Below are 56,237 nucleotides of genomic sequence, written 5' to 3'. Positions count from 1 at the left end.
GCGAGCGCATGGTGCTCGGCTCCGACGCGCTGGATTCGCCCGGCTTCGATCTGCTGGCGCTGTTTACCGGCTCCGAAGGCATGCTCGGCATCGTGACCGAGGTCACGGTCAAGCTGCTGCCCAAGCCGCAGGTGGCCAAGGTGCTGCTGGCGGCGTTCGACTCGGTTGAGAAAGCCGGGCGCGCCGTGGGCGACATCATTGCCGCCGGCATCATCCCCGGCGGGTTGGAGATGATGGACAACCTGTCGATCCGCGCGGCCGAGGACTTCATCCGTGCCGGCTATCCGGTGGACGCCGAGGCGATCCTGCTCTGCGAACTCGATGGTGTGGAAGCCGATGTACACGACGACTGCGCCCGTGTGGGCGAAGTGCTCAAGCTGGCTGGCGCCACCGAAGTGCGGCTGGCCAAGGACGAGGCCGAGCGCGTCAAGTTCTGGGCCGGACGCAAGAATGCCTTCCCGGCGGTCGGGCGCATTTCGCCGGATTATTACTGCATGGACGGCACCATTCCGCGCCGCGAGCTGCCAGGCGTGCTCAAGGGCATCAGCGATCTGTCGGACGAATACGGCCTGCGCGTGGCCAACGTGTTTCACGCCGGCGACGGCAACATGCACCCGCTGATCCTCTTCGATGCCAACACCGAGGGCGAGCTCGAACGCGCCGAGGCGCTGGGTGGCAAGATTCTCGAGCTGTGCGTGAAAGTCGGTGGCTCGATCACCGGTGAGCACGGCGTTGGGCGCGAGAAGATCAACCAGATGTGTTCGCAGTTCAATGCCGACGAACTGACGCTGTTCCACGCGGTGAAGGCTGCGTTCGACCCCAGCGGCTTGCTCAACCCCGGCAAGAACATTCCCACCCTGCACCGCTGCGCCGAATTCGGCGGCATGCATGTACATGGCGGGCAGTTGCCCTTCCCTGAACTGGAGCGTTTCTGATGACGGTTTCCTTCGACGACAGCGGGCAGCTGCTCGACCAGGTCAATCAGGCGCTGGCCAGCAACACCCCGCTTCATATCCACGGCGGCGGCAGCAAGGCGTTTCTCGGCCGCGAGGTGCAGGGCACGCCGCTTGATACCCGCGCGCATCGCGGCATCGTGACCTACGACCCCACCGAACTGGTCATCAGCGTTCGCGCCGGCACGCCGCTGGCGGAACTGGAAGCTGCGCTCGACGAGGCCAACCAGATGCTGCCCTGCGAGCCGCCGCACCTGGGTGAAGGCGCCACCGTGGGCGGCATGATCGCGACCGGTCTGTCCGGCCCGCGGCGCCCGTGGTCCGGCTCGGTACGCGACTTCGTGCTGGGCTCGCGTGTCATCACCGGCCATGGCAAGCACCTGCGTTTCGGCGGCGAGGTGATGAAGAACGTCGCCGGCTACGACCTGTCGCGCCTGATGGCCGGCAGCTTTGGTTGCCTTGGCCTGCTCACCGAGGTTTCGCTCAAGGTGCTGCCCAAGCCGCGCCTGTGTCGCAGCCTGCGTGTGGAGATGCCGGTCGACCGCGCCCTGCTCAAACTGGCCGAATGGGGGCAGCAACCGGTGCCGATCACGGCGGCCAGCCATGACGGCAAGATGCTGCATCTGCGCCTGGAAGGTGGCGAAGGCTCGGTCAACGCCGCCTGCGACCGTATCGGTGGCGAGGCGCTGGATGCTGGCTACTGGAACGACTTGCGCGAACAACGCCTGGGCTTCTTCAGCGACGCCCGCCCGCTGTGGCGCCTGTCGCTGCCTACCGATACTCCGGTGCTCGCGCTTCCCGGCGAGCAGCTGATCGACTGGGCCGGCGCCCAGCGCTGGCTGAAATCCGATGCCGATGCGCAGAGCATTCGTAGCATCGTCAGCGAAGTCGGCGGTCATGCAACCTGTTTCACCGCCGGTGCCACCGCTAGCCCGTTCCAGCCGCTGGCCGAGCCGTTGCTGCGCTATCACCGCCAGCTGAAAGCCGCGCTCGACCCACAGGGGATCTTCAACCCCGGCCGCATGTATTCCGAGGTTTAAGCTGTGCAAACCAATCTGAGTGAACAAGCCAAACTTCACCCGCGTGCCGAGGAAGCCGAGAGCATCCTGCGCTCCTGCGTGCACTGCGGCTTCTGCAACGCCACCTGCCCGACCTATCAGCTGCTCGGCGACGAGCTGGACGGCCCGCGCGGGCGCATCTACCTGATGAAGCAGATGCTCGAGGGCGGCGAAGTCACCGAGGCTACCCAGACCCATCTGGACCGCTGCCTGACCTGCCGCAACTGCGAAACCACCTGCCCATCCGGCGTGCAGTATCACAACCTGTTGGATATCGGTCGTGACTTCATGGAGCAGCAGGTGCCGCGCTCGGCGGGCGAACGATTGCTGCGCACCGGTCTGCGCACCGTCATCCCGCGCCCGGGGCTGTTCAAGGCGCTGCTGGGCACCGGCAACGCGCTGCGTCCGCTGATGCCGGCGACACTCAAGGCGCACATGCCGCGCCAGGTCACCCCGGCCAAGCCGCGGCCCCAGGTGCTGCACGCTCGCCGCGTTCTGATTCTTGAAGGCTGCGTGCAGCCGAGCCTGTCGCCCAACACCAATGCGGCGACGGCACGGGTGCTCGATCGCCTCGGCATTAGCGTGACCAGCGTGCGCGAAGCCGGCTGCTGCGGTGCGGTGGACTATCACCTGAACGCCCAGGAAGCAGGGCTCGACCGCGCACGGCGCAACATCGATGCCTGGTGGCCGGCCATCGAAGGCGGTGCTGAAGCCATCGTCCAGACCGCCAGCGGTTGCGGTGCCTTCATCAAGGACTATGGTCATCTACTGCGCAACGACCCGGCTTATGCGACCAAGGCCGCGCGGGTCAGCGAACTGGCCAAGGATCTGGTGGAGGTGATGCGAGGTGCCGAGCTGGAGCGGTTGAAGGTCGAGACCGACAAGCGCATGGCCTTTCATTGCCCTTGCACCTTGCAGCACGCACAGAAGCTCGGCGGCGCGGTCGAAGACGTGCTTACCCGGCTCGGCTTCCATCTCACCGCCGTACCGGATGCGCATCTGTGCTGCGGTTCGGCGGGCAGCTATTCGATCACCCAGCCGGAAATTTCCCACCAGCTGCGCGACAACAAGCTCAATGCGCTGGAAAGCGGCAAGCCAGAGGTGATCGTCACCGCCAACATCGGTTGCCAGACGCACCTGGACGGCGCGGGCCGGACGCCGGTGCGGCACTGGATCGAGATCGTCGAGGAGGCGATGCCGTAAAGCCGAAAGGCGCTGAAGGCTGGACGAACGAGCGGACTCGTTCATCTTAAACGCCTGCCGAAACGGCCCACACCGATATCCGGCTGACCAGCAAACAAATATCGACATATGCAGACAGGAGAATCAGATGAAAACCAAAGCCATGCTGACCCAGACCGAAGTGACCGCCATCCTGGCCGCCGCGCGCAGCGAAGCGCAGAACAACGGCTGGGCCGTGACCATCGTGGTCGCTGACGACGGCGGCCACCCACTGGCGCTGGAACGTCTGGACGGCTGTGCGCCGATCGCCTCCTACATCGCGACCGAGAAGGCGCGCAGCGCTGCGGTGGGTCGTCGCGAAACCAAGGGCTATGAAGACATGGTCAACGGCGGGCGCAACGCCTTTCTGTCCGCTCCGGTGGTCTGCTCGCTGGAAGGCGGCGTACCGGTGGTCGTCGAGGGTCAGGTGATCGGTTCTGTCGGCGTCTCCGGTGTAACCGCTGCGCAGGACGCCCAGGTTGCCAAGGCCGGCGTCGCCGCTGTCGGTTAAACGTACGAGAACAGCGCTGAGGCTGGAAGGCGGGACGAGAGGTAGCGACCTACACCGCAACCGTTCCGGCCACGGCGAGCGATAGGCAGCCACCCGCGGGTGGCTGAACAACGAACAAGAGAGGTGTTGTCATGAGCGAACGCGTAAACATGGGCCGCCTGCAAGTTGCGGCCAACCTGCAACGTTTCATCGAAGACGAAGTTCTGCCGGGCACCGGCGTCGAGGCCGCGGCCTTCTGGAAAGGCTTCGACGAACTGGTCCACGACCTGGCGCCGAAGAACCGCGCGCTGCTCGCCGAGCGCGACCGTCTACAGGTCGAGCTGGACAACTGGCACCGCAGCAATCCCGGCCCGATCAGCGATATGCCGGCGTACCGCAGCTTCCTCGAGTCGATCGGTTACCTGCAGCCCGAGCCGGGCGACGTGAAGATCAGCACCAGCAACGTCGACAGCGAAATCGCCACTCAGGCCGGTCCGCAGCTGGTCGTGCCGATCGGCAATGCCCGCTATGCACTCAACGCTGCGAATGCCCGCTGGGGCTCGCTGTATGACGCGCTCTACGGCACCGATGCGATCAGCGAAGAGAACGGCGCACAGAAGGGCCCGGGCTACAACGAAGTGCGCGGCGCCAAGGTCATCGCCTTCGCACGCAACTTCCTCGATCAGGCCGCGCCGCTGGCTGAGGGCAGCCATGCCGATTCGGTCAGCTACCGCGTGCAGGACGGCGGGCTCAAGGTCACCCTGGAAAACGGCAGCGTCACCGGGCTGAAGCAGCCTGAAAAATTCGTCGGCTACCAGGGCGAAGCCGTCGAGCCGACCGCGATCCTGCTGAAGAACAACGGATTGCATGTCGAGATCCAGATCGATCCCAACAGCCCCATCGGCCAGACCGATGCCGCCGGGGTAAAGGACCTGCTGCTCGAGGCCGCCGTCACTACCATCATGGACTGCGAGGACTCGACCGCTGCGGTCGACGCCGATGACAAGGTGCTGGTCTACCGCAACTGGCTGGGCCTGATGAAAGGCGATCTGGTCGAGGACCTGGAGAAGGGCGGCAAGCGCATCACCCGGCGCCTCAATGAAGATCGCGAGTACACCGCCGCCGATGGCTCGAATCTGAAGCTGCATGGCCGTTCGCTGTTGTTCATCCGTAACGTCGGCCACCTGATGACCAACCCGGCGATCATCGACGGCGAAGGCCATGAGATTCCCGAAGGCATCATGGACGGCGTCGTCACCAGCCTCATCGCCCTGCACGATCAGCAGCGCAAGGGCAACTCACGCACCGGCTCGATGTACATCGTCAAGCCGAAGATGCACGGCCCTGCCGAAGTCGCGTTTACCGACGAGCTGTTCGGTCGGGTCGAAGACCTGATCGGCCTGCCGCGTCACACTCTCAAGGTCGGCATCATGGACGAGGAACGTCGCACCAGCGTCAACCTCAAGGCCTGCATTGGCGCCGCGAAGAACCGCGTGGCCTTCATCAATACCGGGTTCCTCGACCGCACCGGCGACGAGATGCACAGCATCATGGAAGCAGGCGCCGTGCTGCGTAAGGGCGACATGAAGAGCACTGCCTGGATCCAGGCCTACGAGCGCAACAACGTGCTGGTCGGCTTGAACTGTGGCCTGCGCGGCAAGGCGCAGATCGGCAAGGGCATGTGGGCCATGCCGGACCTGATGGCCGCCATGCTCGAGCAGAAGATCGCTCATCCCAAGGCCGGCGCCAACACCGCCTGGGTACCGTCCCCTACGGGCGCCACGCTGCATGCGCTGCACTACCACCAGGTCGATGTCCAGGCCGTTCAGGCTGAGCTGGAGAAGATCGACCTGGCCGCCGAGCGCGACAAGCTCACGGACGATCTGCTGACCATCCCGGTCGCACCGGAGCGCAACTGGTCGGCCGACGAGATCCAGCAGGAACTGGACAACAACTGCCAGGGCATACTCGGCTACGTAGTGCGTTGGGTCGAGCAGGGCGTTGGCTGCTCCAAGGTGCCGGACATCCACGATGTCGGCCTGATGGAAGACCGCGCCACGCTGCGCATCTCCAGCCAGCACCTGGCCAACTGGCTGCGTCACGGCGTGGTCGACGAGGCGCAGGTTCGCGAGACCCTCGAGCGTATGGCAAAGGTGGTCGATCAGCAGAACGCCGGCGATCCGGCCTACCGTCCGATGGCTGCCGACTATGCGGGTTCGGCGGCCTTCCAGGCCGCCTGTGACTTGGTGTTCAAGGGCCGCGAGCAGCCCAGCGGTTATACCGAGCCGCTGCTGCATGCCTGGCGTCAGCGCTTCAAGCAGCAGGTCGGTTGAGCGGCATCAGCAAGACAGTCGGCGGTCAGCATGGGCTGATCGCCGACGCGATTTGATGAGCCCCGGGCGCTTCCAGCGCCCGGGGCTTTCGAGCAAGAGGGGCCGGCTAACGTGACTTGTTAGTCAGCTTCTCGGACTGAGGTGATTCGTCATTTCAGCCATGCGTGGGACCGGGCTTTTCCGGATAGAAGCGGTTCACAACAAAAAACAAGGAACCCAACAATGAGTCAGACACTGCTGTCCATACTGGCCTTCGTGCCGCTGGTGCTGGCGGGGGTACTGCTGATCGGCTTTCGCTGGCCGGCCAAGTACGCAATGCCGCTGGTTTTCGTACTCACTGCACTGATCGGCCTCCTGGCTTGGGACATGACCTTCAACCGGGTCCTGGCTTCCACGCTGCAGGGCCTGATTCTGACCGCCGCGATCCTCTGGATCATCTTCGGCGCCATCCTGTTGCTCAACACACTCAAGCACTCCGGAGGCATCGCGTCGATTCGTCGCGGCTTTGCCAACGTGAGTCCCGACAAGCGTGTCCAGGTGCTGATCGTGGCCTGGCTGTTCGGCTGCTTCATCGAAGGTGCTTCGGGCTTCGGCACGCCGGCTGCGGTGGCGGCGCCGCTGCTCGTCGCTCTGGGCTTCCCGGCGCTGACGGCGGTCGTGCTCGGGATGATGGTGCAATCCACGCCGGTCTCCTTCGGTGCGGTGGGTACGCCGATCCTGGTGGGTGTCGCCGGCGGTCTCGACCAGGCGACCCTGGGCGGGCAATTGGCAACGGTGGGCAGCAACTGGGAGACGTTCTTCCATCTGATCTTCTCCCGCGTGGCAATCATCCATGCGCTCTGCGGCATCCTCATGCCGCTGATCATGATCTGCATCATGACGCGCTTCTTCGGCCGCAATCGCTCCTGGAGCGAAGGCCTGGCTATGGCGCCGTTCGCCATCTTCACCGGCCTTGCGTTCGTGATTCCCTATGCTGCCGCGGGCGTGTTCCTCGGTCCGGAGTTCCCTTCGATGATCGGCGCCCTGGTAGGCCTGGCCATCGTGGTGCCGGCTGCGAAAGCGGGCTTCCTGCTGCCCAAGTCCAGCTGGGACTTCGCTCCGGCCAGTGAATGGCCGGTGGAGTGGATGGGCAAGATCGAGATGAAGATCGACGACGTCGCCGGACGTACGCCGATCTCCGTACCGATGGCCTGGGCACCCTATCTGCTGCTGGCGGTCTTCCTGGTGATGTCGCGGGTATTCCCGGATCTCAAGGCGGCGCTGATGTCGGTGAGCTTCGGCTGGAAGGACATCCTTGGTGAAACCGGTGTGTCCGGCACGCTGGAACCGCTATATCTGCCAGGCGGGATTCTCTGCATGGTGGTGCTGGTGACCTTCTTCCTGCATCGGATGAAAGCCGCTCAGCTGGGCGCCGCGATATCCGAGTCGAGCAAGACGCTGCTGGGCGCAGGCTTCGTGCTGATCTTCACCATCCCGATGGTTCGGATCCTGATCAATTCCGGCGTCAACGGCTCGGATCTGGTCTCGATGCCAGTGGCCATGGCGCAGCTGGTGGCCAACAGCGTGGGCAGCGTGTATCCATTCTTCTCGCCAGCGGTCGGTGCACTGGGCGCCTTCATCGCCGGTTCCAATACCGTGTCCAACCTGATGCTGTCGCAGTTCCAATACAACACCGCCGGGCTGCTGGGTATCTCCGGTGCGTTGATGGTAGCGCTGCAATCGGTGGGCGCCGCGGCAGGCAACATGATCGCCATCCACAACGTCGTCGCGGCTTCGGCCACGGTCGGTCTGCTGGGGCGTGAAGGGATCACCCTGCGCAAGACCATGCTGCCGACGCTGTACTACCTCGTCCTGGCTGGCACCATCGGCCTGATCGGCTTCTATGTAATGGATATCAGCGATCCGCTGGTGGGTATCGCGACCGCCAGCTAAATTGCTGCGCACGTGAACCCGGACGGGCGGCCTAGGCCGCCCGTTTTGTTTTGCCCTGAAATCTTTCGCAGGCACGAGGTCTATCACCGATGCCAGGGTTTGGCACTCATCGCGTTCTGGTATAGCGTGCAGCGCAACCGAAACTGATCGAGGTGAATAATGAAAAAGTGGCAATGCGTGGTGTGTGGGTTCATCTATGACGAAGCCGAGGGCTGGCCGGACGAGGGCATCGCGCCCGGCACCGCCTGGGAAGACGTGCCGGAAGACTGGCTGTGCCCCGACTGTGGCGTCGGCAAGATGGACTTTGAAATGATCGCGATCGGCTGAGATGAACGACTCGAACCATGAAAACGCACCGCTGGTCATCATTGGTACGGGGCTGGCGGGCTACAACCTTGCCCGTGAATTTCGCAAGCTGGACAGTGAAACGCCCCTGCTGCTGATTACCGCAGACGACGGGCGCTCCTATTCCAAGCCCATGCTCTCAACCGGTTTTGCCATGAACAAGGATGCCGATGCGCTCGGCATGACGGTGGCGGGGCCGATGGCTATCCAGCTCAATGCCGAAATCCGCACCCATACTCGGGTGACCCGTCTGGAACCGGCCAAGCGTCGCGTCTGGATTGGCAACGAGCCTGTGCCTTACCGCGATCTGGTGATCGCCTGGGGTGCGCAGACCATCAACGTACCCGTTGCCGGCGATGCGCAGGATGCGATCTTCCCGATCAACGACCTGCTCGACTACGGCCGTTTCCGCGAGGCCGCACAGGGCAAGCGGCGTGTGCTGATCCTTGGGGCGGGGCTGATCGGCTGCGAATTCGCCAATGACCTGCTGCAGGGGGGCTACGAGGTCGATCTGGTCGCGCCATGCGAACAGATCATGCCGTCGCTACTGCCCGTCGAGCCAGCCGCTGCGGTGCAGCGTGGGCTGCAATCGCTGGGTGCGCGCTTTCATCTTGGGCCGGTGCTCGAAAGGCTGGAGCGTCAGGGCGATGCATTGCAGGCTCAGCTGTCCGACGGCCAGCGAATCCGGTGCGATCTGGTGGTCAGTGCTGTGGGGCTGCGTCCCCGCACCGAGCTGGCCGAGGCGGCAGGGCTCGAGGTCAATCGCGGCATCGAAGTGGACCGCCTGCTGCGGACGTCCGCCGAGCATGTCTATGCGCTTGGCGATTGTGCCGAAGTGGAAGGGCTGAACCTCTTGTACGTGATGCCGCTCATGAGCGGGGTCCGTGCCCTGGCCATAACCCTCGCGGGCCAACCGACGCCGGTTACCTACGGCCCGATGCCGATCACCGTGAAAACACCGGTGTGCCCGCTCGTGGTGTCTCCGCCTGCCGCCGGCAGTGAAGGCAGCTGGAGCGTCGAAGGCGACGGCAACAACCTCAAGGCAATCTTTTGTGCAGTGGATGGCCGGCTGCTCGGCTATGCGCTCACCGGAACGGCCGTGGCAGAGCGTTTGTCGTTGAACAAACAGCTGCCCCCGGTGTTGGCTGAAATGCCGCAGGTTCTGTCGTTAAAGTCATCAGAATGAACGGCCAAACCCGTGGCAGGGGCTGGCGCGAGTGCTAGCAGCGTGCCATTCTCCTAGGGCGCTGCCGCAGTCCAGAGCCGTTGCAGCGCTTTGGAATGCTGTTCGGAGAACAGCAGAGCACAACAACAAGAAAGTCTCAGAGGCTACCTATGCGCAAACCGGAACTCGCAGCCGCTATCGCCGACAAGGCTGATCTCACCAAGGATCAGGCCAACCGTGTACTTAACGCCGTACTGGATGAAATCACCAACGCGCTCAACCGCAAGGACAGCGTGACGCTGGTGGGCTTTGGTACCTTCCTGCAGCGCCACCGAGGTGCCCGCACCGGCAAGAACCCGCAGACGGGCGAACCTGTCACCATCAAGGCCAGCAATACCGTGGCGTTCAAGCCGGGAAAGATGCTCAAAGACGCGATCAACTGAGTTTCGCGTCGCCCGGGGCCGCCCAGGCTCCGGGTGCATTTGAATCCTGCCGCTAGGAAATACCTCTCCAGTCGCTACAATGCGCGAACTTATCGCCATTTCTGGGACATTTAATGAAGTTTCGCTTTCTTCTTTGGATGCTTGGTCGTTTGATGACCAGGGCCAGCCGCTCCAATCCTGATTTTCAGAAGCAGCTTGTGGACAAGGACCTGACCTTCCAGCTGCATACCCTCGACGGCAAGGTGGCTCGGCATTACAGGGTCAAGGATCAGCGTGTCTCCAGCCACGGCGGCCCTGCCACCGATCCGGCGTTCGCCATCGGCTTCAAGGACAGCGCCTACGGCTTCGCCACCATGAACGCCGAGAACAAGCAGCTGGCCTTCATGCAAGGCATCCAGAACAAGGACATCCAGATCCAGGGAAACCCGGCGCTGGTGATGTGGTTCCAGGGCCTGACCCGCTACCTCAAGCCCCGCAAGAAGAAACCAGCGGCAGCTTGACTCGCCTGGCTGCGCCGGTCCGGTGATCGTCTACGAGCTGATAGCCCGCGAGGCTGATCGCCGGATGCCCGCGATGATCGGATTACCGTGCAGTGGGTCGTGCAGCAACGTGCACGCTACTCCATAGAGCGTTTCGACCAGCTCCGGCGTCACCACGTTTTGCGGAGCGCCCTCGGCCACGATGCGTCCGCCATGCATGGCGACCAGATGATCGGCGTAGCGGCAGGCACTGGTGAGGTCGTGCACGACCATGACGATGGTCTTACCCGCTGTGGCGAGTTGGCGAATCAGCTCGAACACTTCGATCTGGTGCCCCAGGTCCAGGGCCGAGGTGGGTTCGTCCAGCAGCAGCAGCGGGGTGTCCTGCGCGATGGCCATGGCGATCCAGGCACGCTGGCGCTGCCCTCCCGACATCGACTCTAACGGGCGATCGGCCAGATCGGACAGGTCGGCGGCTTGCAATGCTGCCTCGACGATCGCCTGGTCATGTTCACTCCACTGTTGAAGCAAGCGCTGATGAGGTTGCCGGCCGAAGCGGATCAGCTCGGCAACGGTCAAACCGTCCGGGGCGCTGGCTTCCTGGGGCAACAGGGCCAGCTGCTGCGCCACTTCCCGGGTCGGTAGCCTGGTGATCGCCTGGCCATTGAGCAGAACGGCGCCACTGCTGGGCTTGTGCAGGCGTGCGAGCCCGGCGAGCAGGGTGGATTTGCCGCAGCCATTGGGTCCGACAATGGCCGTCACCTTGCCCCGGGGTAATTGCAGGTCGAGTCCTTCGATCACCGCGGCGTCGCCGTAGCCCATGCCTAGCGCCTTGGCTTCGAGGCGAACGTCGGTGGCAGTGCTTTCGGTGAGGATGGCGGGGAGTTGGGTCATGAAAGTGTCCGCGAAGGTTGGCGTAGCAGAATCCAGATCAGATAGGGACCGCCGACAATGGCCATGATGATGCCCACCGGAATCTCCACTGGCGCGAGCAGCGTGCGTCCGACCCAGTCGGCAAGGACCATCAGCAGGGCACCGCTCAGCGCAGAATTGATGACCGGCACGCCATGCTGTCGACACAGGTAGCGCGCCATCTCCGGTGCGACCAACGCGATCAGCCCGACCGGGCCGACTACTGCGACGGCCAGCGCCGTCAGCCATACGGTCAGCGCCAGGGTGACAAGGCGCATCAGGCGCAGCCGTGCTCCGAGGCCAATGGCAACGTTGTCGGAAAAACGCATGAGCGCCAGCGGGCGGACCAGCATCTTCGCAACGGGCAGGCCCAGCGCCAACCCGATCCCCAGCAAAAGCACTGCATCGGCAGGGCGTGCATTGAGGCTGCCGACCGTCCAGGGGTAGGCGGCATTGGCTGCGTCGATATCGGTGCGAGCCAGCATCAGGTTGGTGAGCGCACCGAACAGCACGCCGATGGCGATGCCGACCACGATGAAGCGATACCCACGGGCGCCCGAGCCCATGGCCAATGCAAAGGTCAGGGCCGCAGCAGTAGCCGCGCCGGAGAGCGCTAGCATCGATGGTGCAATGCTGGTCGGTATGGCCACGATGGACGCGACGGCAAAGGCAGTCGCGCCGTTATCGATACCGATCACGCCGGGCGTTGCCAGACGGTTTCGCGCCAGGGTTTGCAACAGGCAGCCGGCTGCGCCCAATGCTGCGCCGCTCAGCAGCCCGGCAATCAGCCGTGGCAGCCGGAGCTCGTGAACCAGCAGCACGTGCATCGGTTCGCCTCTACCCATGGCAGCGCGCACCGCCTGCCACTGGCTCAGTCCAGGCGTACCTGCTGCCAGCAGCCAGCAGCACGCCACCAGCAAGGCGAGGCTCAGGCCAGTCGCGACCAGCAGGCCTCGCCGGTGGGCGAGAAAGGAAAATCCACCGAGCTCCAGCAGGCAATAGCCATGTGGGGCGCGTGTGTGCTGCGTGGAGATGATGTTCATATCAGAGCGTCGGCAGTCGATGGCTGCGCACCACCGCGATCAGGATGGGCGCGCCGACAAAAGCCGTGATGACTCCGACCGGCAATTCGTAGGGACGCACTGCGAGCCGCGACAATATGTCGGCAAACAGCACGAGGCAGGGGCCGAGCAACATCGAGAGCCCGAAGGTGCGACGTATGTCGGTGCCCACCAGGCGGCGGGCGATGAAGGGCACCACCAGGCCGACAAAACCGATCGGCCCGGCCGCGGCAGTGGCGGTGCCAACGAGCAGGGCGACTGCCAGCAAGGTCACCAGCCGCGTCATGCGTGGATGGTGACCCAGTCCGCTGGCGACGCGTTCACCCAGGGACAGCGCGGCGAGGGTAGGGATCAACGGCAGCACGAGGAGCAGGCCGGCGATAAGCCCCGGCAAACTCCAGGCCAGGGTGCCTGGCGGACGTCCGGCCAGCGCGCCGACGATCCAGAAGCGCATTTCATCCGCGGTGCGCTGGTCCTGCAAGAGCAACATGCTGCTGAGCGCGGTAAGCAATCCGGTAAAGGCTGCGCCTGCCAGCACCAGACGCACCGGATCGTCGCCTACCCCGCGCATCTGCGTAACCAGCAACATCAGTATGCAGCCGGCAAGAGCGCCACCTATGGCAACCAGCAGGCTGAGCGATGCCGCACTGGCGCCCATGGCAATGGCCAGTACCACCGCGAAGGAGGCCCCCGCGCTGACGCCCATGAGTCCCGGCTCGGCAAGCGGATTGCGCGTCACCGATTGCAACAGCAGCCCGGCGACGCCCAGTGCGATGCCGACCAGTAACGCCAGTTCCGTCCGTTCCCAGCGCAGCTGGTAAACCACGAAGCGAGCCTGCTCGTCGGCGGGGCTGAACAATGCCGCCAGGCTGCGCGACACGCTGATGTCACCTGAGCCGAGCAACAGGCTTGCCAGGCACAGCAGTAGCAGACAGGCCATGGCCAGCCCCAGCCCCAGCGCGAGCGGTAACGAGAACCGGGGGGTACGCATCAGTCGAACAGGGCCCGCTCCACGTCATCGAGCACGTGCCGAGCTGCCAGATAGCCTGAACTGCTGCTCCACACCTGGCCGTCGACCGTAACCACATGGTCGTTCTTTACTGCGTTCAGTCGGTTGAAGGCTGGCTGTTGCTTGGCATCGTCCAGCGCTTTGCGGCCATCGGCGTTGAGTGTCGCCAGGAAAACCCAGTCGGCGTCAGCCTTGGAAAGGTTTTCGAGGCTGAGGATGTCCGTATGCGGCTTCTTTGTCTGAGTCGAAAGCTCATTTGGCTTGAAGCCGATGGCGTCGAGCAACTGACCGACAAACAGCTGGCTGGACATGATGAAAGGCCCTTGCGGGTTCCAGCGAATCACGCTGATCTGCAGTTCATCGGACAGTTGATCACGTAGCCCGGCGACACGCTCGTCGATTTCCGCGATGCGCTGCCGGGCTTCGGCATCCTTGTCCAGGGCATGGGCGTAAACGGCAAAGGTGTTGCGCCAGTCATCGAAGGTTCCGCCTTTCGGCACGACCGTGGGGGCAATCAGGCTGAGCTTGTCGTATTGCGCGCGCGGCAGCCCGCTCGAAGCGAGAATCAGGTCAGGCTGCAAGGCCAGTACGGCCTCGAGGCTTGGCTCGCGAACGGTGCCGACCAGCGCAACGGGGCCGGACCTTTCCTTGAGATAGTCAGGAATGTCTGTGCCACCCCGGCTGGCCAGTGCGCCTACGGGTTGAACCCCGACGGAGAGTGCGGCATCGAGTGCGTTTTCGCCCAGTGCGACCACGCGCTTCGGGGTGCCCTCGACCGTGACGGGGCCGTAGGCGCCGTCGACGCTGCGTTCGGCGGCTTGAAGCGTGAAGGCCAGCAGGCTGGCAATGGCCAGCGAGATAAAGGATCGGAGACAGAGGTAACGCATCGAAATGCTCCTGAATGATGGGCGAAGAACCAGGACCGGATGAGGCTGGCGATCACCTTAGCGCGACAAGTAATGGCAATCACTCTCGTTTACCAGCTATTTACATTCATTCTCGGATGTTTGCAATGAGCGCGAGGCATCCATGCGCCGTCTAAAGGCGACGGCCGGACTGGTTCAACTAGTTCTGAAGTAACTGGCGAGCGTTTCGGCGGCGAGCTGCTTCAAACGAGACAGCTCGCTGTTGTCGAAGAAACTTGAGGGAAGGCTTGTGGGAACGCGGCGGGATCATCATCGCCTCATTGGTCGTGCCGTCCGCAAGACCCTTTCGCTGCCCTTCGGCTGCCGGCAACGGGCGCTACCTGTCCTGCTGCGCCATCCACGCCCGCGCTTCGTCCAGCAGCCAGTCGCGAAAAGCGTTCAGCCCTGCCGACTCCACTCGCCGCTCTGGAATCATCAGCTGATAGGCCTGGTCCTCACGGCGGAAGGAGTGCGGGTTGGCAATCACCAGGCGACCCTCGGCGAGCTCGCGCTGAATCAGGAACGGCGGGATCAACGCCACGCCCATCTGGTGCTCGGCGGCCTGGGCCAGCATCGAGAACAGCTCCAGGCGGGGGCCGGTCATGTCTCGCGTCACTTTCATCCCCAGCGAATCGAACCACTGGCGCCAGGCGTAGGGGCGAGTCGTTTGCTGTAGCAGCGGCAATTCAGCAATGGCCTGCGCCTCCAGTTGGCCTGCGCCATCGAGCAAGGCCGGGCTGCAGACGGGCAGCGAGTGCTCGGGCATCAGCACATGCGCCACGGTGCCTGACCATTCGCCATTGCCAAAATAGATGGCTGCATCGAAATCGGTGTCGGCGAAGAGAAAGGGCCGGGTGCGATTGGTCAGGTTGACGGTTATTTCCGGATGCAGTGCCTGGAACTGCTTCAGGCGTGGCAGCAGCCATTGGGTTCCGAACGTTGGTACCAGCGCCAGTTCGATGGTTTGCGCACCCTGCTGGCCCATCACGGACAGGGTATCGCGCTCTACCGCGTCCAGCTGCGTGGCGACCCTTCGTGCGTAGGACTGGCCGGCTTCGGTCAGCTTCACACCGCGACGTGAACGGCGGAAAAGCTCCAGTCCGAGGAATTCTTCCAGCCCGCCGATCTGGCGGCAGATCGCGCTCTGAGTCAGTGCCAGCTCGTCGGCCGCCCGGGTGAAGCTCTGGTGGCGGGCGGCGGCCTCGAAGGCGATAAGTGCGGCTGTGCTGGGAATCTTGCGTCGCATTGTGCGGCTGCCTCACTAAATGACGTGCGATTTCGGCTTGGAGCATACTCTGTAGTGCTTAAAACGCACAGATCGTTGCGGATTAGTCGTTTGCGCGACCTTTGCGCAGCTTCTAGGATCAACCCATCCATGCAGCATTGGGCTCATCCCCGGCTGATCGTTTACGACAAGAGGACCACTCATGGCCGCTAAAGCTAGCTTCAACTGGATCGACCCGCTGCTGCTCGATCAACAGCTCACCGATGAAGAGCGCATGGTGCGTGACAGTGCGCAGCAGTTCGCCGCCGACAAGCTGGCGCCACGGGTGCTCGAAGCCTTCCGCCACGAGCGCACCGATGCCGCGATTTTCCGGGAAATGGGCGATACCGGCCTGCTCGGCGCGACCATTCCCGAGGCTTATGGCGGCAGTGGTCTGAACTATGTCTGCTACGGCCTGATCGCCCGCGAAGTCGAGCGCATCGACTCGGGCTACCGCTCGATGATGAGCGTGCAATCCTCGCTGGTGATGGTGCCGATCAATGAGTTCGGCAACGAGGAAACCAAGCAGAAATACCTGCCCAAGCTGGCCAGCGGTGAATACATTGGCTGCTTCGGCCTGACCGAACCGAACCACGGTTCCGACCCTGGCTCGATGGTCACACGCGCCAAGAAAGTCGACGGCGGCTATCGCCTGTCTGGCGCCAAGATGTGGATCACCAACAGCCCGATCGCCGATGTCTTCGTGGTCTGGGCCAAGGATGACGAGGGCGCGATTCGCGGTTTCGTGCTGGAGAAAGGCTGGGAGGGTTTGAGCGCTCCGGCGATTCACGGCAAGGTCGGCCTGCGTGCCTCAATCACCGGTGAGATCGTCATGGATAACGTGTTCTGCCCGGAAGAGAACGCCTTCCCAGACGTTCGTGGCCTACGTGGTCCGTTTACCTGCCTGGATTCGGCCCGTTACGGCATCAGCTGGGGCGCGATGGGCGCCGCCGAGTTCTGCTGGCACACCGCGCGCCAGTACGTGCTCGATCGTCAGCAGTTCGGTCGCCCGCTTGCGGCCAACCAGCTGATCCAGAAGAAACTGGCGGACATGCAGACCGAGATCACCCTGGCGCTGCAAGGCTGCCTGCGCCTCGGCCGGATGAAGGACGAAGGCACAGCGGCGGTGGAAATCACCTCGATCATGAAGCGCAACAGCTGCGGCAAGGCGCTCGACGTGGCACGCCTGGCCCGCGACATGCTCGGCGGCAACGGCATCAGCGACGAGTTCGGCGTGGCGCGGCATCTGGTCAACCTTGAGGTGGTCAACACCTACGAAGGCACCCACGACGTCCACGCGCTGATCCTTGGCCGTGCGCAGACGGGTATTCAGGCGTTCTTTTAAAGCAAAAAAAGCCGATGACGGCGGCTGGAGGCTGAAGGCTGGACGGAAAAGCGCACGCAGGCGCCTCCTCGTTTAGCGTCCAGCCTCCAGCGTCCAGCCTCCAGCCTCCAGCCAGCCCCTATCGCCTGATCGGCAAAACATGAGGTATTTCCTGTGCCTGGTGCGTTATCCAACATCCGCGTCCTCGACCTGTCCCGCGTGCTTGCTGGCCCTTGGTGTGGGCAGATACTCGGGGACCTTGGTGCCGAGGTGATCAAGGTCGAGCGGCCCGGCACCGGCGATGACACCCGTCATTGGGGCCCGCCCTACCTGCAGGATCAGCAGGGCGAGAACACTTCGGAAGCTGCGTACTACCTGTCGGCCAACCGCAACAAGCAGTCGCTGACACTGGATTTCACCCAGCCCGAGGGACAGCGGATCGTGCGCGATCTGGTAGCCAGCTGCGATGTGTTGCTGGAAAACTTCAAGGTCGGAGGGCTGGCGGCGTACGGGCTGGACTATGAGAGCCTGAAGGCCATCAACCCGCGGCTGATCTACTGTTCGATCACCGGGTTCGGCAGCGACGGCCCTTACGCCCAGCGTGCCGGCTACGATTTCATGATCCAGGGCCTTGGTGGCCTGATGAGCCTGACCGGGCGCGCCGAGGGCGAAGAGGGCGCCGGGCCGGTGAAAGTCGGCGTGGCCCTCACCGATATCCTGACCGGTCTCTACGCCACCGTCGGCGTGCTGGCCGCGCTCAACAGCCGCGAGCAGACGGGCGTTGGGCAGCATGTCGAACTGGCGCTGCTGGACGTGCAGATCGCCTGTCTGGCGAATCAGGCGATGAACTACCTGACCACCGGTGTCGCGCCCAGGCGCATGGGCAATGCTCACCCGAACATCGTGCCCTATCAGGACTTCCCTACTGCCGACGGGGACATCATTCTCACCATCGGTAACGACGGGCAGTTCCGCAAGTTCGCCGAGGTGGCAGGGCATCCGGAGTGGGCGACCGATCCCCGGTTCGCCAGCAACAAGGCACGCGTCGCCCATCGCAAGGAACTGGTGCCGATGATTCGTCAGGTCACGGTGTTCCGTACCACGGCCGAGTGGGTCACGCTGCTGGAACAGGCCGGTGTGCCCTGTGGCCCGATCAACGATCTGGCCCAGGTGTTCGCTGACCCACAGGTGCGGGCGCGGGGGTTGAAGGTGGAGATGCCGCACCCGCTGGCTGGCAGCGTGCCCCAGGTCGCCAGCCCGATCCGCCTTTCCGAAACGCCGGTCGAGTATCGCAAGGCCCCGCCGCTATTGGGTGAGCACAGCGAAGCGGTGTTGCAGGACCTGCTCGGCCTGAGTTTCGAGAAGATCCTTTCCCTGCGGCAGGCCGGTGTGATCTAGCTGGCTTGACCCGCCTCAGGGCTCAGGTCCGGCCGCCAGCCAAAACAGGCGCCTGGCGCTGCCTTGTGCTGAACTCTCCAGCCGTTCGGCCATCCCTATGGATGTACCCAACATTTCTGGCGGACGAGCGAATCATGCAGACGCAGCGTTATCGATTCACCTGGCAACTGGCCGTTGTCCTGTTCATGTCCTGGCTTCTGGCCGGTTGCGGCATCAACAACATCCCCCAATACGACGAGCAGGTGAAATCGGCCTGGTCGCAGGTGGAAAACCAGTATCAGCGTCGCGCCGATCTCATCCCCAATCTGGTCGAGACGGTGAAGGGCTTTGCCCGTCAGGAGCAGGAAACCCTGACGGCCGTGGTCGAAGCACGTTCGCGCGCCACCTCGATCCAGCTCAGCGCGGATGATCTTGACGATCCGCAGAAGCTCCAGCAGTTCCAGCAGGCGCAGAACCAGCTGACCGGGGCCCTGAGCCGCTTGATGGCGGTGTCCGAGCGGTACCCGGAGTTGAAGTCCAACCAGAACTTCCTTGCCCTGCAATCGCAGCTCGAGGGCACGGAAAACCGCATCGCCGTGGCGCGCCGGGATTTCATCGCGGCGGTCGAGCGTTACAACACCGAGATCCGGACCTTCCCCGGCCGTATCTGGCACACCCTGATGTACAGCGACATGCCGATCCGCGAGAACTTCGAGGCGACGGCTGAAAACGCCGAGCAGGCGCCACAAGTGCAGTTTCAATGATCCGTACGCTGCCGCTGATCATCGCGCTGCTGTTCTGGGCGAGTGGCGTTGGCGCCCAGGAAGCTGAGCTGCCAGCATTGACCGGCAGGGTGGTCGATCAGGCCGAGCTGCTCGACACCCAGGCCGAGGCGCGGCTGACCAGCATGCTCGCCGCCCATGAACAGGCCAGCGGCGAGCAGGTGGTCGTTGTCACCGTCCCGGATCTACAGGGCCGGAGCATCGAAGAGTTCGGTGTGGCGCTGGGTCGCGAGTGGGGCATCGGTCAGGAGGGGGAAGACAATGGCGCGCTGCTGATCGTTGCCCGCGATGACCGCCGGGTGCGCATCGAGGTTGGCTATGGGCTGGAAGGGCGGCTGACTGACGCCCAGTCCTCGGTCATCATCAACCGGATCATCACGCCTGCCTTTCGCGAAGGCGACTTCACCCGCGGGATCGTCGAGGGCACCGCGGCGATAGTCCAGGTTCTGGGAGGCGATCCGCTGCGCACCACCGGTATGCAGCCGGCGATGCCCATGCATGCGCAGGAACCCGGCGGGCTCGGCATCCTTGGCTTTTTCCTGATGCTGGTCGCCATCTTCGTGATTGGCGGGGGGCGCGGTGGGCGTGGCGGTGGTCGGGGTGCTGGACGCGCCCTGCTGCTCGGTGCGCTGCTCGGCGGCATGGGCCGAGGCGGTGGCGGCGGCTTCGGCGGAGGTGGTGGTTTCGGCGGCGGCGGTGGCGGCTTTGGCGGCGGCGGCGCTTCCGGTGGCTGGTAGAGACCTCGACGTATCGCCAGCATCGAATGGCCAGCCGATCAACGCAGCAAAACGAGAGCCCTCATCGAAGATGAATACGCAATGACCCTACTGTCCGAAAGCGAGCTGAAACAGGTATCCGACGCGATCGACCGCATCGAGCGCGATACCGACGCCGAACTGGTGACCGTCCTGGCCGCCCAGGCTGACGATTACCGCTACATTCCGTTGCTCTGGGCGAGCCTGCTGGCGCTGCTGCTGCCTGGTGCGCTGCTGTTCTTCACCGGATGGCTGGCAGCCTGGCAGCTATTGCTGGTGCAGTGGCTGACCTTTGTCGTGCTCGCGATGGTGTTTCGTATTCCGAGCATGACCAGCCGGCTGATTCCCCGCTCGGTACGGCACTGGCGGGCCTGCAACCTGGCGCGGCGGCAATTCATCGAACTGAACCTGCACCACACCGCCGCTGGCACCGGCATGCTGATCTTCGTTTCCGAAGCCGAACGCTATGTGGAGATTCTGGTGGATCAGGGAATCTCCAGCCGCATCGATGACAGCGTCTGGCAGTCAATCGTCGATACCTTTACCGAGGACGTGCGCAACGGCCAGGTGCTGGAAGGCTTCCTAAGCTGTATCGAAACCTGCGGTTCGCTGCTCAAGCAGCACGTGCCGGCGACCCATGAGCGCAACGAGTTGCCGAACCATCTGGTTGTAATAGGGTGAAGCCGATAGATACGCTGGAGGCTTGAGGCTGGACGAAAAAGCGGTTCGATGCGGTCCCCCGGCTTCCGGCTTCAGCCAGCCATCAAACGGCTTGCATCGAACCTGCAAGAACGAAACCCTGACCTCCAGCCTCCAGCCTCCAGCCTCCAGCCTCCAGCCTCCAGCCTCCAGCCTCCAGCCTCGCCCTGTCAAACCATGCCCGGACCGTCATCCTCGGGTTGCTCGACCGGTGCCAGGTCGAGAAACGGAGCCTTTTCCATCGCACTGGCGGCGACGCGATCGATGCTGTTCATGGCGTGGCCGATGATGGAACTGACGCTGGCCTCGTGATGATGTTCAGGTAAACGCTCGATGGCGGCGAGCACTTCTTCGCCGGGCACGGTCTCCTCGGCCAGCAGCTTGTCGGCAACTTCATCCAGCGCCGGCTTGAGCCGCTGCAGCAGGGCCATGCATTCGCGGTCGAGCTGCTTGAGCAGATTGTCGGCCGCACGGATGGATTCGCCGGAATCGAACTCGATGTGCGCGTCGCGTACCGCCTGCAAACTCAATAGCGAGCCGTTCGGGCCCATTCCTAGTGCGCCAACCATCGACAGCGCGATCTTCGACGCTTCCTGCAGATCCTGACCAGCACCGGAGGAGACTTCGTGGAAGTACAGCTGCTCGGCACCACGGCCAGCCAGCAGCATCTGGATGCGATTGCGCAGTTCGGACTCCATGTGCAGGCGCTTGTCTTCGACCGGCGTTACCAGGGTCACACCCAGGGCCTGGCCGCGCGGCAGGATGGTCACCTTCTCCACGCGCCCGACCTTCAGTGCCGCGGCAACCAGGGCGTGCCCGGCCTCATGTACGGCGATGCGCTTGCGATCGGTGTCCGACATGGGCGTGACGCCCGACGGCTGCTCACCGATGCGGCAGGTTTCCACCGCGTCGACGAAATGCGCCATGGTCACCGACTTGGCCGTGCCGCGCGCCGCGAGCAGGGCGGCATGGTTGACGATGTAGGCAATGGCGGCGGGCGTCAGGCCGACGGTGTTACGCGCCAGCTGGGGGTAGTCCAGGTCCTGCTCGGCGCGGATTTTGTCAGCGTAGAGGCGGAACAGCGCCTCGCGGTCGTTCAGGCCAGGCAGGCCGACGGCAATCGAGCGGTCGAAGCGGCCCTCGCGAACCAAAGCCGGGTCCAGCGAATTGGGGAAGTTGGTCGCACCCAGCACCAGCACACCGCTGGCGCCGTCGAAGCCGTCCATCTCGGCCAGGAACTGGTTGATGATGCGGTTGCTCTCGGCATCGCTGGAGCGCTGCTGCTCGGCACGCTTGCCGATGCCGTCGATCTCGTCGATGAAGATGATGCAGGGCGCCTGGCGCCGGGCGGTACGGAACAGCGCCTTGACCTTCTGGATACCGACGCCGAAATACATCGAGGAAAAATCACTGCCCGTCACCTGGATGAAGCTGGCGTTGGATTCGGTGGCAAGCGCCTTGGCCAGCTGAGTCTTGCCGGTACCGGGCTCGCCGGTCAGCAGCACGCCTTTCGGCGGTCGGGCGCCCAGCGCCGCATACGCAGCGGGGTCGCGCAGATAGGCAGTGACGTCGCTCAGGGCCTGCTTGGCTTCGCTCGCGCCAATCACATCGACGAAGCTGACACCGCTTCCCTTGCGCTGGATGTGAAACGCCTGGCTCTTGTACGCCAGATAACCCAGGGCACCGCTGAGCAAGAGGATGAATGGTGCATAGGGCAGCACGGTCTTGTACCAGGGCGTCTCGCCGTCGGTCTCGAACAGCGTGAGCGGGAACAGCTGGCCCTCGCTGCTGGCGTACTGATCGAGCATTAGCTGCGCGACGCGCCCGGACTGGTCCGGTACCCAATAGCGCAAGCCGTCGTGCAGGCTGATGTAGACCGCATCCTTGCCCAGCGCAGCGCTGGCAATGGTGGCGCCACGCAAGTCACCCATCAACACGGATAGATCCCGGCGATTGGCTTCCCAGGGATCGGTGGATTCCTGCAGGGCTTCGAGCATGCTGGCCGCAGCGCCAGTCGCAGGCGTTGTAGGTGCGGCGGGCCGCAACTGCCAGAACGCAACGCAAGCGGCGATCAGCAGCAACAGGAAAACGGAGAGCACAGGGCCGCGGCGACCTTGTAGCAGACGTGGTGTTTTCATTTCACATCCAATCGGGAAGCCCGATGTTTCGACAAACAACCGCCAGGTAGGCGGACCACAGTTGTTCGCGGGGAAGCCCCGCGGCGCCAATTGCGTGGCGCAGCGCAGTACGGGCGTGTTGGATGCGATTTATATGCCGGACTGCGAATCGGGTAACGGGACACCGATAGCCGGCGAGAATACGGCAAGTGCCACCATACAAGTGGCAACGCGACGAATGGCGGGGCGGTTTGCGACGAATGACCGTTTGGTCGCGGAACCGAAACGGCCCATGGTGATCAGGCCGTCATGCAGCGTCGCACCGACGTCGGGAAGCGAATGGCTGGCGCCGCCAACGTTGCGCAACGCCACCCGATCGACGCCCTTCGCCGCTGCGAAGGGCGTCTCGGCCCAACCCATTCCGGGCGTCAGTGCCCGCTGTTACGCCGCTCGGCAATGGTCTCCGGCGTCAGTTCGCCCCGTTGCGAGCCGAAATGGCTGAGCATGAAGTTGCTCAGCGCCGACACTTCCCGGTCATTGAAATGGCGGTTGAAGGCTGGCATCAGGTGATGCCCGTTTGGTCCGTGCAGGGCATCGCCGTTGAGGATCACCTGGACCAGATTCAGCCCCTGCGGATCGTTCAGCGTGCGCAGGCCGCGCAGCGAGGCGTAGTCGCTCTGACGACCGCTGCCGTCCCACTGGTGACAGCTGGCACAGGTCTCTGCGAATAGTTTTTGCCCCAACGGGTGAGGGCTGTCGGCCGGTGGCCCGCTCGCCAATTGCTGTGCCGGTGGCCGAGTCACCTCTGCCGGGCGCGCCGGAACCGATTTGAGGTAGGTGACCATTGCCTGGATATCCTCGGGCGTCAGGTGCCGCAGGCTGTAATTGACCACTTCGGCCATCGGTCCGCCCGCAACGCCGTAGCCGGGCGCGACGCCGTGGGCGAGATAGCGCGCCAGGGCTTCGTCGGGCCAGCCACCGATCCCGCCCTGCTCGTCGGCGGTAATGTTCCACGCACTCCAGCCCTGGATCGTCGCGCCAGCAAGATGCTCCGAGCTGTTCTTCGCCTGCATCAGGTTGCGTGGCGTATGGCACTCGCCGCAGTGCCCCGGCCCTTGGACAAGGTAGGCGCCACGGTTCCACTGTTCGGACTGCTCGGGATCCGGCTCGAAGCGCTCGTCATCAAGGAACAGCAGATTCCAAAGGGCGATGCCCCAGCGCTGGTTGAACGGGAAACCGATGTCGTTTTCCCTGTTCGGCTGCTCTACCGGTTCCAGACTGAACAGGTAGGCCTTGATCGCCAGGATGTCTTCGCGAGGCATCAGGGTGTAGGAGGTGTAGGGGAAGGCCGGGTAGTAGTGCTTGCCATCCGGCCCGACGCCCTGCTGCATGGCCTCGACGAAGTCGTCGTCGCTCCAGTTGCCGATGCCGGTCTCCTTGTCCGGCGTGATGTTGGTGGAATACAGCGTGCCGAACGGCATCTCTACCGGAAGTCCGCCGGCGTACGGCTTGCCGCCTTCGGTCACGTGGCATGCCAGGCAGTCGGCGGCGCGGGTCAGGTATTCGCCACGTTCGAGCAAGGCGTCGTCCGCCTGCTGCGCCAAGGCCGCCGTGCCGAACAGGGCCAGGGCAGCGCCCAGCAGGCTGCCGGTTGTGAATCGATTGTTCATGCTGGGACTCCTCAGATCACGTAGTAGCCGGCGCGCGCCAGCGGCAGGCGGCGGATGCGCGTGCCGTTGGCGGCAGCCAGGGCGTTGACCAGCGCCGGAGCGATCATCGCTGTCCCGGCCTCGCCAACGCCGCCGGGCGCCTCGCGGCTTTCGACGATGAACGTCTCCACTGGCGGCGCTTCGCTGATCCGCAGCTGACGGTAGTCGTGAAAGTTGCTCTGCTCGACACGGCCTTGGCTGACGGTGATCTCGTTGAACAGCGCCGCCGAAAGACCGAACAGCGTGCCGCCTTCGATCTGTGATTTCACCGACACCGGGTTCATCACCTGGCCGCAATCGATGGCCACGACCAGCCGCTTGAGCTTGATGCCCTTGTCTTCGCTGACCTGCAGCTCGACCACGGTCGCGAGGAAACTGCCAAACACCTCCTGCACCGCAACGCCCCGCCCATGCCCGGCCTCGAGCGGCTCGCTCCAGCCGGCCTGCTCGGCGGCGAGACGCAGCACCGCCTGGGCGCGCGGGTGATCGCCGAGCAGCTCCATGCGGTACTCCACCGGGTCGCGGTCGACACTGCGAGCCACTTCGTCGATAAAGCTTTCGAGCATGTAGGTGCTGCGCAGCGGGCCGACTCCGCGCCACCAGGACTGACGCAACGCCTTGGGCGGCACCGGAACATAGTTCACGCGCAGGTCCCGCATGGCATAGATCGGATGAATCGCGACCTCCACCGCATCGCCATCCAGCCCGTTCTCGGGCACCGCGGCCGGCGCGAAGCGGGCCAGCACTGACGCGCCCGCGATGGTGTGGCGCCAGCCGAGAAGACGACCCTCGGCATTCATCGCCGCGGCGAAACGGTCGATGTAATGCGGGCGATACATGTCGTGAGTGGTGTCTTCTTCGCGCAGCCAGGTCAGCTTGATCGGATAGTCGACCTTCGCAGCGATGGCCACGGCCTGGCTGATGAAATCCACCTCCAGTCGCCGACCGAAGGCGCCGCCGATGAGCTGGTTGTTGACGATGACCTGCTCTGCCGGCCGGCCGGAGGCCTCGGATGCTGCCGTTTGTGCGCGTACCGGCACCTGCGTTCCGACCCAGAGCTCCACGGCATCAGGGCGAACCTGGGCCACACAGGTCATGGGCTCCAGCGCCGCGTGGGCGAGGAAGGGCATCTGGTATTCGGCTTCGAAGGTCTTCGCTGCGTCCTCCAGCGCCTTCTCGATATCGCCCCTTTCGCTGGCAAGAGCGCCGGGTTGGTCCAGCGCTTCCTTGATCTCGCGCTCCATCTGCGCGGAGTCGATGGTGGCGTTGTCGCCATAATCCCACTCGATTTCCAGGGCGCGTACGCCGGCGAAGGTCGCCCAGGTGTGCTCGCCTATGACTGCCACGGCATCGCCCAGGCGGATCACATCGATCACGCCAGAGACTTTCCGCGCAGCGCGATCATCCACACTGCGAACGGTGCCGCCGATAACCGGGCAGGCGCGCGCTGAGGCGTACTTCATGCCAGGCACCACCAGGTCGATGGTGAAGCGCGCCGTCCCGTTGACCTTTGCCGGGGTGTCCAGCCGCCGGGTGGGTTTGCCGATCAGCTTGAACTGCTCGGATGGCTTGAGGGGAATATTTTCCGGTACTGGCAGCTTGGAGGCGTCATCGACCAATTCGCCATAGCCGAAGCTTTGACCGTTGGGGCCGAGCACCCGACCGTTCTCGGCACGCAGCTGGTCGGTGCCCACCTGCCAGCGTTGAGCGGCCGCCTGTATCAGCAGCAGCCGTGCGGCGGCGCCGGCCTGGCGCAACGGCTCCCAATTGCTGCGGATAGATGTCGAACCGCCGGTTGCCTGGAAATTCAGCAGCTTGTCGTTGTAGATCGCCTCGTTCGGCGGTGCTTCCTTGAGGGTGATCTGATCGAGGCCGATTTCCAGCTCCTCGGCGACCATCACCGCCAGGCCGCTCTGTGCGCCCTGGCCCATTTCGATCTTCGGGACGGTGAAGACCACCTGCCCATTGCGGTCGATGCTGATAAAGGCATCCAGCGCCGTAGCGTTGGACATCGGCTGGTCTTCCGGTCCTTCGCTGAGTACCTGCTCGGCGAAACTGCGACCCGGGAAGGGCAGCGAGAAGCCGATCACCAGGCCACCAAGGGCCAGGCTGCCGACCTTCAGCAGGTTGCGCCGTGAAGGGGATTGGAGGGTTGTGTCTGGGTTGGCCATTTCGCGCCTCCTCATGCCAGGGCGACGCGCTTGATGGCGCTCCGAATGCGGGTGTAGGTGCAGCAGCGGCACAGATTGCCGGCCATGCCCTGGTCGATGGCCTGGTCATCGGGTTGCGGGTTTTTCTCCAGCAGCGCGACGGCGGACATGATCTGCCCGCACTGGCAGTAACCGCACTGCACCACCTCGTCTTCCAGCCAGGCCTGTTGCACCTGCTGGCCGAGATCGGTGTTGCCGATGCTCTCGATGGTCACGACCTTGCGATCCTTTACTTCGCCGACCGGCAACACGCAGGAGCGCGCCGCCTCACCGTCGAGATGGACGGTGCAGGCGCCGCATTGGGCGATTCCGCAACCGTATTTGCTACCCGTCAGCCCCAGCATGTCGCGCAGAACCCAGAGCAGGGGCATGTCGTCGGGAACGTCGACCTGAATGTCGGCGCCGTTGATTGAAAGTGTCAGCATGGAACAGGAACCTCACGTCAGGCTGTAAAGCGGCGCGCTTATGGTTGGTTTGATGCGCGCTTTAGAACGAGACAACAGGTGAGGCGAAAGTTGCCAAACAGGCGGCGAATTCATCGTTCCGATGAGCGGCGTACCGGGTGTCGGCTGCGTCGCGCAATTGGCTGCGATTCGTAGTACATAGGCGGCCTTTTCGTACCCAGAGCAGTACCCGCACCATGTCCACGTTGACCGAGTTGGCCCAGCAGATCGCTGCGCTTTATCCATTGCAAGACAAGACCGCAGGCAAGCGTTACCGCATCGTTAGCCAACTCGCCGGCATGACCGAGCTGGAGGAGATCGGCGGCATGCCCCGCTACGTTGATACCTGCCAGCTTGAGGACACGGAACTGTGGGACAGCCGGGTCGCCAGTTGATGGGCGCGGCAGGCGATCCTTCAGGTTTCGACTGCCGCCGATCGATGAACAAACTCGCTGACATCCACCTGATCCAGTTGCTCGGCTCTGAGGTGGCGTTCGCCGTAGCGCAGGTGCAACCCGGACGACAGGAACAGCGCGAAGAGGTCGGCGTCGATATGGCCGCGGTCGCGCAGCCGCGCCAGGATGCGGATCGACTCGCTCAGCGGCTTGGCCTTCTTGTAGGGACGGTCGCAGGCGGTCAGCGCCTCGAAGATATCGGCAATCGCCATGATCCGTGCGGGTATCGATAGCTGCTCGGGGCCCAGCTGGCGCGGGTAGCCGGTGCCCAGCAGGGTTTCATGATGGGTGCCGGCGTACTCCGGGACGCGCTGCAGGTTCTTGGGGAACGGCAGGTTCTCCAGCATGACAATGGTCTGCATGATGTGCTCGTTGACCTTGAACCGTTCCTCGGCGGTCAGGGTGCCGCGGCTGACACTCAGGTTGTAGAGCTCGCCAAAGTTGAACTGATGTTCGGGCACGCTCATCTTGAAGCCATATTTCGGATCCTGCGCCCTGGTCCCGATGCGTGGGATCAGGTGTTCTGGCTTGTCCTCCAACAGTTTTTCGGACACCGGCAGCGGCCTGGCCGGGAAGCTTTCCAGGCGCGTGGCCTCCTCGTGGGAAATGCCCAGCCGGTCATCGAAATGACGCGTCCAACGCTGTTCGGCGATCTCCTGCAGGCGCTCGATCCGCTCCGGTGCCATCAGCTCGCCGCCAATATTGCACTCGGCAACGAAGGCGAACTCGTCCTGCAAGCGCGCTACATGGGCCGCGTGGCGAGCCTCGACAGTTTCCCGGGGTTCGCCGGCAGCCAGGGCTTCGAGCCGCTCGATCATGGCGTCGCGTAGCAGTACCTCGAAGCGCATTCGGATCTCGTGGATGCGGTTGTAGACCGTTTCCAGCTTGGTCGCCTTGTCGACGATGTGCTCGGGCGTGGTGATCTTGCCGCAGTCATGCAGCCAGGCGCCGATGCGAAACTCCCGCCACTGCTCTTCGGTTTCGAAGCGAAAATCCGCCAGCGGCCCTTCCAACGTTGCACTGGCCTGTTCAGCGAGCATCAGCGCGAGCTCAGGGACGCGGGCGCAATGCCCGCCGGTGTAGGCGCTCTTGGCGTCTATGGCGCCCGCCAGAATCTCGATCATCGAGTCGATCAGCGCGGTTTGCGAATCGATCAGGTTGTGGTTCTCTAGCGCGACGGCCGACTGGGACGCCAAGGCCTCGACGAAGCGCAGGTTCTGCCTGCTGAAACTGGTGACGTCGCCGCTACCGGGATCTGTCGCGTTCATGAACTGCAGCACGCCGAGGACTTCGCCGCTGTGCGTTACCAGTGGTACGCAAAGCATCGAGACCGTACGGTAGCCGGACTCCATATCGAATCGGCGGGTGCCGGACAGATCGAAGCGTGTCTCGCGGTAGACGTCATCGATGATCACGGTTTCCTTGCGCAGGGCTACGTAAGTCGACACATGCCGCTCGTTGGGCGCACCGGTTTCGGGGTCATGCAGCGGCAGTTCAAAAGCGGGCAGATGGTCAGCCCGCGAGCGCAGGGCGAAGCGCAGGGTGTCATGCTCGGTCATCAGGTACAGGGTCGCAGCATCGGCGTTACAGATGTGCTTGCCTTGCATCAGGATGTGCTGCAACAGGCGATGCCTGTCGCGTTCGGTGGAGAGCAGCATGCCGTTCTCCACCAGGCTCGCCAGTTTGACTTGGGCCTGCTCCAGAGCCAGGTGCTGTGCCTGCAGGGAACCCCGCATGGCGTCGTATTGACGATGCAGCTCGTCGAGTTCACGAATCGGCGAGCCGGGGCGGTTGTAGGCGTTGAAGTTCAGTTCGCGGATGCGTCGGGTGTCTTCGGTCAGGGTGCAGAGGGAGCGGCGCACGATCGCAAGGCAGGCAAACAGCAGCGGTAGGCCGAGCAGCATAAGCAGCAGTTCTGTGAGCAGAACGCCAGGCAGATCGAGCCAGCCGAAGCTTGCCAGCATTACGGCCGGTACGGTGGGCACCAGGATGAACATCATGATCAGCACTGAGGCCCAGGTCTCGTAGCTGAACTTGTATTTGCTGGAGTTCATACTGCATCCTGCTGCGATTACTTGACGAAAAGCCATACCCCTATGGCGCGATCGAGCCCAGCGTCTGCTGCCGCGACCGTATCGCAGGCCATTGGCCATCCGTGGAGAGTACATTGATCATGGTCATTAAAATGGACGCGGTAGGTAGATTTGCCCGAACAGTACTCGCTCTTGGCTTGTTGACGGCGTCCGGGTTGGTCATGGCCGAGGAGGTTGGCGAGCCAGTCGGCTACCTCATGAAGGTGCAAGGTGAGGCGACTGTTACCAGTCGCGGGCAGACCATCGATGCGCGGGTGGGGCAGGCGGTGATGATCGGTGCGATGCTGCGCACCGGCAGCCATGGCTCGATGGGCGTCACCCTGAGCGATAACACGGTGATGTCCTTTGGCCCAAACAGCGAGCTCACCCTGGACGAGTACCAGTTCGAGCCGGCTCATGAAGAACTGAAGTTGAGCGCTCGTATCAGCAGGGGCACGCTGAACTTCATCTCCGGTGTGATTGCCAAGCTCAAGCCAGAGGCGGTCGAGTTGAAAACCCCGACCGGGACCATAGGCGTGAGAGGGACTCATTTTCTGGTGAAGGTTGACGCGTGAGGAGCATCCTGCAGAAAGCATTGGCGCTGTCATGTTTCGCTCTGCTGATGAGCGGGTGTGCGACGGGTGACTATGTGGTGCTGCTGGAGAGCCCCGATGGCACCACCGGGGCTGTGGTCATTGATGATGCCAGGGGGCAGACGCGGCTCGATCGCAAGCAACAGGGCGCAGTGATTGGCGGCCGGGGTTTCGGGGCAGGGACTTTCGAGGTCGGTGACCTGCGCATCGCACGTGATTTTTCGGCAGCGCTGGCCGCACAGCCCGCGCTGCCGCAACGTTTCCAGCTCTACTTCAGGATTGGTAGCGCCGAACTCACTGATGAGTCGGAGCGGGCTATCGAGCAGGTGATCGAAACGATCCGCCAGCGTGGACCATCGGCCGTTTCGGTCATTGGTCACACTGACACGCTCAGTGGCCCGCGTTGGAACGGGCAGCTGGGTCTGATAAGGGCTCAGGCGGTTGCGGACCTGCTGCGCAGCCGACATGTCGAGGTGATCGATCTACGGGTTTCGTCACACGGCGAGCGCAATCTGCTGATCCCGACGCCTGATGGGGTCGCGGAGCCGCGCAATCGGCGGGTCGAGATCAGCGTACGCTAGGGCGGCTCACTTCTCCGTCATCACAATGTGCTCGCTGCGCTGCCCTGCCTGAAGGCGCTGCAATTGGTAACTCACCAGCGCATCGTGAGGGCGAAGTGCATGCAGCTCCTCGAAAGCCCTGAGCGCTGCATCGTCAGCCTGAGATAACAGCTTATAGGCTGCCTCATACCGCTCATCCGCCTCCGCTTCGCACGGCTCGTAGAGACGAATCGTCTGTTCTCTGCCTTTGAGCTGCACATCGCCAATGGGCCGCATGGGGATCCGTGGATTGGCCTCTCGGATCACCTCGGATACACACAGTTCGGTGCCGAGCCAGCGGTTCAGGTTTTCGAGCCGCGACGCGACATTGACCGCATCACCCAGCGCGCGGTAGTCGAACAGCGTCGCGCCGCCGAAGTTGCCCACCACCACCTCGCCGCTGTGCACGCCGATGCGGGTCCTTCCGATGGCAACGCCGGACGCATGCTGGGCGGCGGCGTGTTGCCGGGTGAACCGTCGGATATCCAGGGCACAGGCGAGGGCGCGGGACCGATGGTCAGGCTGTTCCAGCGGCGCGGAGAAGAGGATCGCCAAGCCGTCGCCGACGATGCGTTCGAGCGTGCCTTCATGGCGGAAGGCGATCTGGATGATGCCTTCAAGATATTCATTGAGGATGTTGACCACCCGATCCGGTGGTTGCCCCTCCATCATCGCGGTGAATCCGGTGAGGTCGGTGAACACCAGGCTGCACCAGCGTCGGTGACCGCCCAACCGTAACTGTTCCGGATGGCGCACCAGGTGCTCGACGAGGTTTGGCGAGATGTACCGCGAAAAGGCATCGCGAACCCAGCGCTGCTGACGCTCGCTGGCACGGTGGCGGGCAACGCTGGCACCCAGATAGGCGATGGTCAGGCCCAGGCTGGGATTGAGCGCATCGAACAGCAAGCCATGATGTGAATAGGCCCACCAGGCAAACAGGTTCAGCGACGCCAGCAGGCTTCCCGCCACCAGGGCGCCGGTGAATGCGCCGGTGGTCAGCGTGACGCCGCAGAGCAGCAGTGCAGCGAGCAGCAATGTCAGTGCCTCGAGCGGGCTGGCCCAGTAGGGGCGTTGCAGCGACGTGCCAGACAGCATCTGTTCGATTGCCTGCGCATGGATCTGCACACCGGGGACCATACCGCCGAGCGGGCTGAAGCGAAGATCCTGCAACCCTTGCGCCGAGCTGCCGACCAGAACGATCGCCCCTTGCAGCCTGGCGTCCGGCTGCGGCTGGAAGAGCTGCCAGGCCGGCAGGCTTTGCGCGCTCATGTCTGGTCGATAATGTATCCAGAGCTCACCGCGGCGATTGGTCGGCAGGGTGAGGTGTCCGATGTCGACCTGCGCAACTGCGCCACGCGTATCGGTACTGACACGGTAGCGATTTTCCTGCAGATAGACGCGTATGGCTTCTGCCGACAGTGATGGCTGCAGGCTCTCGCCCACCCTGATCATCAGTGGCACGCGCCGTACCACGCCGTCCCCGTCCGGCTGGAAAGTCATCGCGCCACTTCCTGCCGCGGCAGCCTCCAGCGCTCGCAGTGGCGTGGCGGTTCCCCTGTACTGGGGAAAGACCGGCGCGCCCGCATCGGCATCCAGCTGCACGGCGAAGCGGCTCAGAGGGCTGTAGGGACTGGCGGCTCGTGTCGCGGCGAAACCAAGGACGCTGGGCTGGCGTCCGAGTGCCTCTGCAAACAGCTGGTCGTGATCGGGCAACCGCGCCAGCGCTGCTGCCAGCTCGGCGGGAAACTGGTAGCGCAATTGGGCCGGCGAGCTGCGGTCCGGTTCGGCGAACAGTACGTCGAACACCACAGTGGCGGCACCCGCCTCACGCAGCCGGTCCAGCAACTGCGCCATCAGGTCGCGCGGCCAGGGCCACTGACCGAGTCGCAGGAGGCTGTCTTCGTCGATGTCCAGCACCATGAGCTTGGTGGGTGCGGAAAGGGTACGGGGTTGCCAGCGTTGATACTGGTCGAACAGGCTGTTACGCAATGTCTGCAGCAGTGCCGGCTCGGCCAGGTAGACCACGCATGCTGCCAGCAAACCGATGCAGGCAAGCAGCAGGCGTGGCGCCATGCGGCCGGGTTGTGCCATCAGTCGCGCTCCCTGCAACCGGGCCGCATGGCCAGGCTGAGCCGGGCGCTACTCGAGCACCAGGACGGCATCCATTTCGACTTGTGCCGCCTTGGGCAGCGCGGCAATGCCAATCGCGGCGCGGGCTGGGTAAGGCTGCTGGAAATAGCGGCTCATGACCTCGTTGACGGTCGCGAAGTTGCCCAGGTCAGTGAGGTAGATGTTCAGTTTGACGATGTCCTGCAACGACCCACCGGCAGCCTCAGCAACGGCCTTCAGGTTTTCAAAAACCTGCACGGTCTGTGCTTCGAAGCCTTCCACCAGCTCCATCGTCTTGGGGTCCAGCGGGATCTGGCCGGACATATAGACGGTATTGCCGGCCTTGATTGCCTGGGAATAGGTACCGATGGCAGCGGGGGCGTTTTCGGTGTTGATAACGGTGCGGGGCATAGCAGGACTCCGTTCTGGATCAATGAAAAGCAATGGAACGCCGAAGGCTGAACGAATACGCCGCTTTCGTCCAGCCTCGTCTCCAGTGCTCTTCTCGGCTTTCTAGGCCTTCATCCGAGTGATCCGCATGACGCCCTTGATCGCTCGCAGCTTCTTGATCACCCGGGCCAGGTGCACCCGGTCGTGAACGCTGACCACCAACTGGACGACACTGATGCGGCCGTCGCGCTCGTCCATGCCGATCTTTTCGATGTTGCCGTCGGCGGCATTGACGCTGCCGGCCAGCAGGGCGATCAGGCCGCGCTGGTGCTCCAGTTCGACTCTAAGTTCGACATTGAACTCGCCGGTGACGTCCTTGGACCAGGACAGTTGAATGCACTTGTCAGGGTTGTGGCGTACATCGGCAATGTTCCGGCAGGTATCCAGATGCACCACCATGCCTTTGCCCGCTGAGAGGTGCCCAACGATCGGGTCTCCAGGAATCGGGGTGCAACACTTGGCATAGTTCAGCACCAGGCCCTCCGTACCACGGATGGCCAGTGGGCCTTCGGCGCTCGGAGCCTGCTCGCCCTCGCTGGCCAGCAGCCGGCGGGCGATTACGTAAGCCATGCGATTGCCCAGGCCGATATCCTCGAGCAGATCCTCGACCACCTCCATGTGGTACTCGTTGAGAACGGTCTGGATCCGCTCTTGAGAGATACGGTCCAGGCTCGTCTCGAAGCCGGTGAGCACCTTGTTGAGCAGTCGTTCACCCAGGTTGATCGACTCCGAGCGGCGTTGCAGCTTCAACGCGTGGCGGATATGGGTCCGGGCCTTGCCCGTCACCACGAAGTTCAGCCAGGCAGGATTCGGGCGGGCACCCGGCGCGGTAACGATCTCCACCGTGCAACCACTTTCCAGCGCCTGGGACAGCGGCGCCAGGCGACGATTGACGCGGCAGGCGATGCAGGTGTTGCCAACGTCGGTGTGCACCGCGTAGGCGAAATCCACCGCGGTCGAGCCTTTCGGCAACTCCATGATGCTGCCCTTGGGCGTGAAGACGTAGACCTCGTCCGGGAACAGGTCGATCTTTACGCTCTCGATGAACTCCAGCGAGTTACCGGCACGCTCCTGCAGTTCCAGCACGCCCTTGACCCACTGCCTCGCTCGGGCGTGGGTACCTTTGGGGGTCTCTTCACCGTTGGATTTGTACAGCCAGTGCGCAGCGATCCCGTTGTTCGCCATCTCTTCCATCTCGCGGGTGCGGATCTGGATCTCGATGGGTACGCCGTGCATGCCGAACAGCGTGGTATGCAGGGACTGGTAACCGTTGGCCTTGGGGATTGCGATGTAATCCTTGAAGCGACCAGGCAGCGGTTTGTAGAGGCTGTGTACCGCGCCAAGCACCCGATAGCAGGTGTCGACCTTGTCGACCACGATGCGGAAGGCGTAGACGTCCATGATCTCGTTGAACGCCTTTCGCTTGCCGCGCATCTTCTTGTAGATGCTGTAGAGGTGCTTTTCCCGGCCGACTACTTCACCTTCCAGGCCGTCGCGCTCAAGGCAGTGGATAAGCGACTGCTCGATCTTCTCGACGATCTCGTTGCGGTTGCCGCGGGCGCGACGAACGGCCGCGCGAATGCGCTCCGAACGCATCGGGTGCATCGCCTTGAAACCCAGGTCCTCGAACTCCACACGCATGGCATGCATGCCCAGCCGGTTGGCGATGGGCGCGTAGATTTCCAGGGTTTCCTTGGCGATGCGGCGACGTTTCTCGCCCGCCAGCACCTCGAGGGTGCGCATGTTGTGCAGACGGTCGGCGAGCTTGACCAGGATCACGCGGATATCGCGCGCCATGGCCATGGCCATCTTCTGGAAGTTTTCCGCCTGGGCTTCGGCCTTGGTTTCGAACTTCATCTGGGTCAGCTTGCTGACACCATCCACCAGCTCGGCGACGGTCTCGCCAAATTGCGCAGTGAGCGCTTCCTTGGCGATGCCGGTGTCCTCGATGACGTCATGCAGCATCGCGGCCATCAGGCTCTGATGGTCCATGTGCATGTCGGCAAGAATGTTGGCTACCGCGAGGGGGTGGGTGACGTAGGCTTCACCGCTACGCCGGCGTTGGCCGTCATGGGCCTGCTCGGCATAAAAGTAGGCACGGCGCACCAGGTTGACCTGGTCGGCGCCGAGGTAGGTCGACAGGCGATCGGCGAGAGCATCTATGGCTGGCAAGGCAGTGCTCCTTGCCGGCGGGGGGCTATGTCTGCGGTTCGACTTCGACCTGGCATCTAATTAGAGGGCCTCGTTGGGCTCTTCCTCGTACTGCACGAACAGTGGCTCGTCATCGACGATATCGTCCTGGGCAATCACATCGTAATCCACCAGGCCGGAAGCGATTTCACGCAGGGCGACGACGGTCGGCTTGTCGTTTTCCCAGGCCACCTTGGGCTCCTTTCCACCGGTAGCCAGCTGGCGTGAGCGCTTGGTGGCGAGCATGACCAGCTCGAAGCGGTTATCTACGTTGTCCAGGCAGTCTTCAACGGTAACGCGGGCCATGGTGTTCCTCATCAGTAACAGTAAAGCGGGCCCGAATGGGCAAGCGGACGGGATAGTCTAAAAAATCACCGCTCAATAGGGAAGCGGTAAAGTTGCGGACGACTCCCGCCCTCTAATGGGAGCCAGCTCTTTGATGGGGTTAGGCCAGTCCTGGTCCTTCCCGTCAGGGGCTCTTCACGCCAGCAGTTCCTGCAGCAGGGCGCTGAAGCGTTGCTGTTGTGATGTCTGCAAAAGCTGATTGGAACGAAAGATCGCCTGCAGATCGATCAGGGCGTGGGCGAAGTCATCGTTGATCACCAGGTAGTCGTATTCGACATAGTGAGTCATTTCACTGACCGCCTCCCGCATGCGCTTCTCGATGACATCATCGCTGTCCTGCCCGCGATTCGTTAGACGTTGGCGCAGGGCTTCCTGGGTCGGCGGCAGGATGAAGATCGACTTGGCCTGGGGCATCAGGCGACGCACCTGCTGCGCACCCTGCCAGTCTATTTCGAGAATCAGGTCATAGCCTTGATCCAGCGTCTGCTCTACCCAGTGTTGCGACGTACCGTAGAGGTTGCCGAACACCTCGGCATGTTCGAGAAATTCGCCCTGCTGCAACCGCTCGAGAAAGGCTTCGCGGGTGACGAAGTGATAGTTGACGCCATCTACCTCGCCAGGACGCATCGGGCGAGTCGTATGCGAAACCGAGACCCGGACCTGCGGCTGCGCATCAAGCAGCGCTTTGACCAGGCTGGTCTTCCCGGCCCCGGATGGCGCGGAAACAATGTAGAGGGTACCGGTAGAGGCGGACATTGGATTCTCTAGGCAGTTGCGTGTTGTGGTGTTGGTGTCTGGCTGGCGGCGCTTAGCATGGCTGGCACTCTGCCTGACAGGCTGCTATTCGATGTTCTGGACCTGCTCGCGCATCTGCTCGATCAGTACCTTGAGATTGACTGCCGCTTGTGTGCTGCGTGGGTCGAACGCCTTGGAGCCCAGCGTGTTGGCTTCGCGATTGAGCTCCTGCATGAGGAAGTCCAGTCGCCGACCAGCAGCGCCGCCGGATTTTAGAACCCGGCGCACTTCGTTGACATGGGTCGTCAGGCGATCCAGTTCTTCGGCAACGTCGCTCTTTTGCGCCAATATCACCAGTTCCTGCTCCAGGCGCTGCGGGTCCAGCTCGATGCGCAGTTCGGCGCAGCGATCCAGCAGTTTCTGCCGCTGGCCAGCGAGCATCTGCGGAACCTGGCTGCGCAGGGTAGCCGTTTCCAGGCCGATCGCGTCAAGGCGCTCGTTGATCAGTCGGGCCAGTTCCTCGCCTTCGCGTTGGCGGCCTGCCTTCAGTTCCTCGAGTGTCTGATGGAACAGTTGCAGCGCAGCGCTGCTGAGCGCCTGCGGGTCACTCGAGTCGCTCACGAGGACGCCGGGCCAGGCGAGGATTTCCAGCGGATTGAGCGGTGCCGGCTGTTTGATCAGGCCGGCAACGCTTTCCGCCGCGGCGATCAGCTGGCGGGCGCGTTCGTTGTCGACCTGCATCGAGCGTCCGGCCGCGTCTTCGGCGAAGCGCAGGGTGCACTCGACCTTGCCACGTGAAAGGCCCTTGCGCAGCGCCTCGCGGATGGCGCCTTCAAGGTCGCGGAAGGTTTCCGGCAGGCGAAGGTGCGGTTCCAGATAACGATGGTTGACCGAGCGGATCTCCCAGCTAAGTGTGCCGTGCTTGCCGGCCTGCTCGGCGCGTGCGAAGGCGGTCATGCTGTGGATCATGGAGAGACCTCTCGGTGTGTTGGCGAAAGGCGGAGGATTGTAAAGGAAAAAGCGCACATTGGCGTTTTCGCATCGTCGGCCGATGGCCAGGCCCTGCGAAGCTGCCGTCGCAGTGGCTCGACGGTGGCCCTTGATGGGGGCCAGACCCCTATAATGGTCGCACTCACCACCAGATCAGGATAAGCCTCATGAAGCGTCCCAGTGGCCGCGCCGCCGATCAGCTGCGTTCGACCCGCATCACCCGTAACTACACCAAGCATGCCGAAGGGTCCGTGCTGGTCGAGTTCGGCGACACCAAGGTGATCTGTACTGCCAGTATCGAGAACGGCGTACCACGATTCCTCAAGGGCCAGGGGCAGGGCTGGTTGACCGCCGAATACGGCATGCTGCCCCGCGCTACGGGTTCCCGTAACCAGCGCGAGGCCAGCCGAGGCAAGCAGGGCGGCCGTACACTCGAGATCCAGCGTCTGATCGGCCGCTCGCTGCGCGCCTCTTTGGATATGAGCAAGCTGGGCGAAAACACCATCTACATCGATTGCGACGTGATCCAGGCTGATGGCGGCACGCGCACAGCCTCCATCACCGGCGCGATGGTCGCTCTGGCCGATGCGCTGAAGTTACTGAAAAAGCGCGGCGGCCTGAAGGGAGGCGACCCGCTCAAGCAGATGGTGGCGGCTGTTTCAGTCGGTATCTATCAGGGCGAGCCGGTGCTCGATCTCGATTATCTGGAGGATTCGGCTGCCGAAACCGACCTCAACGTGGTCATGACCAGTACTGGCGGCTTCATCGAAGTGCAGGGGACCGCTGAAGGCGCGCCGTTCCAGCCCGAGGAACTGAACGCCATGCTGGCGCTGGCGCAAAGCGGAATGCAGGAGTTGTTCGCCCTGCAGCTTGCCGCGCTGGCCGACTGAACCGAGGAGAACGTCATGTCTGATCAAGAATTGGTTCCGCAGCCCTCTGCTCAAGCGCGGCAGTGGGCTATGTTCTGTCACTACTCGGCGTTCTTCTGGTTTCTGGTACCGATGATTGGCAACGTGCTGGGTCCGCTGATCGTCTGGCAGTTGAAGAAGGACATGGATCCCTTCGTCGATGAGCAGGGCAAGGAGTCGCTGAACTTCCAGATCACCTTCAGCATCCTGCAGATGATCTGCGGCGCGCTGGCCTGGATTCTCATCGGATTTCCGCTGATGGCGTTGATCAGCGTGGTGGCGCTGGTGCTGGTGGTGATCGCCGGCATTCGCGCCAACGAGGGCAAGCCCTATCGATATCCGTTCTGCTGGCGAATCGTCAAGTAGCGATAAGCCAGGCAGGCCTCAGCCTGCACCGCCACTCTGAACAGCTTCCAGCTCAGAGACTCAGCGTCCAGTCGTAATCCACCACCAGCGGCGCATGCTGGGAGAAGCGAGGCTGACGTGGCAGGCGGGCATTGCGCACGAAGCGGCGCATGCCGGACGTCAGTATCTGATAGTCGAAGCGCCAGCCCAGATTGAGCATCTGGGCCTGTTCCGTATCAGGCCACCAGCTGTATAGATCCCCTTCTCGGGTCACTTCCCGGAGCGCGTCGATGTAGCCCATATTGCCGAAAATCTCGTCGAGCCATGCGCGTTCGGGTGCCAGGAAACCGGTCGCCTGCTGGCAGTCGCGCCAGTTCTTCACGTCCAGCTTCTGGTGCGCGACGTACAGCGATCCGCAGTAGATGTACTCACGGCGTTTGCGGCGCTGCTTATCGAGGTAATGGGCGAAGTCGTCCATGAATTTGAATTTCTGATTCAGGTCTTCATCGCCACCGCGGCCGGTCGGCAAGAGCAGCGTAGCAATGCTGACCTTGTCGAAGTCTGCTTGCAGATACCGCCCATATCGGTCGGCTGTCTCAAAGCCCAGGCCCATGATGACGGCCTTTGGCTGCAGCCTGGAGTACAGCGCAACGCCACCCTGTTCAGGAATCTCGCCGTCCACAGAATAGAGAAAATAGCCGTCGAGCTGGTAGGCCGGATCGTCGAGTTCTACTACGGAGGCGCGGGTATCCTGCAGGCAGATGACATCGGCATTCTGCGCTTGCAGCCAGCTGAGCAAACCCCGCTGTGCTGCCGCTTGAATACCATTCACATTGACGCTGATGATCCGCATAAATGGCCCCTGAAAACACGTGCGTGTATGATAACCCAAGCTCTTTGCAATTAGCTAAATCCGTGTCTTCCGGGAATATTCTTCATGCAGGCGTACCAGCGCGAGTTCATTCGCTTCGCCATCGAACGCGGGGTTCTTCGCTTCGGTGATTTCACTCTGAAGTCCGGACGTACCAGTCCCTACTTCTTCAATGCCGGCCTGTTCAACACCGGATCGGCACTGGCCCAGCTGGGTCGTTTCTATGCGGCTGCGGTCGCCGAAAGCGGCATCGAGTTCGATGTGATCTTTGGTCCGGCGTACAAGGGCATACCCTTGGCTGCAGCGACCGCCATGTCCCTGGCCGAACATCATCAGCGGGATTTGCCGTGGTGTTTCAACCGCAAGGAAGCCAAGGATCACGGGGAAGGCGGTACCCTCGTCGGTGCGCCGCTTGCCGGTCGCGTGCTGATCGTCGACGACGTCATTACCGCAGGAACTGCCATTCGCGAGGTGATGCAGATCATTCATGCTCAGGAGGCGCGAGCGGCCGGTGTGCTGATCGCGCTTAACCGGCAGGAGCGTGGGCAGGGCCAGTTGTCCGCGATCCAGGAAGTGGAGCAGGACTATGGGATGCCCGTGATAAGCATCGTCTCGCTCGCCCAGGTGCTGGAATTCATCGCTGAGGATGCAGAGCTCAAGCGCTATATGCCAGCGGTTGAGGCGTACCGGGAACAGTACGGTATATGAAACCCTACCGTCGGCCCTGGTGACCGCGTTGGTTGGGCTGCTTTGTCAGCAACTGACAATTTGCGGCGCTTTGCCCAGGCATGGGAGTCGGCTCAGCGCGTGCTGGTGCGGTTCCTAGGGATTGCTTCCCTCCAGGCCGTATTCGAACCAGGCTGCTGCAGTGCCGGCTCGACGCTGGTTCCAGCCTGGGATTGGGTGGGAAGGCTGTCCAGTTGGTGTACTTATTGCTGCAGGGATGTGATGGGGTTCGTATAAGCTGAGTCCCCATCGGCAGGAAAGAATCAGGCGATTCGAGTGGCTGTGCCGAGCGCACCGAATATGGAAGAGGCAAAAGTATGCAGATGGGGATCCGCGCGCTGTTACTGCTGAGCTTGCTGGGAACGACGGTTGCGCAAGCTGAGCTGTACCGGTATGTCGATGACAAGGGCGTAGTGGTCCTAAATCGTCTTGGCGTACCGCCACAGTTTATTGGCCGCGGTTACGAGGTCCTCAACGATCAGGGGCGTGTGACGGAGGTGGTGCCTCCTGCGCCAACTGCGCAAGAGCGCCAGCGCCTGTTGGAAGCCAAGGTCAGGGCAGGAAACGATGCCCAGCTGTTGCGGCTGTATGCAAGCGTTCAGGACGTCGAGCGCGCCAAGGCCCGCCGCTTATCCGAGTTGGACAGTGTGATTGGCATCACTCGCGGTAATCTCCAGTCGCTGCGGACGCAGCAAGCCAACCTGCAGAGCCAGGCGGCGAATCATGAGCGTGCCGGACGCCAGGTTCCCGAGCACTTGCTGACCCAGATCGACAATCTTGCCAAGGAGCAGGCCAGTCTGAAGCGCGACGTTGAACGCTACAGACAGACCCGCAAGCAGGCCGAACTCAGTTTCGCCAGGGAGCGGGCGCGGGTCGCCGAGCTGCTTGGTCAATCTGAATAGCTGCACGAGCGAGACAAAACAGCCCGGCACTCATTCGTAGAGCCGGGCTTTTTCATGGCTGGATCAGTGCTGAGCGGATGCCTTGCGGTTGGTAATCAGCGTGCCGACACCAACGTCGGTGAAGATTTCCAGCAGCACAGCGTTTGGAACACGACCGTCGATGATATGCGCGCTGTGCACACCGCCCTGGACTGCTTCCAGTGCGCAGCGGATCTTGGGCAGCATGCCGCCGTAGATGGTGCCGTCAGCGATCAGTTCATCGACCTGCGCGGTGGTAAGCCCGGTCAGTACCTGACCCTGCTTGTCCATCAGGCCCGCAATGTTGGTCAGCAGCATCAGCTTTTCAGACTTGAGCGCTTCAGCCACCTTTCCGGCCACCAGATCGGCATTGATGTTGTAGGACTCGCCGTCAGGGCCCACGCCGATGGGGGCAATGACCGGGATGAAGTTGCCGCGAACCAGCATGTCCAGCAACTCGGTGTTGACGCCTGTGACCTCGCCCACCTGGCCAATGTCGATGATCTCCGGCGAGGTCATCTCCGGGGTCTGGCGGGTTGCCTTGAGCTTTTGCGCGCGGATCAGCTTGGCATCCTTTCCCGTCAGTCCGATGGCTGCGCCGCCGTGCTGGTTGATCAAGGTGACGATGCTCTTGTTGACCTGACCGCCCAGTACCATCTCCACCACATCCATGGTCTGGCTGTCGGTGACCCGCATGCCGTCGATGAAGTGGCTTTCGATGTTGAGACGCTTGAGCAGATCGCCGATCTGCGGCCCGCCGCCGTGCACCACCACCGGGTTGATACCCACCGCCTTCATCAGCACGATGTCACGTGCGAAGCCGGTCTTCAGCTCCTCGCTTTCCATCGCGTTGCCGCCGTACTTGATGACCAGCGTCTTGCCAACGAATCGGCGTATGTAGGGCAGTGCTTCGGACAGAACCTGGGCAAATTGGGTGGCGGCTTCACGGCTGAGGGTCATGCAGGGCTCCGCAAGTCAGAACGGCAGGGTGAGATCAGGCGCGACAGTATAAAGCTGCGCACGGAAGACTTCCTGTATGCGCTTTAGCTCTTCTTCTGTCTCGGCCTCGAAACGCAGCACCAGGACCGGCGTGGTATTCGAGGCGCGTACCAGGCCCCAGCCTTTCGGGTAATCGACACGCACGCCGTCGAGGGTGGTGATATTGGCTTCACCCCAGTGGGCATCGCGATGCAGCGCTTCGATGATGGTGAACTTGCTCTCCTCGGTGACCGTGATATTGATCTCCGGGGTGGATAGATCGTTTGGAAAGGCGGAGAAGACCTGCTCGGCGTTGCGCTTGTCCTGGCTGAGGATTTCCAGCAGGCGCACCGCGCTGTAGATGCCATCGTCGAAGCCGTACCAGCGCTCCTTGAAGAAAATGTGGCCGCTCATTTCCCCTGCGAGCAGGGCGCCGGTTTCCTTCATCTTTTTCTTGATCAGCGAGTGGCCGGTCTTCCACATCACCGGACGTCCGCCATAGCCGCTGATCAGCGGTGTCAGGCGACGCGTGCATTTGACGTCGAAGATGATGTCGGCACCGGGGTTGCGTGATACCACATCCTTGGCGAACAACATCAGCAGGCGATCGGGGAAAACCACGGTGCCGGCGTTTGTCACTACGCCGACGCGGTCACCATCGCCGTCGAAGGCCAGGCCCAGGTCGGCATTCTCGGCCTTGACCTTGGCGATCAGGTCTTCGAGATTTTCCAGCTTGCCCGGGTCCGGATGGTGGTTCGGGAAGTTGCCGTCGACGTCGCAGAACAATGGGATGACCTTGCAGCCCAAGGCTTCGATCAGCTGCGGCGCGATAACGCCGGCAACGCCATTGCCGCAGTCGACCACCACCTTGAGCGGTTTGGCCAGGGCGATGTCATCGCGAACGCGCTTGAAATAACTTTCCAGCACATCGACCTGCTCGGCTTGCCCGACACCTTCGGCAAGGTCGCCGGTCTCGATGCGCTGGCGCAGCTTTTGGATCTGCTCGTTGGCGAGGGTGTCGCCGGCAATGACGATCTTGAATCCGTTGTAGTCCGGCGGGTTGTGGCTGCCGGTGAGCATGACGCCGGATTTGCCGGCCAAGACGTTGGCGGCGTAGTAGAGCACCGGGGTCGGCACCATGCCGACGTCGCTCACGCTGCAGCCGCTGTCCACCAGGCCCTGGATCAGGTGCTGGACCAGCTCCGGGCCGGAAAGCCGACCATCGCGACCGACCGATACATTCGGTTCGCCTTGGGCCAGGCTCTCGGAACCGACGGCGCGGCCGATCCAGTAGGCGGTTTCATTGGTCAGGGTGTCGCCGACGACGCCACGGATATCGTAGGCGCGGAAGATGCTCGCGGGCAGTTGCGGGGCTTTGGGGGCGCTCATTGCGGTTTCTCGCTCCTTGGTGTCGAGGCCAAGCCAGTCCTGGTCCTCGTCGAGAATGTCGATGTCGAGAATATCGGTGTCCTGGAACAAGGGATCGACGTACTCGGTGGATGGGGCTTGCCGGGCCGCGGGCTGGGGTGCAGCCGAGGCGTTGGCCGGTGCCGCTCCGGCTGTGCGCAGCGGCAATCGGACCAGACTCTTGGCCAGCGCGTCGAGCGCCGGCAGGCTCAAGGTCGGTGTTTTGATGGTCTTGCCGTTGGAGAGTTCCTGCACCATCTGGCCCAGGTGCAATACATCCTCACGGAGTCGGCGCTGTTGGGCGCTGAGCACCAGTTGCAGACCGAGCAACAGGCCGCACAGGGCCGTCAGGGCGGCCGCCAGTAACAGCATGGATGGCTGGTTTGCCGCGGCAAGACCTGGTGCTGGCAGGAAGCTTATCTTCCAGTTCGGATTGTCGCTTGCGAGGTCTATCGCCTCCTCGTTCTGCCCCGTGCCGCCGCGCTGCGTGAGCATCTGCGCCGGGGCATTGCTGAATTGCTGAACCAGTCGCAGCTGACCTGCCTCATCAGGAAGCTGCGGCAAGGTTGCCAGGAGGCGTTCGAGGCTGGTGACCAGCAGCAGGGTGCCCTGAACCGGCTGATCGGCATTCGAGCGCAGCGCCGCTGCACTGTAGAGCAGCCAGCGGGTGCCTACCTTGAACGCCTCGGGAGCTGGCGACTGGCCATTCTCGGCGCGCTGAACCAGGTCCAGCGCGGCGAAGTTCAGCGGGCCGGGACGATTGGCGTCCGGCCGCGCCTGGCCGCGCAGACTGAGATGTGCATCCACGACGCCGTCCCGGTAACCCAGTTCCCGTTCGGCAGCGCGAATCAACCTGGGCTCCTCGCTGCTCAGCGCTTCGAACAGTTGCGGATCGCTCGCCGCCGCACGTGTCTCTTCGCCCAGCTGCCGGAGAGCCTGGTTGATCGCGGATGCCTGGCTCTGGCCCCAGGCTTGCGCCAGCTCGGCACTGTGCTGCTGCTGGCTGGATTGCTGGGCCGCCCAGATCAGCGCAGCGGCAATGGCGAGCCCCAGCAGGCCGGGAATCAGGCCGGGCAATAGCATCTTCAGGCCGACACTTCGGCGCGGGCGGGATGAAGTGGAGTCGGCCGGGTTGAGAACGCCGGTGTCCCTGGCGGTGCGCTGAAAGCGTTTCATGAAGCTCCTCATTCGTCCTGAAAGGGCCGAGACGGTTTCAGTGACTGCCGGAGTGGCCGAAGCCGCCAGCGCCACGTTCGCTGTTGTCGAATTCGCTCACCAGTTCGAACTGCGCCTGAATCACCGGCACCAGCATCAGCTGGGCGATACGCTCGCCGACGGCGATGTTGAAGGCCGTCTGGCCACGGTTCCAGCAGGAAACCATCAGTTCACCCTGGTAATCCGAGTCGATCAGGCCGACCAGGTTGCCCAGCACGATGCCGTGCTTGTGACCCAGGCCGGAGCGGGGAAGGATCAATGCGGCCAGGTTCGGGTCGGCGATATGGATCGACAGACCGGTCGGGATCAGCAGGGTCTGCCCTGGCTCGAGGGTAATGTCAGCTTGGAGCATGGCCCGCAGGTCAAGCCCGGCGGAACCGCTGGTGGCGTATTCGGGCAGGGGGAAATCCTGGCCGAGGCGGGGGTCGAGGATTTTCGCTTGGAGTTTATGCATGGTCAGGCCTGATGGTAACGGTCGGCGATGAAGGCGATCAGCTGACGGGCTATGTGCCCTTTGCTGGCCTGGCTGAAGCGGGTTTCGTGCTGCTGGCGGTCGATCACCGTCACGGCGTTTTCTTCACTGTTGAAGCCGATGCTCGGATTGGCCACGTCATTGGCCACGATCAGATCGAGATTCTTGTCACGCAGCTTGCGCGTCGCGTACTCCAGCAGGTTTTCCGTTTCGGCGGCAAAGCCAACGCTGAACGGACGGTCTTCGCGACCGGCGAGGGTGGCGAGAATGTCCGGATTGCGAACCATCTGCAGCACCAGCCCGTCGCCCTTGGCAGGGTCTTTTTTCAGTTTGTGCGGCGCGATGACCTCCGGGCGGTAATCGGCAACGGCTGCAGCCGCGATGAACAGATCGCAAGGCATTGCCGCTTCGCAGGCGGCCAGCATGTCGCGCGCGCTCACGACGTCGATTCGCTGAACCCGGTCGGGTGTCGGCAGGAACACCGGGCCGGCCACCAGCGTCACGCGCGCGCCTGCTTCCGCGGCAGCTTCGGCCAGGGCAAACCCCATCTTTCCGGAGCTGTGGTTGGTGATATAGCGCACCGGGTCGATGTTTTCCTGGGTCGGGCCGGCCGTGATCAATAGATGGGTTCCGGTCAGCAGGTTGCGTTCGAAGCAGTCGGCAGCGGCCTGGGCCAAGTCGTCTGCCTCGAGCATCCGACCAAGACCGACATCGCCACAGGCCTGGCTGCCGGATGCCGGGCCGAACAGCCGAATACCGCGTTGCTGCAGGAGTGCGCGGTTGGCCTGGGTGGCGGGATCCGCCCACATCGCCTGGTTCATCGCCGGAGCCAGGGCAACCGGGGCATTGGTTGCCAATACCAGGGTCGTCAACAAATCATTGGCCACGCCTTGAGCCAGCCGGGCCATGAGGTCAGCCGTGGCAGGCGCCACCAGGACCAGATCGGCCCAGCGCGCCAGTTCGATGTGGCCCATGGCGGCTTCGGCGGCCGGGTCAAGCAGGTCCAGATGGACCGGGTGGCCGGAGAGAGCCTGGAGAGTGAGCGGGGTGATGAATTCACGACCACCGTTGGTCATGACGACGCGTACCTCGGCGCCCTGGTCGCGGAGCCGGCGCACCAGCTCGGCACTTTTATAGGCAGCGATGCCGCCGCCGACGCCCAGGACGATGCGTTTACGATAAAGCCGCTGCATAGGCCTGCCTTGTCACGGGTGAGAACTGGTTCCGGCGAGGGCCGATGACCGTGGATAAAAGGCCGCTAAGATAGCACAGCGCCCCCACAGGACGAGGGGCAGGCTCGACAGGGAGGTGACATGAGCATTCGTAATTGGCCAGCATCGGAACGGCCACGGGAAAAGCTGCTGGAGCAGGGCGCGGCGGCCCTGTCTGACGCGGAATTGCTGGCGATCTTTCTGCGCACCGGGGTGACCGGCAAGAGCGCGGTGGACCTGGCTCGCCATCTGCTCAGCGAGTTTGGCAGCCTGCGTGCGCTGCTGGAAAGCGATCTGCAGCAGTTCAGCGGGCATCTCGGACTAGGCCCGGCCAAGTTCGCCCAACTGCAGGCGGTGCTGGAAATGGCGCGACGGCACCTGGCCGAGCGCATTCGCCGCGATTCCGCACTGGAAAGCCCGCAGGCGGTACGCGATTACCTCAAGGCCCGCTTGCGGCATGAGCCGCATGAACTCTTCGCTTGCCTGTTTCTCGACTCCAAACACCGCGTGCTGGCCTTCGAGGTGCTGTTTCACGGGACTATCGACGGCGCCAGCGTCTACCCCCGGCAGGTAGTCAAGCGCGCGCTGGCGCAGAACGCCGCAGCGGTGATCCTCACGCATAATCACCCGTCCGGCGTTGCCGAGCCCAGTCAGGCTGATCGGCACCTGACCCGCAAGCTCACCGATGCGCTTGCGCTGATCGATGTGCGGGTGCTCGATCATTTCATCGTCGGCGATGGCGAGCCGCTGTCCATGGCCGAGTATGGGTGGATGTGATCACTGCTCATGCAAGGAGCGGGATGAGCAGCAGCGGCAGCAGGACGCTGAGGACGAACCGCCCGTTCCAGCCAAGCGCGATGCGCCAGGGCGACAGCTTGGCGTGGCGGGCCAGTAGCAGCGCCGACGGCCCATAGGGCGACAACAGCATCGCCAGGGAAAAACCGAACAGCAGTGCCACAGCCGGCTGCATGACGGCGACATCCTGGCTCGCCAGTTGCGCCAACAGCGCCGCACACAGGTTGAGTGAGATGATCGGGGCGACGCCGAGCAACGCCATTGCCATCACCAGCAGCGAGCCGAGGGCCCCCAGGCCGAACAATGCCAGTGGCGTATCGCCCAGGTGTCCCGCCAGCTGGTGTACTGGCAGTATTGCGGCGGCCAGCCCGGCCAGCAGCGCTGAGCAGGCAAAGATAAAGGTCTCGTTGCGCATACCGACAAGGGTGTCGCTGATTTCGCCGAGCACCTGCCTGGCGGCCACACGCTGCCACAGCAGCATCGTGATGACAGCCAGTGGCACCAGCAACATGGCAGCCTGGGTCGCGGACAACCAGGTAGATGCCGCGAGCAATGTGATCAGTGCGACGCCCGCCAGGCTGCCGAGCAGCAGGCCGCGAAATCTACTGCCCTCCGGTTGCGCCTGGGGCTCGTCAGGAGTGGTGTCCGCCAGAAACTGCAGGCGCCGGTTCTCCTCAGGCCAGCCGAACAGCAGGAGCAGAAGGCCGCCCAGCAGGCCGAAAGGCAGCAGCGCGCTCCAGCTCAGGCCTGGCAGCTCACGCGTCAGGATCGCCACCGCCACGCTGGTTGGGGCCAGCAGGGGCACCAGGGCAAATCCGCGTAGCGACGTGACCATCACGCCGCGCCGACCCTCCAGACGCTGAAGATCACTGTAGGGGCGACGTTCGAGGTGGCGCTCAAACGAGCCGCAGATCAGGTTGAGCATGCCGAAACTGAGGATCGAACTGATCGCGAAGGTGCTCAGCAGATAGCTGGGATAAAGCCAGGGGCGGGGACCGGCAAGGAGGAGTCTGTGCAGTTCGCTGAGCTGGTGCAGGCGCTTTACCACGCAGTGCATGAGGCCCAGGGCGCCGATGAACGCAGCGTAATACGCGGCCGAAGATAGCATTCGCGCGGCCTGCTGGAGGTGGGCCTCGCCACTGAGCAGCCAATATCCAAGCAGTGCCAGCGTGACCATGCCGAGCCTGCGCGGATAGGGCATCAACGAGCGCCAGTGCCAGACGAAAAACGTCGCAAGCAGCATACCGCTGAGAATGCTCAGCGATTGCAGCCGCGTGGCAAGTGACAGCAGTTCGAGGAGCAACGCCAGCGGTAGCAGCAGCGTCATTTAGCGGGGCAGCTCGCTGCGCAGCGCTCCACGCTTGAAGACGCCTTCTCCGAATGCAATCAGCCGGTCGTTCTCGTCCAGCAGGTCGCAGCCGGCCATGAAGATCTTGTGCCCACCCGAGCGGCATTTCGCTACCGCCCTGACGCGGCTGCCAGCAGAGGCCGGAGCGCTGAAATTGAGGCTCATCGACAAGGTGGTTGCGACCCGCCGCTGGGCCGGGTCCGGCTCCCAGGTGCCACAGAGGCCCATGGCCACATCCATCAAGGTTGCCATCACGCCGCCGTGCATGTTGCTGGCATTGTTCAGGTGTCGCGGCTGCAGGTTCAAGGCGATGACGGCATGGCCCTGGCCATAGGCGACCAGTTCACAGCCGACATCCTGAAAAAAGCCGGTGACCGTTGCTTGGGTTTCCCGCAGTAACTCGGGCGAGTATTCGGATGTGGGCATGATGGTTCTGGTTGCGGATGGCTTGCAGACGAGACTGGCAGTCTTTAGGCTCTTGGTCAATTAATCGGAATACCATTCCGCACTGCGAAATATCTGGTGCGGCACCAACCGTCCAAACCAGGAGGTTCGCATGTTTTCCCGTATCGGCATCATCGGCGCCGGCGCGATGGGGCGCGGCATAGCGCAACTGTTCGCCGGCGCCGGGCAGCGGGTCTGGCTCTATGACAGCCGCTCCGAGGCGATCGATCAGGCTCTGCAATTCAACCGCGGGCTGCTCGAGCGGAGCGTTGCCAAGGGCCGCATGTCAGCCGATGAGCTGCAGGCGACCATCGAGCGCATGCAGCCGGCACATAAGCTGACAGAGCTGGCGGGCTGCGATCTGCTGATCGAGGCCATTGTCGAGAACCTCGAAGCGAAGCAGAGCCTGTTTGTCGAGCTGGAAGGCCTGATCGCGGCTGATGCCGTACTTGCCACCAATACCTCGTCGCTATCGGTCACCCGCATCGCCAGCGCCTGCTCGCGGCCTGAGCGGGTGGCAGGTTTTCATTTCTTCAATCCCGTGCCGCTAATGAAGCTCGTCGAAGTGGTACGTGGTGAACGCACCGATCCGGCAGTCATCCAGCGGCTGGTTCAGCTGGCCGAGCAGGCCGGGCATTTCCCGGCGATCACGCCGGACACCCCCGGCTTTCTGGTCAACCATGCCGGCCGCGCCTATGGCACCGAGGCCCAGCGTATTCTCAGCGAAGGCATCGCCACGCCCGAGCAGATCGACCGCATCCTGCGGGACGGTCCGGGCTTTCGAATGGGGCCGTTCGAGCTGTTCGACCTCACCGGTCTCGACATTTCCCATGCGGTCATGGAGTCGGTGCACGACCAGTTCTACAGCGATCCGCGCTATAAGCCGTCTTACCTGGCCGCACAACGGGTTGCGGCGGGATTGCTGGGGCGCAAGACCGGTGAAGGCTACTATCGCTACGAAGAGGGTCAGCAGATTCGCTCGCCCGAGCTTCGCTTCGATCCGGTAACCATTGATCGGCCCTTCTGGCTCGACAGCATCGAGCCCGGACTTCGGGCGCGGGTCGGCGGGCTTCTGCGGCAGGCCGGTGCCGTGCTGGAATCTGGCAGCGAGCCGTCGGACCAGGCGGTCTGCCTGATTACTCCGCTGGGTGAAGATGCCAGCCAGTGCATCGAGCGGCTGGGCTTACCAGCGGTTCGAACCCTGGCCCTGGATACCTTCAGCGATCTCGACAAGCGTCGTGTGCTGATGCGTCAGCCTGCGCTCGATCCGGTATTGGAGGCTCAGGCCCGCCAGGTCCTGGGCGCTGATGGCGTGCCGGTCGAGGTGATCAACGACTCACCCGGATTTGTCAGTCAGCGCATCGTGGCCAGCATCGTCAATCTAGGCTGCGAGATCGCTCAGAAAGGCATCGCGACGCCGCAGACGCTCGACCGCGCCGTTCAGCTCGCCCTGGGCTACCCCAAGGGCCCGCTGGGTTTCGCCGAACACTACGGCCCGGCGAGAATCCTGGCGATACTGGAAAACATGCAGACGTGCTATGGCAACGAACCGCGCTACCGGCCCAGCCCCTGGTTGCGCCGGCGGGTGCAGCTCGGCCTGCCGCTGGCGGCGCCCGATATGCCGTGCTGAATGCGGCTTGCATTCATTAGCTATCCAGCTCAAGGAACGTCGGTTGCTGCCGTTAACCCGGTAACCGGCGTTCAGGCCGGTTGCTGCCAAGGGATACTGGTCATTGGTGGCAGAGGTGGTACAACCCCCTTTTCCGGATGACAACAAGAGGCCATCCATGCGCCCTTATCTCCTTCTTCACCCCTGGGCCTGTCTGCTTCATGCCGTGGCTCTGCTTGGGCTGTTGCTGGTTTATCGCTTCCTGGAGCCACCGTTCTACCTGGTAGCGGTGTCGATGCTGTTGCTTGGTCTCATTCCCTGGTTCTGGACGGGGCGCGTGCGTACTGCCGAGTCGCCCGCGGCCGAGGCTGATGCGTCGGGTTTCGCTGCGCTGAGCAGCAGGCTGTCACGTCACACCTGCCATAACGCGCTGTCGGCGGCCCAGGTCTCGTATAGCGCCGAGCAGTTGGCGGCACGTCTGCAGTCACAGTTGGTCGCCATCAGCGAAATCGCCAATGGGGCCGAGGCGATGACCGCGACCGAGCAGGACAGCGCCAGCCGTGCCCGCCAGGCCCTGGAGGCCGCCGAAGCGGTGCGGCGTAGCAGCGACACGGGCCGTGCGGCGCTGCAGGACGCCATCGAACGCATGCAGGCACTCAGCGCGCAGACCCAGTCCAGCCGTGAGTTACTCGATGGACTCTCGGCGCGCACCGAAGAGATCCGCCAGATCACCGATGTGATTCAGGCTATCGCCAGTCAGACCAACCTGCTCGCGCTCAATGCGGCGATCGAGGCTGCCCGGGCCGGGGAGGCCGGGCGCGGCTTTGCCGTGGTGGCCGATGAGGTGCGTAATCTCGCTGGACGCACCAGTACCGCGACCGAAGAGGTCGGGCGAATGGTTGGCGATATCCGCCAGCAGAGCGAGGCGGTGGTCACGCATATCCAGCAACAGGCCAGCGAGCTCGACGAAGCGGCCGAACAGATTGCCGGGACGGGTGCGCAGCTCACCGGCATAGCTGAATTGGCCGGCGATGTCGAAAAGCAGGTGGCGGAGATCACTTCGGGCACGGCCAGCAATCATGAGCGGCTGACCCAGCTGTTCGTTGCGCTGGATCAGCTGCGTGGCGATGCGCTGGACAGCGAGGCCCAGACCCAGCAGCTGGAACAGGCGGCGGAGAATCTCGTCGGCCAGGCAGAGGCAGTCAGTGAACAGCTCGCCGAAGTCCAGCTTGACGACTATCACCAGCGCATCTACGACCTGGCGCAGGAGGGCGCCGCGGCGATCGCTGCGCGTTTCGAGGCGGATCTGGAGGCCGGACGGCTGACGGTCGATGATCTGTTCGATCGCAACTACAAGGCGCAGGCGGGCACCGATCCGGTGCGTTATCACACTCGTTTCGACCGTTACGCCGACCAGGTCCTGCCAGCGATCCAGGAGCCGCTGCTCACGCGCAACGACGCGCTGGTCTATGCCATCGCCACCACGCCAGAAGGCTATGTGCCCACGCACAACCGTGCGTTCAGCCAGCCGCCGGTGGGCGATCCCGCGATTGACCGGGTCAAGAGTCGGAGCAAGCGGCTGTTCAACGATCGCACCGGAGGGCGCTGTGGCAGTCACGAGCGCAAGGTGCTGCTGCAGACCTACAGCAGGGACACCGGTGAGCTGATGCACGACCTCTCGGTGCCGATCCATGTCCGCGGCCGGCACTGGGGTGGCCTGCGGCTGGGCTACCGGCCGGAACACTAGGGGCCGGAAGCCGTCGATGGCCGAAGCGCGGTGGTGTTTGGCACTGACTGACGCGCCATCGCCACCCGGCAAGCCGGCGAGCTGACTAAGCTTGCGGCAGGCAAAACCGGAGCATGCAATGAAGACACTTACCGATCACCTGGCGCAGTACGCGGCCTACCACCGCGATCCGCGCAACCTGCTCAGCCACTTCGTTGGCATTCCGATGATTGTCGTTGCGGTAGCGATACTGTCGTCCCGGCCGGGTATGGACGTCGGTGTCTGGCTAAGCCCGGCCGCGCTGGTTGCGCTGGCCGCGACCTTGTTCTACTTGCGTCTGGATCTGCGTTTCGCCGCGGTCATGGCGCTGGTGTTGCTGGCCAGTGTCTGGGTCGGTGCGTTACTGGCGCAGGCAGCCACAGCAGTCTGGCTGAGCGCCGGGCTGGGCTTGTTTGTGGTGGGCTGGGTCATCCAGTTTGTCGGCCACTACTTCGAGGGGCGCAAGCCGGCGTTTGTCGACGACCTGACCGGTCTGATCATCGGACCTCTGTTCGTGGCTACCGAACTCGGCTTCATGCTGGGCTGCCGCGAACCGCTGCGTCTGGCCATCGAGGCCCGCGTCGGGCCGGTGCAGGTGCGTCGACGCCCGCTCGACGCATGAGTCGAGTCACGGAGCGAGCGCCATCCATTGGTCGCTCAGACTGCGGGTATGGCGGTCGACCATGATCGGGGCGAAGGGTCGGCCGGAGGCGGTGTTGAAGCTGTTGGTGCCGCTGTTCATGTCTTCCAGCGCGACTTTCAGGAAACTCCAGCGGGTCTTCAGCCTGGCAATGGCGGGGTCGACCTTGCTGTCCAGCAAGGCCAGCTGGCTGTCGATCGACGGCACCAGTCGCCGTTCGTCCTGACCCAGGTAGGTGTCCGGTTGCTCGCGCGCGGTTTCGAATGACCCGACATAGGCGCGGCTCAGATACTGCACAGCGAGGTATTCGACCTTGGCTGGCAGCTCGGCACTGCCGTCTGCGCCCTGCTGGCTGCGAACGGCAGTCAGGAAATCGCGTAATGCCTTGCTCATCTGCAAGGGCCAGCCCCACGGCATGTCGTCTTCCTCATGGCCGAACTCTGCACCCTCGCGTAGCGTGGCTTGCAGATGGCGGTGCAGCTCGCGAAGCTCGCTGCTTGCCGCCTGGAATTGGCTGACCGTAGCTGCCAGCGCCTGCAGGTCGTTTTCCATCCGGGTCAGATGCGCTTTTTGAAAGCCTTCGCCGCGATAGAGCAGCAGACTGCTGGTGGCGCGGTTGGCATGGATCTGCATGCTTTCCAGCGCGGTGAATGGTTGAGCCTGGGCGGAGTTGAGCAGGGCTGGCCACCAGCAGCCCAGCAAGACCGCCATCCATAGCCATGTGCGATGAGGCATGTCGCGCTCCTTTTTATTTTTATAGAAGCAGGTGCGCGGCCGTTGCGGGCTGCGCATTGTCGGCTGGTAGCCTAGTCAAGGAAGGGCACTCTGGTATCACTCCAATGGATGAATTACCCGAGCGCGGCCATTTGCGAGGCGATATTGGCACAAGTGACACGAAACTTTTCACTGCCCGCAGCTAGAGCATCCGCTCCAGGCCGATGACTTCGCTGAGCCATGCATTGAACCGCCGCCAGGCACCTCCGGGCTCGCGCAACAGCACCTTGCGTTGCCCCTCATCTTCGGCGACCCAGACCAGCTGCTCTTCGCCATTGCGCTCGATCAGCCTTACCTCGTAACTGACGGCGGGAGACGTGCCTTCCAGCGACAGCTGATGGACCTCGTTGGCCAGGGTGGGGCTGTCGATCAGTATGCCGACCTCGGTATTCCATAGGACCGAGCGTGGATCGAAGTTCAGCGAGCCGAGAAACACCCGCTCGCGGTCGAGCACGGCCGCCTTGCTGTGCAGGCTCGATTCCGAATCGCCGCTGAGGCTGTACAGGATTTCCTGATCCGGTTGCCGGCGCAGCTCGAACAGCCGGACCCCGGCCTTCAACAATGCGACCCGATAGGGTGCATATCCGCCGTGGACCGCTGGCACATCGGTGGCTTCGAGGGAGTTCGTCAGGACCTGCACGGCGACCCCGTCGTTGGCGTGGCTGGCAAGGTATTCGACGCCTTCGCTGGTCGGTACGAAATAAGCGGAGATCAGGGTCATCGAGCGCCGGACGCCGTCCAGGCTCGGCTGCAGCTGAGTGGTCAGCAGCAGACTTTCATCCGGGATGCCGGCTGCTTCGATCTTGTCGGGATGGTCCCACATCGATTTGCCTGGCGCCCAGATCAGCTCAGCCAGCCAGGATTGAAGCAGCGGTGCCTGCAGTTTGCCCATCAGGTGCTGGAAACGACGATCCTGTTTGCGACGTTCAGCCTGCAGGTAGCGCGCAATGTCATGGCGCGCCTGTTGAAGGTCGACGCTGTTGGGCGGATTGCGAAGAAACTGCTGGATCGGCACGCTGAGCTGATGGTTCCAGTATTGGTCGAAACTCACCGCCAGCTCTGCGGCGACCGGCCCGGCTGCGAGCAGGTCGATGTCGGCGAAGTTGAACCCCTGATCCACGTCGAAATACTCGTCCCCCAGATTGCGCCCCCCAACGATGACCAGGCTGCTGTCGGCCAGCATCAGCTTGTTGTGCATCCGCCTGTGTTGTTGTGAAAGGTTCAGCAATCGTCCGAGCGAGCGGGTGATGGCATTGCTGCGGCCAAGGTGCAGCGGGTTGAATACGCGGATATGGATGTTCGGGTGCGCCGCCAAGGTGGCGATCTGGTAGTCGCCGCCATCGCTGGTGGTGTCGTCGAGTAGCAGCCGGACCCTGACGCCGCGGTCGGCGGCGCGCAGCACCTCGTCGATCAATGCTCGCGTGCTGAGTCCGTCATGGACGATGTAGTACTGCACATCGAGGCTGGTCTGGGTATGGCGGATCATCTCCATACGCGCTGCAAAGGCATCGGCGCTGTCGGACAGCAGTCGAAAGCCGGACGTGCCCGCAGGCTGCTCGGCTGCCAGCGTCTCGACTTGCCGGGCCAGCGCAGAGTGGTGGCTCGGCAATGCATAAGATGGCGGGGTGGGGGTGATCTGGCCGGCGCAGCCAGCCAGGAACAGCACTGCCACGAGTAGCAGACGCATGCGCAGGGTCACTCCTGTCGATTGTTGTTCCTCGACAGCTTGGACGTCAGCGCAACGGCAGAATTCAGAACTGATCCCTTAGCCGGTGCCAGAGCATGCCCAGCGCCAGCAGTGGTGAGCGCAGGCGTTGGCCGCCGGGGAAGGTCGGGTGCGGCACTCGAGCGAACAGGTCGAAACGGCCTTCAGCCTGTCCGGTAATGGCTTCGGCCAGGAGTCGACCGGCCAGATGCGTGGCGTTCAAGCCGTGCCCGGCGTAGGCCTGGGCGTAATAAACGTTGGGCTGGTCCTGCAACCGACCGATCTGAGGCAGGCGATTGGCACCAATGCCGATCATGCCGCCCCACTGGAAGTCGATGCGGGTGCCCTGCAACTGCGGAAACACCTTCAGCATCTTGGGCCGCATATAGGCCTCGATGTCTTTCGGGTCGCGTCCCGAGTAATGGCAGGCGCCGCCAAACAGCAGTCTCCCGTCAGCCGACAGGCGAAAGTAATCCAGCGCCACCCGCTGGTCGCAGACGGCCATGTTCTGCGGCAGCAACTGGCTTCTGAGCGCCTCCGGCAGCGGTTCGGTGGCGATGATATAGCTGCCGGCCGGCAA

Annotated in this window: 53 protein-coding genes (2 of these 53 only partly in view); 26 read left to right on the top strand and 27 right to left on the bottom strand. The window is 63.2% G+C overall.

Features of this window, described 5'->3' with window-relative positions:
- The 10 genes from glcD to AC4LFW_RS16305 form a co-directional block, all read left to right on the top strand.
- Window positions 1-935: the 3' portion of a glycolate oxidase subunit GlcD gene (glcD, locus tag AC4LFW_RS16350; RefSeq protein WP_407294564.1), read on the top strand. It extends 565 nt beyond the left edge of the window; only the last 935 of its 1,500 coding nucleotides appear in the window; the start codon falls outside the window, past its left edge; its stop codon occupies window positions 933-935.
- Window positions 935-1,993 (top strand): glycolate oxidase subunit GlcE, encoded by a 1,059-nt coding sequence (gene glcE, locus AC4LFW_RS16345; RefSeq protein WP_491820402.1) that lies wholly within the window; start codon window positions 935-937, stop codon window positions 1,991-1,993. The genes glcD and glcE overlap by 1 nt, the downstream gene beginning before the upstream one ends.
- A 3-nt stretch (window positions 1,994-1,996) precedes the next feature.
- Window positions 1,997-3,214 (top strand): glycolate oxidase subunit GlcF, encoded by a 1,218-nt coding sequence (gene glcF / locus AC4LFW_RS16340; RefSeq protein WP_491820400.1) that lies wholly within the window; start codon window positions 1,997-1,999, stop codon window positions 3,212-3,214.
- 127 nt (window positions 3,215-3,341) lie between these two features.
- On the top strand, window positions 3,342-3,743 hold the full coding sequence (locus tag AC4LFW_RS16335; protein WP_491820399.1) for a heme-binding protein: 402 nt from the start codon (window positions 3,342-3,344) through the stop codon (window positions 3,741-3,743).
- Between the two features lie 131 nt (window positions 3,744-3,874).
- A complete protein-coding gene (locus AC4LFW_RS16330) occupies window positions 3,875-6,055 on the top strand; it encodes a malate synthase G (RefSeq protein ID WP_491820398.1) in 2,181 nt (726 codons plus the stop codon).
- A gap of 222 nt (window positions 6,056-6,277) precedes the next feature.
- Window positions 6,278-7,987: an L-lactate permease gene (locus AC4LFW_RS16325; RefSeq protein WP_491820397.1), complete on the top strand. Its 1,710-nt coding sequence runs from the start codon at window positions 6,278-6,280 to the stop codon at window positions 7,985-7,987.
- A 159-nt stretch (window positions 7,988-8,146) separates the two neighbouring features.
- Window positions 8,147-8,314: a rubredoxin gene (locus AC4LFW_RS16320; protein WP_122167216.1), complete on the top strand. Its 168-nt coding sequence runs from the start codon at window positions 8,147-8,149 to the stop codon at window positions 8,312-8,314.
- A 1-nt stretch (window position 8,315) separates the two neighbouring features.
- The gene (locus AC4LFW_RS16315; RefSeq protein WP_491820395.1) at window positions 8,316-9,518 is read left to right on the top strand and encodes an NAD(P)/FAD-dependent oxidoreductase; all 1,203 of its coding nucleotides are present in this window, start codon (window positions 8,316-8,318) and stop codon (window positions 9,516-9,518) included.
- Between the two features lie 149 nt (window positions 9,519-9,667).
- Window positions 9,668-9,940 (top strand): HU family DNA-binding protein, encoded by a 273-nt coding sequence (locus AC4LFW_RS16310; RefSeq protein WP_158187095.1) that lies wholly within the window; start codon window positions 9,668-9,670, stop codon window positions 9,938-9,940.
- 113 nt (window positions 9,941-10,053) lie between these two features.
- On the top strand, window positions 10,054-10,440 hold the full coding sequence (locus AC4LFW_RS16305; protein ID WP_491820392.1) for a helicase: 387 nt from the start codon (window positions 10,054-10,056) through the stop codon (window positions 10,438-10,440).
- A gap of 30 nt (window positions 10,441-10,470) precedes the next feature.
- Here AC4LFW_RS16305 and AC4LFW_RS16300 read toward each other — a convergent pair whose 3' ends face one another.
- The 5 genes from AC4LFW_RS16300 to AC4LFW_RS16280 form a co-directional block, all read right to left on the bottom strand.
- The gene (locus AC4LFW_RS16300; protein WP_491820391.1) at window positions 10,471-11,313 is read right to left on the bottom strand and encodes an ABC transporter ATP-binding protein; all 843 of its coding nucleotides are present in this window, start codon (window positions 11,311-11,313) and stop codon (window positions 10,471-10,473) included.
- Window positions 11,310-12,374 carry a FecCD family ABC transporter permease gene (locus tag AC4LFW_RS16295; protein WP_491820390.1) on the bottom strand — a complete coding sequence of 355 codons (1,065 nt, stop codon included), beginning with the start codon at window positions 12,372-12,374 and terminating at the stop codon, window positions 11,310-11,312. The genes AC4LFW_RS16300 and AC4LFW_RS16295 overlap by 4 nt, the downstream gene beginning before the upstream one ends.
- A 1-nt stretch (window position 12,375) precedes the next feature.
- Complete coding sequence (locus AC4LFW_RS16290; RefSeq protein WP_491820389.1) at window positions 12,376-13,383, bottom strand: FecCD family ABC transporter permease; 1,008 nt, start codon at window positions 13,381-13,383, stop codon at window positions 12,376-12,378.
- The gene (locus AC4LFW_RS16285) at window positions 13,383-14,288 is read right to left on the bottom strand and encodes an ABC transporter substrate-binding protein (protein ID WP_491820387.1); all 906 of its coding nucleotides are present in this window, start codon (window positions 14,286-14,288) and stop codon (window positions 13,383-13,385) included. Before AC4LFW_RS16285 ends, AC4LFW_RS16290 begins: the two co-directional genes overlap by 1 nt.
- Before the next feature lie 355 nt (window positions 14,289-14,643).
- Window positions 14,644-15,552 (bottom strand): LysR family transcriptional regulator, encoded by a 909-nt coding sequence (locus tag AC4LFW_RS16280; protein ID WP_491820385.1) that lies wholly within the window; start codon window positions 15,550-15,552, stop codon window positions 14,644-14,646.
- Window positions 15,553-15,733: 181 nt separating this feature from the next.
- On the opposite strand from AC4LFW_RS16280, the gene AC4LFW_RS16275 reads away from it, so the two are divergent.
- The 5 genes from AC4LFW_RS16275 (at window position 15,734) to AC4LFW_RS16255 (ending at window position 20,489) form a co-directional block, all read left to right on the top strand.
- A complete protein-coding gene (locus tag AC4LFW_RS16275) occupies window positions 15,734-16,915 on the top strand; it encodes an acyl-CoA dehydrogenase (protein WP_491820383.1) in 1,182 nt (393 codons plus the stop codon).
- A 153-nt stretch (window positions 16,916-17,068) separates the two neighbouring features.
- Window positions 17,069-18,292 carry a CaiB/BaiF CoA transferase family protein gene (locus tag AC4LFW_RS16270; protein ID WP_491820382.1) on the top strand — a complete coding sequence of 408 codons (1,224 nt, stop codon included), beginning with the start codon at window positions 17,069-17,071 and terminating at the stop codon, window positions 18,290-18,292.
- Window positions 18,293-18,426: 134 nt separating this feature from the next.
- On the top strand, window positions 18,427-19,035 hold the full coding sequence (locus AC4LFW_RS16265; RefSeq protein ID WP_491820380.1) for a LemA family protein: 609 nt from the start codon (window positions 18,427-18,429) through the stop codon (window positions 19,033-19,035).
- Window positions 19,032-19,790, top strand: a complete 759-nt coding sequence (locus AC4LFW_RS16260) for a TPM domain-containing protein (RefSeq protein WP_491820378.1) — start codon at window positions 19,032-19,034, stop codon at window positions 19,788-19,790. The genes AC4LFW_RS16265 and AC4LFW_RS16260 overlap by 4 nt, the downstream gene beginning before the upstream one ends.
- 81 nt (window positions 19,791-19,871) lie before the next feature.
- Window positions 19,872-20,489 (top strand): TPM domain-containing protein, encoded by a 618-nt coding sequence (locus AC4LFW_RS16255; RefSeq protein ID WP_491820376.1) that lies wholly within the window; start codon window positions 19,872-19,874, stop codon window positions 20,487-20,489.
- A 188-nt stretch (window positions 20,490-20,677) separates the two neighbouring features.
- Here the strand turns inward: AC4LFW_RS16255 and AC4LFW_RS16250 are convergent, their stop codons facing one another.
- From AC4LFW_RS16250 to AC4LFW_RS16230, 5 genes are all read right to left on the bottom strand, one after another.
- A complete protein-coding gene (locus AC4LFW_RS16250) occupies window positions 20,678-22,645 on the bottom strand; it encodes an AAA family ATPase (RefSeq protein WP_491820374.1) in 1,968 nt (655 codons plus the stop codon).
- Between the two features lie 129 nt (window positions 22,646-22,774).
- A complete protein-coding gene (locus AC4LFW_RS16245) occupies window positions 22,775-23,044 on the bottom strand; it encodes a hypothetical protein (protein ID WP_491820373.1) in 270 nt (89 codons plus the stop codon).
- 8 nt (window positions 23,045-23,052) lie between these two features.
- Entirely contained in the window at window positions 23,053-24,294 is a 1,242-nt protein-coding gene (locus AC4LFW_RS16240) for a c-type cytochrome (RefSeq protein WP_491820372.1), read from the bottom strand.
- Window positions 24,295-24,305: 11 nt separating this feature from the next.
- Window positions 24,306-26,504: a xanthine dehydrogenase family protein molybdopterin-binding subunit gene (locus tag AC4LFW_RS16235; RefSeq protein WP_491820371.1), complete on the bottom strand. Its 2,199-nt coding sequence runs from the start codon at window positions 26,502-26,504 to the stop codon at window positions 24,306-24,308.
- Between the two features lie 11 nt (window positions 26,505-26,515).
- A complete protein-coding gene (locus AC4LFW_RS16230) occupies window positions 26,516-26,968 on the bottom strand; it encodes a (2Fe-2S)-binding protein (RefSeq protein WP_491820370.1) in 453 nt (150 codons plus the stop codon).
- A gap of 215 nt (window positions 26,969-27,183) precedes the next feature.
- Here AC4LFW_RS16230 and AC4LFW_RS16225 point away from each other — a divergent pair, with 215 nt between their 5' ends.
- A complete protein-coding gene (locus AC4LFW_RS16225; RefSeq protein ID WP_491820369.1) occupies window positions 27,184-27,381 on the top strand; it encodes a hypothetical protein in 198 nt (65 codons plus the stop codon).
- A gap of 20 nt (window positions 27,382-27,401) precedes the next feature.
- Here AC4LFW_RS16225 and AC4LFW_RS16220 read toward each other — a convergent pair whose 3' ends face one another.
- Window positions 27,402-29,495, bottom strand: a complete 2,094-nt coding sequence (locus AC4LFW_RS16220; RefSeq protein WP_491820368.1) for a GAF and HD-GYP domain-containing protein — start codon at window positions 29,493-29,495, stop codon at window positions 27,402-27,404.
- Between the two features lie 119 nt (window positions 29,496-29,614).
- On the opposite strand from AC4LFW_RS16220, the gene AC4LFW_RS16215 reads away from it, so the two are divergent.
- Both AC4LFW_RS16215 and AC4LFW_RS16210 read left to right on the top strand, forming a co-directional pair.
- Window positions 29,615-30,088 carry a FecR family protein gene (locus tag AC4LFW_RS16215; RefSeq protein ID WP_491822152.1) on the top strand — a complete coding sequence of 158 codons (474 nt, stop codon included), beginning with the start codon at window positions 29,615-29,617 and terminating at the stop codon, window positions 30,086-30,088.
- On the top strand, window positions 30,085-30,687 hold the full coding sequence (locus tag AC4LFW_RS16210) for an OmpA family protein (protein ID WP_491820366.1): 603 nt from the start codon (window positions 30,085-30,087) through the stop codon (window positions 30,685-30,687). Before AC4LFW_RS16215 ends, AC4LFW_RS16210 begins: the two co-directional genes overlap by 4 nt.
- Before the next feature lie 6 nt (window positions 30,688-30,693).
- Here the strand turns inward: AC4LFW_RS16210 and AC4LFW_RS16205 are convergent, their stop codons facing one another.
- The 6 genes from AC4LFW_RS16205 to AC4LFW_RS16180 form a co-directional block, all read right to left on the bottom strand.
- Window positions 30,694-32,796 (bottom strand): CHASE2 domain-containing protein, encoded by a 2,103-nt coding sequence (locus tag AC4LFW_RS16205; RefSeq protein WP_491820365.1) that lies wholly within the window; start codon window positions 32,794-32,796, stop codon window positions 30,694-30,696.
- A gap of 48 nt (window positions 32,797-32,844) precedes the next feature.
- The gene (locus AC4LFW_RS16200; RefSeq protein WP_491820364.1) at window positions 32,845-33,225 is read right to left on the bottom strand and encodes a RidA family protein; all 381 of its coding nucleotides are present in this window, start codon (window positions 33,223-33,225) and stop codon (window positions 32,845-32,847) included.
- A gap of 102 nt (window positions 33,226-33,327) precedes the next feature.
- Window positions 33,328-35,436 carry a bifunctional GTP diphosphokinase/guanosine-3',5'-bis pyrophosphate 3'-pyrophosphohydrolase gene (gene spoT / locus AC4LFW_RS16195; RefSeq protein WP_491820363.1) on the bottom strand — a complete coding sequence of 703 codons (2,109 nt, stop codon included), beginning with the start codon at window positions 35,434-35,436 and terminating at the stop codon, window positions 33,328-33,330.
- 60 nt (window positions 35,437-35,496) lie between these two features.
- Window positions 35,497-35,760 carry a DNA-directed RNA polymerase subunit omega gene (gene rpoZ, locus AC4LFW_RS16190; protein WP_021207191.1) on the bottom strand — a complete coding sequence of 88 codons (264 nt, stop codon included), beginning with the start codon at window positions 35,758-35,760 and terminating at the stop codon, window positions 35,497-35,499.
- A 174-nt stretch (window positions 35,761-35,934) separates the two neighbouring features.
- A complete protein-coding gene (gmk, locus tag AC4LFW_RS16185) occupies window positions 35,935-36,555 on the bottom strand; it encodes a guanylate kinase (protein ID WP_491820362.1) in 621 nt (206 codons plus the stop codon).
- An 84-nt stretch (window positions 36,556-36,639) separates the two neighbouring features.
- Entirely contained in the window at window positions 36,640-37,503 is an 864-nt protein-coding gene (locus AC4LFW_RS16180) for a YicC/YloC family endoribonuclease (RefSeq protein ID WP_491820360.1), read from the bottom strand.
- Between the two features lie 188 nt (window positions 37,504-37,691).
- Between AC4LFW_RS16180 and rph the strand changes: the two genes are divergently transcribed.
- A complete protein-coding gene (gene rph / locus AC4LFW_RS16175; RefSeq protein ID WP_491820359.1) occupies window positions 37,692-38,414 on the top strand; it encodes a ribonuclease PH in 723 nt (240 codons plus the stop codon).
- A 15-nt stretch (window positions 38,415-38,429) separates the two neighbouring features.
- A complete protein-coding gene (locus tag AC4LFW_RS16170) occupies window positions 38,430-38,798 on the top strand; it encodes a DUF4870 domain-containing protein (RefSeq protein ID WP_491820358.1) in 369 nt (122 codons plus the stop codon).
- A gap of 52 nt (window positions 38,799-38,850) precedes the next feature.
- Here AC4LFW_RS16170 and crc read toward each other — a convergent pair whose 3' ends face one another.
- A complete protein-coding gene (crc, locus tag AC4LFW_RS16165; protein WP_491820357.1) occupies window positions 38,851-39,630 on the bottom strand; it encodes a catabolite repression control protein Crc in 780 nt (259 codons plus the stop codon).
- Between the two features lie 84 nt (window positions 39,631-39,714).
- Here crc and pyrE point away from each other — a divergent pair, with 84 nt between their 5' ends.
- On the top strand, window positions 39,715-40,356 hold the full coding sequence (gene pyrE, locus AC4LFW_RS16160) for an orotate phosphoribosyltransferase (protein ID WP_491820356.1): 642 nt from the start codon (window positions 39,715-39,717) through the stop codon (window positions 40,354-40,356).
- A 335-nt stretch (window positions 40,357-40,691) separates the two neighbouring features.
- Window positions 40,692-41,276: a DUF4124 domain-containing protein gene (locus AC4LFW_RS16155; RefSeq protein WP_491820355.1), complete on the top strand. Its 585-nt coding sequence runs from the start codon at window positions 40,692-40,694 to the stop codon at window positions 41,274-41,276.
- A gap of 63 nt (window positions 41,277-41,339) precedes the next feature.
- Here AC4LFW_RS16155 and argB read toward each other — a convergent pair whose 3' ends face one another.
- The 4 genes from argB to coaBC form a co-directional block, all read right to left on the bottom strand.
- On the bottom strand, window positions 41,340-42,254 hold the full coding sequence (gene argB, locus AC4LFW_RS16150; protein ID WP_491820354.1) for an acetylglutamate kinase: 915 nt from the start codon (window positions 42,252-42,254) through the stop codon (window positions 41,340-41,342).
- 15 nt (window positions 42,255-42,269) lie between these two features.
- The gene (gene algC, locus AC4LFW_RS16145; RefSeq protein ID WP_491822150.1) at window positions 42,270-43,661 is read right to left on the bottom strand and encodes a phosphomannomutase/phosphoglucomutase; all 1,392 of its coding nucleotides are present in this window, start codon (window positions 43,659-43,661) and stop codon (window positions 42,270-42,272) included.
- Window positions 43,662-44,892: 1,231 nt separating this feature from the next.
- Window positions 44,893-45,348, bottom strand: a complete 456-nt coding sequence (gene dut / locus AC4LFW_RS16140; protein ID WP_491820353.1) for a dUTP diphosphatase — start codon at window positions 45,346-45,348, stop codon at window positions 44,893-44,895.
- Between the two features lie 2 nt (window positions 45,349-45,350).
- Window positions 45,351-46,559, bottom strand: coding sequence for a bifunctional phosphopantothenoylcysteine decarboxylase/phosphopantothenate--cysteine ligase CoaBC (coaBC, locus tag AC4LFW_RS16135; RefSeq protein ID WP_491820352.1), 1,209 nt, complete (start codon window positions 46,557-46,559; stop codon window positions 45,351-45,353).
- Between the two features lie 120 nt (window positions 46,560-46,679).
- On the opposite strand from coaBC, the gene radC reads away from it, so the two are divergent.
- A complete protein-coding gene (radC, locus tag AC4LFW_RS16130) occupies window positions 46,680-47,354 on the top strand; it encodes a RadC family protein (protein WP_491820351.1) in 675 nt (224 codons plus the stop codon).
- Between the two features lie 7 nt (window positions 47,355-47,361).
- On the opposite strand, the gene AC4LFW_RS16125 is transcribed toward radC, so the two are convergent.
- Both AC4LFW_RS16125 and AC4LFW_RS16120 read right to left on the bottom strand, forming a co-directional pair.
- The gene (locus AC4LFW_RS16125) at window positions 47,362-48,699 is read right to left on the bottom strand and encodes a hypothetical protein (RefSeq protein ID WP_491820349.1); all 1,338 of its coding nucleotides are present in this window, start codon (window positions 48,697-48,699) and stop codon (window positions 47,362-47,364) included.
- The gene (locus tag AC4LFW_RS16120; protein ID WP_491820348.1) at window positions 48,700-49,146 is read right to left on the bottom strand and encodes a PaaI family thioesterase; all 447 of its coding nucleotides are present in this window, start codon (window positions 49,144-49,146) and stop codon (window positions 48,700-48,702) included.
- 130 nt (window positions 49,147-49,276) lie between these two features.
- Between AC4LFW_RS16120 and AC4LFW_RS16115 the strand changes: the two genes are divergently transcribed.
- The 3 genes from AC4LFW_RS16115 to AC4LFW_RS16105 all read left to right on the top strand — a co-directional run bounded on the left by AC4LFW_RS16115 (window position 49,277) and on the right by AC4LFW_RS16105 (window position 53,160).
- Complete coding sequence (locus AC4LFW_RS16115; protein ID WP_491820347.1) at window positions 49,277-50,794, top strand: 3-hydroxyacyl-CoA dehydrogenase; 1,518 nt, start codon at window positions 49,277-49,279, stop codon at window positions 50,792-50,794.
- Window positions 50,795-50,951: 157 nt separating this feature from the next.
- Window positions 50,952-52,520 (top strand): methyl-accepting chemotaxis protein, encoded by a 1,569-nt coding sequence (locus AC4LFW_RS16110; protein WP_491820345.1) that lies wholly within the window; start codon window positions 50,952-50,954, stop codon window positions 52,518-52,520.
- A 118-nt stretch (window positions 52,521-52,638) separates the two neighbouring features.
- Window positions 52,639-53,160 carry an Mpo1 family 2-hydroxy fatty acid dioxygenase gene (locus AC4LFW_RS16105; protein ID WP_491820343.1) on the top strand — a complete coding sequence of 174 codons (522 nt, stop codon included), beginning with the start codon at window positions 52,639-52,641 and terminating at the stop codon, window positions 53,158-53,160.
- 6 nt (window positions 53,161-53,166) lie between these two features.
- Here the strand turns inward: AC4LFW_RS16105 and AC4LFW_RS16100 are convergent, their stop codons facing one another.
- The 3 genes from AC4LFW_RS16100 to AC4LFW_RS16090 all read right to left on the bottom strand — a co-directional run.
- A complete protein-coding gene (locus AC4LFW_RS16100; RefSeq protein ID WP_491820342.1) occupies window positions 53,167-53,913 on the bottom strand; it encodes a hypothetical protein in 747 nt (248 codons plus the stop codon).
- Between the two features lie 181 nt (window positions 53,914-54,094).
- Complete coding sequence (locus AC4LFW_RS16095; RefSeq protein WP_491822148.1) at window positions 54,095-55,645, bottom strand: phospholipase D family protein; 1,551 nt, start codon at window positions 55,643-55,645, stop codon at window positions 54,095-54,097.
- Window positions 55,646-55,703: 58 nt separating this feature from the next.
- Window positions 55,704-56,237: the 3' end of an NAD(P)/FAD-dependent oxidoreductase gene (locus tag AC4LFW_RS16090; protein WP_491820341.1), read on the bottom strand. Its footprint extends 777 nt past the window's final position; only the last 534 of its 1,311 coding nucleotides appear in the window; its start codon lies off the right edge, out of view — the gene reads right to left on this strand; the stop codon is at window positions 55,704-55,706.

This window comes from Stutzerimonas sp. C6.4V, from assembly GCF_058536345.1.
This window is presented reverse-complemented; position numbering and strand designations above follow the sequence as displayed.

Bases quoted from the DNA above. Each gene is read 5' to 3' on its own strand.
- glcE (WP_491820402.1), top strand. From the start codon at position 935: ATGACGGTTTCCTTCGACGACAGCGGGCAGCTGCTCGACCAGGTCAAT.
- AC4LFW_RS16335 (WP_491820399.1), top strand. From the start codon at position 3,342: ATGAAAACCAAAGCCATGCTGACCCAGACCGAAGTGACCGCCATCCTG.
- AC4LFW_RS16330 (WP_491820398.1), top strand. From the start codon at position 3,875: ATGAGCGAACGCGTAAACATGGGCCGCCTGCAAGTTGCGGCCAACCTG.
- AC4LFW_RS16325 (WP_491820397.1), top strand. From the start codon at position 6,278: ATGAGTCAGACACTGCTGTCCATACTGGCCTTCGTGCCGCTGGTGCTG.
- AC4LFW_RS16320 (WP_122167216.1), top strand. From the start codon at position 8,147: ATGAAAAAGTGGCAATGCGTGGTGTGTGGGTTCATCTATGACGAAGCC.
- AC4LFW_RS16315 (WP_491820395.1), top strand. From the start codon at position 8,316: ATGAACGACTCGAACCATGAAAACGCACCGCTGGTCATCATTGGTACG.
- AC4LFW_RS16310 (WP_158187095.1), top strand. From the start codon at position 9,668: ATGCGCAAACCGGAACTCGCAGCCGCTATCGCCGACAAGGCTGATCTC.
- AC4LFW_RS16305 (WP_491820392.1), top strand. From the start codon at position 10,054: ATGAAGTTTCGCTTTCTTCTTTGGATGCTTGGTCGTTTGATGACCAGG.
- AC4LFW_RS16300 (WP_491820391.1), bottom strand. From the start codon at position 11,313: ATGACCCAACTCCCCGCCATCCTCACCGAAAGCACTGCCACCGACGTT.
- AC4LFW_RS16295 (WP_491820390.1), bottom strand. From the start codon at position 12,374: ATGAACATCATCTCCACGCAGCACACACGCGCCCCACATGGCTATTGC.
- AC4LFW_RS16290 (WP_491820389.1), bottom strand. From the start codon at position 13,383: ATGCGTACCCCCCGGTTCTCGTTACCGCTCGCGCTGGGGCTGGGGCTG.
- AC4LFW_RS16285 (WP_491820387.1), bottom strand. From the start codon at position 14,288: ATGCGTTACCTCTGTCTCCGATCCTTTATCTCGCTGGCCATTGCCAGC.
- AC4LFW_RS16280 (WP_491820385.1), bottom strand. From the start codon at position 15,552: ATGCGACGCAAGATTCCCAGCACAGCCGCACTTATCGCCTTCGAGGCC.
- AC4LFW_RS16275 (WP_491820383.1), top strand. From the start codon at position 15,734: ATGGCCGCTAAAGCTAGCTTCAACTGGATCGACCCGCTGCTGCTCGAT.
- AC4LFW_RS16265 (WP_491820380.1), top strand. From the start codon at position 18,427: ATGCAGACGCAGCGTTATCGATTCACCTGGCAACTGGCCGTTGTCCTG.
- AC4LFW_RS16260 (WP_491820378.1), top strand. From the start codon at position 19,032: ATGATCCGTACGCTGCCGCTGATCATCGCGCTGCTGTTCTGGGCGAGT.
- AC4LFW_RS16255 (WP_491820376.1), top strand. From the start codon at position 19,872: ATGACCCTACTGTCCGAAAGCGAGCTGAAACAGGTATCCGACGCGATC.
- AC4LFW_RS16250 (WP_491820374.1), bottom strand. From the start codon at position 22,645: ATGAAAACACCACGTCTGCTACAAGGTCGCCGCGGCCCTGTGCTCTCC.
- AC4LFW_RS16245 (WP_491820373.1), bottom strand. From the start codon at position 23,044: ATGGGTTGGGCCGAGACGCCCTTCGCAGCGGCGAAGGGCGTCGATCGG.
- AC4LFW_RS16240 (WP_491820372.1), bottom strand. From the start codon at position 24,294: ATGAACAATCGATTCACAACCGGCAGCCTGCTGGGCGCTGCCCTGGCC.
- AC4LFW_RS16235 (WP_491820371.1), bottom strand. From the start codon at position 26,504: ATGGCCAACCCAGACACAACCCTCCAATCCCCTTCACGGCGCAACCTG.
- AC4LFW_RS16230 (WP_491820370.1), bottom strand. From the start codon at position 26,968: ATGCTGACACTTTCAATCAACGGCGCCGACATTCAGGTCGACGTTCCC.
- AC4LFW_RS16225 (WP_491820369.1), top strand. From the start codon at position 27,184: ATGTCCACGTTGACCGAGTTGGCCCAGCAGATCGCTGCGCTTTATCCA.
- AC4LFW_RS16220 (WP_491820368.1), bottom strand. From the start codon at position 29,495: ATGAACTCCAGCAAATACAAGTTCAGCTACGAGACCTGGGCCTCAGTG.
- AC4LFW_RS16215 (WP_491822152.1), top strand. From the start codon at position 29,615: ATGGTCATTAAAATGGACGCGGTAGGTAGATTTGCCCGAACAGTACTC.
- AC4LFW_RS16205 (WP_491820365.1), bottom strand. From the start codon at position 32,796: ATGGCACAACCCGGCCGCATGGCGCCACGCCTGCTGCTTGCCTGCATC.
- AC4LFW_RS16200 (WP_491820364.1), bottom strand. From the start codon at position 33,225: ATGCCCCGCACCGTTATCAACACCGAAAACGCCCCCGCTGCCATCGGT.
- rpoZ (WP_021207191.1), bottom strand. From the start codon at position 35,760: ATGGCCCGCGTTACCGTTGAAGACTGCCTGGACAACGTAGATAACCGC.
- gmk (WP_491820362.1), bottom strand. From the start codon at position 36,555: ATGTCCGCCTCTACCGGTACCCTCTACATTGTTTCCGCGCCATCCGGG.
- AC4LFW_RS16180 (WP_491820360.1), bottom strand. From the start codon at position 37,503: ATGATCCACAGCATGACCGCCTTCGCACGCGCCGAGCAGGCCGGCAAG.
- rph (WP_491820359.1), top strand. From the start codon at position 37,692: ATGAAGCGTCCCAGTGGCCGCGCCGCCGATCAGCTGCGTTCGACCCGC.
- AC4LFW_RS16170 (WP_491820358.1), top strand. From the start codon at position 38,430: ATGTCTGATCAAGAATTGGTTCCGCAGCCCTCTGCTCAAGCGCGGCAG.
- crc (WP_491820357.1), bottom strand. From the start codon at position 39,630: ATGCGGATCATCAGCGTCAATGTGAATGGTATTCAAGCGGCAGCACAG.
- pyrE (WP_491820356.1), top strand. From the start codon at position 39,715: ATGCAGGCGTACCAGCGCGAGTTCATTCGCTTCGCCATCGAACGCGGG.
- AC4LFW_RS16155 (WP_491820355.1), top strand. From the start codon at position 40,692: ATGCAGATGGGGATCCGCGCGCTGTTACTGCTGAGCTTGCTGGGAACG.
- argB (WP_491820354.1), bottom strand. From the start codon at position 42,254: ATGACCCTCAGCCGTGAAGCCGCCACCCAATTTGCCCAGGTTCTGTCC.
- algC (WP_491822150.1), bottom strand. From the start codon at position 43,661: ATGAGCGCCCCCAAAGCCCCGCAACTGCCCGCGAGCATCTTCCGCGCC.
- dut (WP_491820353.1), bottom strand. From the start codon at position 45,348: ATGCATAAACTCCAAGCGAAAATCCTCGACCCCCGCCTCGGCCAGGAT.
- coaBC (WP_491820352.1), bottom strand. From the start codon at position 46,559: ATGCAGCGGCTTTATCGTAAACGCATCGTCCTGGGCGTCGGCGGCGGC.
- radC (WP_491820351.1), top strand. From the start codon at position 46,680: ATGAGCATTCGTAATTGGCCAGCATCGGAACGGCCACGGGAAAAGCTG.
- AC4LFW_RS16125 (WP_491820349.1), bottom strand. From the start codon at position 48,699: ATGACGCTGCTGCTACCGCTGGCGTTGCTCCTCGAACTGCTGTCACTT.
- AC4LFW_RS16120 (WP_491820348.1), bottom strand. From the start codon at position 49,146: ATGCCCACATCCGAATACTCGCCCGAGTTACTGCGGGAAACCCAAGCA.
- AC4LFW_RS16115 (WP_491820347.1), top strand. From the start codon at position 49,277: ATGTTTTCCCGTATCGGCATCATCGGCGCCGGCGCGATGGGGCGCGGC.
- AC4LFW_RS16110 (WP_491820345.1), top strand. From the start codon at position 50,952: ATGCGCCCTTATCTCCTTCTTCACCCCTGGGCCTGTCTGCTTCATGCC.
- AC4LFW_RS16105 (WP_491820343.1), top strand. From the start codon at position 52,639: ATGAAGACACTTACCGATCACCTGGCGCAGTACGCGGCCTACCACCGC.
- AC4LFW_RS16100 (WP_491820342.1), bottom strand. From the start codon at position 53,913: ATGCCTCATCGCACATGGCTATGGATGGCGGTCTTGCTGGGCTGCTGG.